This window comes from Pseudomonas sp. DW-iso3 (assembly GCF_058725305.1).
In genome coordinates, this window is sequence record NZ_JBZXDZ010000002.1 from 523,418 (window position 1) to 581,088 (window position 57,671).

At 52.6% G+C, this 57,671-nt stretch carries 43 protein-coding genes and 6 pseudogenes (2 of these 49 running past the window's edge); 23 read left to right on the forward strand and 26 right to left on the reverse strand.

The genetic code is table 11. From position 1 onward, the window contains the following. From AC4PS7_RS08175 to AC4PS7_RS08185, 3 genes and pseudogenes are all read right to left on the reverse strand, one after another. Window positions 1–1,148, reverse strand: a pseudogene (locus AC4PS7_RS08175) (PDC sensor domain-containing protein); its annotated part reaches 136 nt to the left of the window's first position; the annotation flags it as partial. A gap of 251 nt (window positions 1,149–1,399) precedes the next feature. Further along, window positions 1,400–2,584, reverse strand: coding sequence for a 4-hydroxybenzoate 3-monooxygenase (gene pobA / locus AC4PS7_RS08180; RefSeq protein ID WP_159389978.1), 1,185 nt, complete (start codon window positions 2,582–2,584; stop codon window positions 1,400–1,402). Window positions 2,585–2,726: 142 nt separating this feature from the next. Continuing rightward, window positions 2,727–4,025 carry an alginate export family protein gene (locus AC4PS7_RS08185; protein ID WP_159390399.1) on the reverse strand — a complete coding sequence of 433 codons (1,299 nt, stop codon included), beginning with the start codon at window positions 4,023–4,025 and terminating at the stop codon, window positions 2,727–2,729. Window positions 4,026–4,481: 456 nt separating this feature from the next. On the opposite strand from AC4PS7_RS08185, the gene AC4PS7_RS08190 reads away from it, so the two are divergent. Beyond that, window positions 4,482–5,891, forward strand: coding sequence for an APC family permease (locus AC4PS7_RS08190; RefSeq protein ID WP_159389979.1), 1,410 nt, complete (start codon window positions 4,482–4,484; stop codon window positions 5,889–5,891). Window positions 5,892–6,019: 128 nt separating this feature from the next. Further along, the gene (locus AC4PS7_RS08195) at window positions 6,020–7,492 is read left to right on the forward strand and encodes an aldehyde dehydrogenase family protein (protein WP_492179270.1); all 1,473 of its coding nucleotides are present in this window, start codon (window positions 6,020–6,022) and stop codon (window positions 7,490–7,492) included. 65 nt (window positions 7,493–7,557) lie between these two features. Here AC4PS7_RS08195 and AC4PS7_RS08200 read toward each other — a convergent pair whose 3' ends face one another. Then, entirely contained in the window at window positions 7,558–8,481 is a 924-nt protein-coding gene (locus AC4PS7_RS08200) for a LysR family transcriptional regulator (RefSeq protein ID WP_159389980.1), read from the reverse strand. 762 nt (window positions 8,482–9,243) lie between these two features. On the opposite strand from AC4PS7_RS08200, the gene AC4PS7_RS08205 reads away from it, so the two are divergent. Further along, window positions 9,244–10,590: an aspartate aminotransferase family protein gene (locus tag AC4PS7_RS08205; protein WP_159389981.1), complete on the forward strand. Its 1,347-nt coding sequence runs from the start codon at window positions 9,244–9,246 to the stop codon at window positions 10,588–10,590. A 226-nt stretch (window positions 10,591–10,816) separates the two neighbouring features. Here AC4PS7_RS08205 and hisN read toward each other — a convergent pair whose 3' ends face one another. From hisN to AC4PS7_RS08230, 5 genes and pseudogenes are all read right to left on the reverse strand, one after another. Next, the gene (hisN, locus tag AC4PS7_RS08210; RefSeq protein WP_159389982.1) at window positions 10,817–11,608 is read right to left on the reverse strand and encodes a histidinol-phosphatase; all 792 of its coding nucleotides are present in this window, start codon (window positions 11,606–11,608) and stop codon (window positions 10,817–10,819) included. A gap of 120 nt (window positions 11,609–11,728) precedes the next feature. Then, window positions 11,729–11,884, reverse strand: a pseudogene (locus tag AC4PS7_RS08215) (histone-like nucleoid-structuring protein, MvaT/MvaU family); the annotation flags it as partial. Between the two features lie 250 nt (window positions 11,885–12,134). Then, window positions 12,135–12,638 (reverse strand): acyl-CoA thioesterase, encoded by a 504-nt coding sequence (locus AC4PS7_RS08220; protein ID WP_159389983.1) that lies wholly within the window; start codon window positions 12,636–12,638, stop codon window positions 12,135–12,137. Between the two features lie 146 nt (window positions 12,639–12,784). Beyond that, window positions 12,785–13,969 (reverse strand): acetyl-CoA C-acyltransferase, encoded by a 1,185-nt coding sequence (locus AC4PS7_RS08225; protein ID WP_159390401.1) that lies wholly within the window; start codon window positions 13,967–13,969, stop codon window positions 12,785–12,787. 93 nt (window positions 13,970–14,062) lie between these two features. Continuing rightward, window positions 14,063–15,343, reverse strand: a complete 1,281-nt coding sequence (locus tag AC4PS7_RS08230; protein WP_159389984.1) for a 3-hydroxyacyl-CoA dehydrogenase — start codon at window positions 15,341–15,343, stop codon at window positions 14,063–14,065. 81 nt (window positions 15,344–15,424) lie between these two features. On the opposite strand from AC4PS7_RS08230, the gene AC4PS7_RS08235 reads away from it, so the two are divergent. Continuing rightward, window positions 15,425–16,339: a LysR family transcriptional regulator gene (locus AC4PS7_RS08235; RefSeq protein ID WP_159389985.1), complete on the forward strand. Its 915-nt coding sequence runs from the start codon at window positions 15,425–15,427 to the stop codon at window positions 16,337–16,339. Window positions 16,340–16,584: 245 nt separating this feature from the next. Here the strand turns inward: AC4PS7_RS08235 and AC4PS7_RS08240 are convergent. The 15 genes and pseudogenes from AC4PS7_RS08240 to AC4PS7_RS08310 all read right to left on the reverse strand — a co-directional run. Further along, window positions 16,585–16,698: pseudogene (locus AC4PS7_RS08240) on the reverse strand (MFS transporter); the annotation flags it as partial. 503 nt (window positions 16,699–17,201) lie between these two features. After that, window positions 17,202–18,533, reverse strand: coding sequence for a spinster family MFS transporter (locus AC4PS7_RS08245; protein ID WP_159389987.1), 1,332 nt, complete (start codon window positions 18,531–18,533; stop codon window positions 17,202–17,204). A 267-nt stretch (window positions 18,534–18,800) separates the two neighbouring features. Then, entirely contained in the window at window positions 18,801–20,486 is a 1,686-nt protein-coding gene (locus tag AC4PS7_RS08250) for a fatty acid--CoA ligase (RefSeq protein ID WP_159389988.1), read from the reverse strand. 328 nt (window positions 20,487–20,814) lie between these two features. Then, window positions 20,815–21,453: a c-type cytochrome gene (locus tag AC4PS7_RS08255; protein ID WP_159389989.1), complete on the reverse strand. Its 639-nt coding sequence runs from the start codon at window positions 21,451–21,453 to the stop codon at window positions 20,815–20,817. 22 nt (window positions 21,454–21,475) lie between these two features. Beyond that, the gene (locus AC4PS7_RS08260) at window positions 21,476–21,907 is read right to left on the reverse strand and encodes a c-type cytochrome (RefSeq protein WP_159389990.1); all 432 of its coding nucleotides are present in this window, start codon (window positions 21,905–21,907) and stop codon (window positions 21,476–21,478) included. A 4-nt stretch (window positions 21,908–21,911) separates the two neighbouring features. After that, entirely contained in the window at window positions 21,912–22,430 is a 519-nt protein-coding gene (locus AC4PS7_RS08265; protein ID WP_460148308.1) for a methylamine dehydrogenase light chain, read from the reverse strand. Between the two features lie 8 nt (window positions 22,431–22,438). Continuing rightward, a complete protein-coding gene (mauD, locus tag AC4PS7_RS08270; RefSeq protein WP_460146758.1) occupies window positions 22,439–23,068 on the reverse strand; it encodes a methylamine dehydrogenase accessory protein MauD in 630 nt (209 codons plus the stop codon). A gap of 5 nt (window positions 23,069–23,073) precedes the next feature. Next, window positions 23,074–23,634, reverse strand: a complete 561-nt coding sequence (locus tag AC4PS7_RS08275) for a MauE/DoxX family redox-associated membrane protein (protein ID WP_159389993.1) — start codon at window positions 23,632–23,634, stop codon at window positions 23,074–23,076. Further along, complete coding sequence (locus tag AC4PS7_RS08280) at window positions 23,628–24,875, reverse strand: amine dehydrogenase large subunit (RefSeq protein WP_159389994.1); 1,248 nt, start codon at window positions 24,873–24,875, stop codon at window positions 23,628–23,630. The genes AC4PS7_RS08275 and AC4PS7_RS08280 overlap by 7 nt, the downstream gene beginning before the upstream one ends. 785 nt (window positions 24,876–25,660) lie before the next feature. Next, window positions 25,661–26,587, reverse strand: coding sequence for a WD40/YVTN/BNR-like repeat-containing protein (locus AC4PS7_RS08285; RefSeq protein WP_159389995.1), 927 nt, complete (start codon window positions 26,585–26,587; stop codon window positions 25,661–25,663). A gap of 14 nt (window positions 26,588–26,601) precedes the next feature. Then, window positions 26,602–28,962, reverse strand: coding sequence for an efflux RND transporter permease subunit (locus AC4PS7_RS08290; protein ID WP_159389996.1), 2,361 nt, complete (start codon window positions 28,960–28,962; stop codon window positions 26,602–26,604). 53 nt (window positions 28,963–29,015) lie between these two features. Further along, window positions 29,016–30,869 carry a DUF1302 domain-containing protein gene (locus AC4PS7_RS08295; protein WP_159389997.1) on the reverse strand — a complete coding sequence of 618 codons (1,854 nt, stop codon included), beginning with the start codon at window positions 30,867–30,869 and terminating at the stop codon, window positions 29,016–29,018. Window positions 30,870–30,889: 20 nt separating this feature from the next. Further along, on the reverse strand, window positions 30,890–32,332 hold the full coding sequence (locus tag AC4PS7_RS08300; RefSeq protein ID WP_492179271.1) for a DUF1329 domain-containing protein: 1,443 nt from the start codon (window positions 32,330–32,332) through the stop codon (window positions 30,890–30,892). Between the two features lie 512 nt (window positions 32,333–32,844). Then, a complete protein-coding gene (locus AC4PS7_RS08305) occupies window positions 32,845–34,287 on the reverse strand; it encodes an aldehyde dehydrogenase family protein (protein ID WP_492179272.1) in 1,443 nt (480 codons plus the stop codon). 88 nt (window positions 34,288–34,375) lie between these two features. Next, window positions 34,376–35,398, reverse strand: a complete 1,023-nt coding sequence (locus AC4PS7_RS08310; protein ID WP_159389999.1) for an AraC family transcriptional regulator — start codon at window positions 35,396–35,398, stop codon at window positions 34,376–34,378. Window positions 35,399–35,824: 426 nt separating this feature from the next. On the opposite strand from AC4PS7_RS08310, the gene AC4PS7_RS08315 reads away from it, so the two are divergent. The 5 genes and pseudogenes from AC4PS7_RS08315 (at window position 35,825) to AC4PS7_RS08335 (ending at window position 41,523) form a co-directional block, all read left to right on the forward strand. After that, window positions 35,825–36,442, forward strand: coding sequence for a TetR/AcrR family transcriptional regulator (locus AC4PS7_RS08315; RefSeq protein WP_159390000.1), 618 nt, complete (start codon window positions 35,825–35,827; stop codon window positions 36,440–36,442). Window positions 36,443–36,629: 187 nt separating this feature from the next. Beyond that, a complete protein-coding gene (gene soxC, locus AC4PS7_RS08320) occupies window positions 36,630–37,937 on the forward strand; it encodes a sulfite dehydrogenase (protein WP_159390001.1) in 1,308 nt (435 codons plus the stop codon). A gap of 37 nt (window positions 37,938–37,974) precedes the next feature. Continuing rightward, the gene (locus tag AC4PS7_RS08325; RefSeq protein ID WP_492179273.1) at window positions 37,975–38,499 is read left to right on the forward strand and encodes a c-type cytochrome; all 525 of its coding nucleotides are present in this window, start codon (window positions 37,975–37,977) and stop codon (window positions 38,497–38,499) included. Window positions 38,500–38,742: 243 nt separating this feature from the next. Continuing rightward, window positions 38,743–40,136, forward strand: a pseudogene (locus tag AC4PS7_RS08330) (aldehyde dehydrogenase family protein). 109 nt (window positions 40,137–40,245) lie between these two features. After that, entirely contained in the window at window positions 40,246–41,523 is a 1,278-nt protein-coding gene (locus AC4PS7_RS08335) for an O-acetylhomoserine aminocarboxypropyltransferase/cysteine synthase family protein (RefSeq protein WP_159390004.1), read from the forward strand. Between the two features lie 112 nt (window positions 41,524–41,635). Here AC4PS7_RS08335 and AC4PS7_RS08340 read toward each other — a convergent pair whose 3' ends face one another. Next, window positions 41,636–42,475: a DMT family transporter gene (locus AC4PS7_RS08340; RefSeq protein ID WP_159390403.1), complete on the reverse strand. Its 840-nt coding sequence runs from the start codon at window positions 42,473–42,475 to the stop codon at window positions 41,636–41,638. A gap of 223 nt (window positions 42,476–42,698) precedes the next feature. Next, complete coding sequence (locus AC4PS7_RS08345) at window positions 42,699–43,583, reverse strand: LysR family transcriptional regulator (RefSeq protein WP_159390005.1); 885 nt, start codon at window positions 43,581–43,583, stop codon at window positions 42,699–42,701. 764 nt (window positions 43,584–44,347) lie between these two features. Between AC4PS7_RS08345 and AC4PS7_RS08350 the strand changes: the two genes are divergently transcribed. From AC4PS7_RS08350 to AC4PS7_RS08415, 14 genes and pseudogenes are all read left to right on the forward strand, one after another. Beyond that, complete coding sequence (locus tag AC4PS7_RS08350) at window positions 44,348–45,496, forward strand: acyl-CoA dehydrogenase family protein (RefSeq protein ID WP_492179274.1); 1,149 nt, start codon at window positions 44,348–44,350, stop codon at window positions 45,494–45,496. Between the two features lie 145 nt (window positions 45,497–45,641). Further along, entirely contained in the window at window positions 45,642–46,976 is a 1,335-nt protein-coding gene (locus AC4PS7_RS08355; protein WP_159390007.1) for an MFS transporter, read from the forward strand. Between the two features lie 118 nt (window positions 46,977–47,094). Next, a complete protein-coding gene (gene ribB / locus AC4PS7_RS08360; protein WP_159390008.1) occupies window positions 47,095–47,745 on the forward strand; it encodes a 3,4-dihydroxy-2-butanone-4-phosphate synthase in 651 nt (216 codons plus the stop codon). Window positions 47,746–47,915: 170 nt separating this feature from the next. Continuing rightward, entirely contained in the window at window positions 47,916–49,262 is a 1,347-nt protein-coding gene (locus AC4PS7_RS08365) for an OprD family porin (protein ID WP_238786579.1), read from the forward strand. A gap of 161 nt (window positions 49,263–49,423) precedes the next feature. Then, window positions 49,424–49,918, forward strand: coding sequence for a flavin reductase family protein (locus AC4PS7_RS08370; RefSeq protein ID WP_460146773.1), 495 nt, complete (start codon window positions 49,424–49,426; stop codon window positions 49,916–49,918). A gap of 36 nt (window positions 49,919–49,954) precedes the next feature. Beyond that, a complete protein-coding gene (locus AC4PS7_RS08375) occupies window positions 49,955–51,316 on the forward strand; it encodes an LLM class flavin-dependent oxidoreductase (protein ID WP_492179275.1) in 1,362 nt (453 codons plus the stop codon). 541 nt (window positions 51,317–51,857) lie between these two features. Next, a pseudogene (locus AC4PS7_RS08380) lies at window positions 51,858–52,186 on the forward strand (transposase domain-containing protein); the annotation flags it as partial. Window positions 52,187–52,229: 43 nt separating this feature from the next. Beyond that, window positions 52,230–52,383 (forward strand): annotated as a pseudogene (locus AC4PS7_RS08385) (IS5/IS1182 family transposase); the annotation flags it as partial. Window positions 52,384–52,739: 356 nt separating this feature from the next. After that, window positions 52,740–53,489 carry a hypothetical protein gene (locus AC4PS7_RS08390; protein WP_492179276.1) on the forward strand — a complete coding sequence of 250 codons (750 nt, stop codon included), beginning with the start codon at window positions 52,740–52,742 and terminating at the stop codon, window positions 53,487–53,489. 112 nt (window positions 53,490–53,601) lie between these two features. Next, a complete protein-coding gene (locus AC4PS7_RS08395; RefSeq protein ID WP_492179277.1) occupies window positions 53,602–53,832 on the forward strand; it encodes an AlpA family transcriptional regulator in 231 nt (76 codons plus the stop codon). A 4-nt stretch (window positions 53,833–53,836) separates the two neighbouring features. Further along, on the forward strand, window positions 53,837–54,679 hold the full coding sequence (locus AC4PS7_RS08400; RefSeq protein ID WP_492179278.1) for a ParA family protein: 843 nt from the start codon (window positions 53,837–53,839) through the stop codon (window positions 54,677–54,679). 308 nt (window positions 54,680–54,987) lie between these two features. After that, entirely contained in the window at window positions 54,988–56,574 is a 1,587-nt protein-coding gene (locus tag AC4PS7_RS08405; protein WP_492179279.1) for a ParB family protein, read from the forward strand. Beyond that, window positions 56,571–57,119 carry a DUF2857 domain-containing protein gene (locus AC4PS7_RS08410; protein WP_492179280.1) on the forward strand — a complete coding sequence of 183 codons (549 nt, stop codon included), beginning with the start codon at window positions 56,571–56,573 and terminating at the stop codon, window positions 57,117–57,119. The genes AC4PS7_RS08405 and AC4PS7_RS08410 overlap by 4 nt, the downstream gene beginning before the upstream one ends. Continuing rightward, window positions 57,116–57,671 carry the 5' portion of an STY4528 family pathogenicity island replication protein gene (locus AC4PS7_RS08415; protein WP_492179281.1) on the forward strand. 635 nt of this gene lie beyond the right edge of the window, so 556 of the gene's 1,191 nt are visible here — the first part of the coding sequence; it begins with the start codon at window positions 57,116–57,118; its stop codon lies off the right edge, out of view. Before AC4PS7_RS08410 ends, AC4PS7_RS08415 begins: the two co-directional genes overlap by 4 nt.

Sequence of the window (57,671 nt, forward strand, 5' to 3'; positions counted from 1 at the left end):
TTTCGGGCAATTACAAGAATTATAATCAACCCAAAGAATAAAGCTACCAAGCCATATACTGCCGACCATGCAGTATCAACAAAATTACGCTCATCCAATTTTATTTTAAGAGCGTTGGCTGGCTGCATCACCACATTACTAGGAATATCTAGTACAACCCCCCAATAAGATGATCCTGGAATTGGTTGCACGGGAACAGCCACCCTTTGAGTGTTGTTTATAACCCCGAGAAACGTCAATCCACTTTTAACTGAACTCTCCAGGTTAAGCGCATCACCAACACCCGCTTGAACTAATTGCAAACCTAATTTTTTTGCATCTCCGCTATGGCCAGCTAGGAGACCGGTAGGGCTGAAAATACTTACCTGTCCTTCACCACCAAAAAGTTTTTTGCTACTTTCCTGTACTAGCTGTTGCACTGACTCCAAACTGACATCCATTCCCACCACTCCCAGTACCTTTCCATCCTCTATGAGGGGAAAGGATAGGGTCGTAATTAGCGTCTTCCGGCCAGATGACTCGTCAAAATAAGGAGATAGTAAACAAGGTTTACCAGTTAACTTCGGACAGGTGTACCATTTATTAAAAGGGGTACCATCAAGCATAATCGTTGTGTCAGCTATCAGAGCCTCAGGCGTTGGTTGCAATACAAGACGCCCATCCTGCTGCGCAGCGTAGATAGAAAAGCGACCAGTCTCATTACTCCCCAACTCTTTACGACCGATAAAATCATTATCATATCCATCGAGCGAATTAGGCTCAAACACGACATAAAGGCTCAGCAACTCAGAATGTCGAACAAGTCTATCTGCCACCAGCTTTGTAAGCTCTCGCCTGGCAGTAAGTGCCTCTAAATCACCGCCAAGTATCATCCTACGAAATTGAACTGCATTGTCTGCCAGATCAAGTCCACCGTGATAACCAGCTTGAAAATGTTTTTGCACTGAGCTGCGTTGCAGCGCGCTTTCAGCCAGTAGCATTTTATTAGCAGAATCTTTGAGAAGCGTCTGAGCCTCAGCACTTACCAAGTTTGTATTTTTATTCGTTCTGTATATAGATATCACGACTAATAAAAGCACTATCAAGCCGAGACATGCCCCCACCATTACAAGCATGCGGAATTTAATTGTATCCCTGAGCAAGATCATCGCACATCCTCGAAATTAGTACGGAGACCACATCAAGAGATGCAAAGTCGATCCGTGCTGACCGCATCCATTATTTTTCACTTGGTAAAAACGAAAAGGCTCATGGCCAGGAGAAACGGGAGTTTGTCCCGACGAATCATGAAGTCCCCAACGCTTCAAGTTTGCCAAAGTATTATTCATTCACGCAGATCTACGACCGACCCACAATAATGGGCCCTGAGTGACTTGAAAAACCTTAAAGCTTGACTTACCTACTCAATAGCCTCGTACGGAAGCCCCACGTAATTTTCTGCAATCGTCTGACGTCCTGCCTCAGAGCGGACAAAGTAGTCGAGCTCTGCCTGCCGTATGCGCTGTCCAAAATCATCAGTACCAGGAAAGCGATGCAATATTGAGGTCATCCACCAGGAGAAGCGCACGGCCTTCCAGATTCGACGCAGGCAAATTTCAGAATAGCGTTCAAGTAGATCCGTACGTCCCTCCTGGTAAACCTTAACGAGAATGCGGCTAAGTGTGCTGACATCGCTGGCCGCGAGGTTGAGGCCTTTCGCACCAGTTGGAGGCACAATATGTGCCGCATCACCCAGTAGAAACAGGCTCCCGTACTGCATTGGCTCGACAACGAAACTGCGAAGTGGGGCAATACTTTTTTCAATGGACGGCCCCGTTATAAGTTTGTCGGCTGTTTCTTTGGGGAGCCTTTTTTTCAGTTCCTTCCAGAAACGATCGTCAGACCAATCTTCGACTTTTTCCTCGGTAGATACCTGAATGTAATACCGGGTACGCGTAGGTGACCGCATGCTGCATAAAGCGAAACCGCGCTCATGATTGGCATAAATGAGTTCTTCACTCACAGGAGGTGTATCCGCCAACACCCCCAACCAACCGAATGGGTAGACACGCTCGAACTCCTGGAGAACCCCGTCCGGAATTGTCTTGCGCGACACACCATGGAACCCATCACAACCTGCGATGTAGTCACAGTCCAAGCGAACTGCCACTCCATCATGATCAAAGGTAATGTAAGGAGCGGGGGATTTCATATCGTGCGGCTGTACATTCGCAGCGCTATAATAGCTAATGCCTCCGCAGGAGCTTCTGGCCTCCATTAGATCACGAGTGACTTCGGTCTGACCGTAAACCATTACCGTTTTACCGTCGGTCAAACCTTTCAAGTCGATATGTTCACAACGCCCATCGAACGCCAAGTCGAATCCGTCATGAACTAGGCCTTCGCGATCCATTCGCTCAGCAACACCCGCCTGTCGCAGCAAATCTACAGTCCCTTGCTCAAGCACGCCGGCACGGATTCGCCCCAATACATAATCAGGACTCTGTCGCTCAATGATTATGTTGTCAATGCCAGCTTTTAGAAGCAGTTGACCAAGCAGCAGGCCAGAAGGGCCAGCGCCGATAATTGCAACTTTAGTTCTCATTGTTCTTATCCTAAACAAGGTAATGAACAGCAAATTCGCAATTCATCTTTATTTCTTACCTGGATTAATGCTTTATGTCGCCCGCACCTGAAGCACATCATCCGATCAAGTAACTGGACTTTCGCCCATAAAAAATCCTTTTTTAGAAGGAGGTTCCCACGATGAGCTGGAGGTAGGTATTTGTATCATCGCCGTACAACTGAAGTCCGCCCTGATCGGCACTTTTTTCCGGCTTATAGAATCCGACTACTGGACTGATGAAAACATGCTCATTAACCGCCAACTCGGCATATAGATCGAACTCTCGTCCACCGAGATTCCCAAGGCTTCGATCAATCGGATCAAAGTCGAAGTACAATGCACCCAGTGTTAGATTTTCACGCGGAGAGACCTTTAATCCAACATGATGGACGCGGGTGTTGCTATTAAAAGGGCCTGCATAGTTGGATGCCACTTCACCTTGAAACCATGTTCCATAGCCACGACTCAGGCCGTAGAATAGTGGGTCAAACGACTCAGAGAAGCGGCTATAGCGATAGGTAGCAGTTGGAGACCATTGTACATCGGCAAACGTCCAGCTCCCCTCAAGATACCAGGCATTCTCTCGACCACTGTCTCGATCTTGAGTAGCATACTCGAATGCAAGGTTAAGATTCTTGACTCCTAAAGAGCCTGTTCCCCGGAGGCTGACAGTTTTCATGCCGTCTCGCTCTAATTGAAAAGGAGTGGCAAAACGCTCATCAACATCAAGTCCTTTAATGTAGGTCAGTCCCAATGTTCCTTCGTCTGCCACGTGCTCTAAAGTGGCCACAGCTAATTTAGTGTCCGCTTGTGCTCGATTATCCGAGCCTAGCCACATGAGATCCCCTCGCCACCCTTTTTCCCCACCGACGCGAAGCACCGCTGTTTTATCAAATGCTTTGCGGGCAGCTAAATAATAAGCTCCACCCCGGTCATAGTTTTCACCTAGGTCGACATCACCGAAGTTTAGTGCATCACCTTTGATAAGAAATCCGTCTCCAACTACAACCTCTTGGCGTCCGGCGGAAAATTCGATTCCATTTTCTCCTAAAGTCGGAAAAAGGCTTCCCGAGCGCCAACCTAGGTAAGCATCTTCGACCGCTGTGCGTCGCTCGGTGCCCTCCGTGAAGCCCGCAGCATCCCCATCACCCCACGTGCCTGAACTCAAGAGACTAAAGGCACCATATACACTTGATTGACTTTCAAGTTCGCTGCTTCCATTCAGCCCATACTTGATAAACCCCTCTCTCCAATTTGAAGAGCCTGAATCCCGCGTTCCAGTTGTCGAATAACTTTCGTCGCTGTGCATCGCGGCAAATACTGCGTCGACTTTGGAGTTAAGTACATTACCGCCCTGACTGTATAGCTCATAAGCACGGGACTCTAGGGGCAAGGCTAAAGCACCTACCGCCAATGCCATCGAAGTATATCCAAATTTTTTACTTTCAGACTTAAACGGCATAATGCGCCCTTATATTTATTATAGTATCAAAATTAATTTGGCAGAATTTTCGTTACAACTGAAACCTAAAGCTCTATAGCAAGCTCCGATGATTTCCTGTGCGGACGAATCACACTCAGCCAGCCCAAAAAATGTGGCGTCAGGCGGACTGATTTTTTGAGCCTTTAGGTGTATTTGGCAATGGCGTTTTGCTGATTGAATGATCGCGACTTCAGATCAAAGCTTGTGGACGCAAATTGGCAAACGGGCAACCAAGGGCTATGCATACCTACCCATGATTACGGACAAGCGTCAGTTCAATCACCGACTAAGATCGAACGATCAGCGTTTGCGGATTGCCAGTCTGAGTCACTGAGCGAAAAATCAGGATACCAATAACAATTCAAATCCCGTCTTGCCGTAGGGGAGGCCTGTATGCAAATTGAGCCGACACAACCAGGGCTTAAGCCCAAATCCTTAGGTGTCTCCGACATCGTCTTTTTCGTAATTGCAGCTGCGGCACCGCTCGGCGCCACCCTTGGTGCCGGCCCTGTAGTTTTCGCTATGGGAGGTGCAGGTGCCCCAGGCATCTATCTGATCGCCTCGCTCGTCCTGCTGCTTTTTGCAATTGGATTTGCAGCGATGAGTCGTCATGTGATCAGTGCTGGCGGCTTCGCAGAGCTGGTGACCCACGGATTAGGGCGAGCAGCAGGCAACGCAGCTGGTGGAATCGCGCTGCTTGCCTATATCGCGATGTTGACTGGCATCTATGGTCAATTCGCTGCGTTCGGCGCAGACCTCGCTTTGTCTGTCGCAGGATTACATGTGGATTGGCGCATCATCGCTCTTCTCATCATCGGACTGGTCGGCATTTTCGGATACATGGACGTTAAAGTGTCAGCCAAGGTGTTAGGCGTGCTCATGATTTTCGAGATCCTAATCTTGATTATCTTTGACGTCGCAGTTATCGCCCAAACCGATGCTAAGAATTTTTCTTGGAATGGCTTCATGCCCTCCCAGATATTCACATCTGGCCTTGGTGTGGCGTTGATGTTCGCGTTTTGTTGCTTTGTAGGATTCGAGTCCACGACCATATATGGAGAAGAGGCGAAGAACCCTAGCCGCACCGTGCCCCTTGCTACATATGTTGCCATTGCCATTATCGGGATCTTTTACACGCTCACCACATGGTGCCTCGGCCTGGCCTACGCGAATAGCGATGTTCAAAGCCTCGCCGCCAATGACATGATCAATTTCGTATTCAATGCCAACACACAATACGTCGGCCCCCTTTCTACCGAAATCATGAAAATCCTGGTAGTGACGAGCGTCTTCGCCGTGTTGCTCTCCTTCCACAATGCCCTGAGCCGCTACCTTTTCGCACTGGCTCGCAGCCACTTCGTACCTCAGCAGCTCAGCCGAGTACATCCAAAACACGCTAGCCCTCACGTTGCAAGCATTGCGCTATCGATCACAACCGTCGTCGCCGTTGGTGTCTTCATGGTCACCAATGCCGACCCGATAATGCACCTCTACATGTGGATGGTTGGACTTGGCACCCTTGCTGTACTCGCCTTGCAGACGTTGGGGGCAGCCGCTGTCGTGGGATTCACTCTCAAAACTCAGAAATGCAGTAAATGGCAAGGCGTGATCGCTCCCACCCTTGGTGGATGTGGATTGGCAACCGCCGTTGTTCTCGCGGTGGCAAATTTTGGCGAACTCACCGGGGCTAAGGAAGGTATCGCAACGCTGCTTCCATGGTTGGTGGTAATAGCGGCCTTGCTGGGAGTTATTAATGGACTCCGAACCAGGGGGAGATTTCCTGTGACACCGGCGATTTCCTGAGGCGACCACCTCCCCACTAGCAAAATTGAATATATATCGATGGGTGGTTCTTAAATTGTGGGGCCACCCCAGAAAGGCCAGCGACCCAGAATCCAATGCTACGGTCGTCATAAATTTCGGAGAATAAAGTGATCAAAAATCATCCTTACAGCGACCTGAATCTGCAGTTGATCGGGGGAGTTTGGCGCGAAGGTCGGACGGGGCGTTCCATGACTGTTAGCGACCCGTTCACCCAGCAAACGCTGCTTGAGATTGCCTTGGCTAACAAGGACGACCTGAATGAAGCCTACGCTAAAGCCAAAGCAGCACAACCCGGTTGGGCGGCAATGGGCCCGTCTGCGCGAGCGGGAGTGCTCCTACGAGCTGCTCAGATTTTTGATGAGCGCCATGACGAGTTGGTTGAATGGATCATTTCTGAATCAGGTAGCACGCGAATAAAAGCTGAGATCGAATGGGCGTCAGCTAAAGCTATCACTTTGGAGGCTGCATCATTCCCAAGCCGGGTTCATGGCCGCATCGTGGAATCAGATGTGCCCAATAAAGAAAGCCGCGTTTATCGGCGCCCACTCGGCGTTGTGGGTGTAATCAGCCCTTGGAACTTCCCATTCCATCTTACCCAGCGATCTCTGGCACCAGCGTTGGCTCTCGGCAACGCTGTAGTTGTGAAACCTGCCAGTGACACTCCAGTCACCGGAGGCCTACTGCTTGCGCGTATCTTTGAAGAAGCAGGATTGCCTGAAGGAGTTCTCAGCGTGATAGTGGGAGCGGGATCAGAGATTGGCGATGACTTCGTTCTCCATCCTGCACCAAGCTTTATTTCCTTCACTGGATCAACCCCGATTGGCCAAAACATCGCCCGCCAGGCTGGCAGTGGCGATTATTTGAAACATGTGGCGTTGGAACTAGGCGGTAACAACCCTTTTGTAGTGCTAGCTGATGCGGATCTCAAGCAAGCAGTTCATGCGGCTGTTGTAGGCAAATTTCTGCATCAAGGCCAAATCTGTATGGCTATTAATAGAATCATTGTGGAGGAGCCGATTTACGACTCATTTGTTTCCCTGTTCATTCAGCGCGTCAGTAACCTGGTAATCGGTGATCCTAAAAACCCGGCGACCTCGGTTGGGCCGGTAATCAACCGCAAACAGTTTGCCGGATTAGCTCACAAGGTCGAACAGGCCAAAGCGGAAGGCGCAACATTGGCTTACGCTGGCGAATCTGCAGGACTCGTATTTGCGCCGCACGTTTTCACTGAAGTGACATCCGACATGGAATTAGCCTACGAAGAGATTTTCGGGCCTATCGCCGGGATAATGCGTGCACGGGATGCCGATCACGCATTGGAACTGGCTAACGCTACCCGTTTTGGACTTTCCGCTGCAGTCTTTTCGGGTGATATCGAACGCGGGGTGCAATTTGCTCGACGCATCCATTCTGGTATGGCCCATGTGAACGACATGCCGGTTGCAGATGCCCCTAACGTCCCCTTTGGCGGGGAGAAGAACTCAGGCCTGGGCAGATTCAATGGCGACTGGGCAATTGATGAGTTCACAACCACTCAATGGGTGTCTGTTCAGCGGCAACCCCGCCACTATCCCTTTTGAGTAAGCCCTCCAGTTGGTTATTGACTGGAGGGGTAGCCACATACACTCCTGGGGTTCGCAAGCGGTTAAGCCACTTCGTAGCGACGAGCCTCAGGAATGCAGGAAAGAGAGCTTTCAAGAGTTTCTGCCACGCAGCGTCGAAGCGATCTAACTGATGGCGACCTGTTACCTGCAAGTGTGGCCAAAGCCAATGAGCTACGTGGAGCGTCAGCTAGTGGTACGTAGCGCACGCCTGGGTGACTAAATAGGCGAGTGGCTGTCAGTGGGAACGTATCAAACGCGCCACCATAGGCCACAGCAGCCAAGCTTTCTGGAATCGATTGGACATAAGCTCCAATCCGGCAGGCCTCATGCCGCTCAGACCCCAAACTCCAGTAAGCAGCCCATTCGGTGGGCGCTCCCTCACCCGCTACTGCGAATGGTTGCTCGATCAAGTCTGAAATAGTAAGGATCGAGGCATGTGCCATTTCATGATTGGCCGGTACGGCAGCGACTCGCGGCTCATCAAACATCACATCGAGCTCAAGACGCGGATCGCAAATCGGTAGCCTAACGAGGGCAGCATCTACTTTGCCAGAGATGAGCGCTTGCACCTGATTTGTCATAGACAGCTCAGTAAACACCAACCGGATACCAGGATTGCTCTGCTGAAAGAGTGTGAAAATAAGGTGGGTGAGTTCACCCGCAGCATCTCCAAAAAAGCCTAATTTCAGGACACCACGACTGTTTTCAGCTAGGGCTCGGCATTCCAGGATCGTATTGTTCATGCCCCCTAAGAGCGTGCGAGCCTGATCTATGAACGCCTGACCTGCCTCAGTCAATGAAACACGATGACTGGTACGTTCAAATAATCTGAAGCCTAGCTCGCTCTCAAGCTTAGCAATTTGAGCGCTCAAGCCAGATTGGGCAATGTTCTCGATCTCGGCTGCTTTACCAAAATGGAGGGTCTCGGCAAGCCTGGTTGCCAAGTGAAGCTGTCTAGTGTCCATTGAGGGGTACCTGCTACTCACGGAACGTTTGGAAGAGCTATTACGTAGCAAAATTCATGCAAATTACCGCATTCGCGGAGAGGCAGCGATGCCCTACCCGACCTGCGGATTCCGGGTCGCCTTACTAAATGAATAATGCGCCCAAACGGGGCAATTCGTTCATATTTCTCACACACAGGCATCTCGATGAGGCCTGAATCACTCTTCAACGCTCATCACAGCGCTCACAGCGCCGCCTAGCTCATGATCAAGGAACTGCGACTGCTGGGCGAACCAACAAAAAATGCCCTTAATAGTGTGCATATGGGCAGCTAAGAAGCACACAGTAACAAACCGTACTGAGCGGTAACACTTCAGCGAATTGTGCAATGCCTCGTCCCCACCTATTTCCCCTCTGGAACGCCATATTTTTTCAATTCACGGCCATATTCCATTTGAGTCTGAATAATGGAGCTAATGGACGGTTACCTGCAGCGGTGCAAGATGCCCGATTTCGTAAGCTTTTTTGCAAACAAGCAGCGATCACAAAACCTGATCAAGCAATCTATAAATCACCATTGCTCACGTACTAACTGTGAAAATACTATGACCTTAGCTTTCGTCAAGTGCACAGGAGCCGAAGCTGTATTAGTGAGGAGAGCGCAAAACCTCATGACGTTCAATTCTGGTGTCGAAATCCAAAATAGTAATGTGCATAAACTATTGGCAAAGTCTGAGAATCATTCAAAAACAACCATAATTTAAGTAAATTTGGAAATAGCCATGAAGCTTAATTACCAGCAATCGCTAAAAAATTTCTCTGAAGCCTTTTCTCTTTCCAAGGAAGAAACCTCGAAAGGAAAGGAATACATTCCAGGAGGTTTTAGCAGGCGCACATTTGGCTATGGCCCACATGCGATTTTCGTCGATAAAGGCGAAGCTCAATACCTGCATACCATCGAAGGTAAAAAACTTCTCGACCTCAATAATAATTTCGCTACAAATGTGCTAGGTCATAATCACCCAGCAATTATAAAAGCAATTCAGGAAACGCTACCCAATGGTTTCTCATTCGGGAATCCTACCAACCACGAACTTGATCTGGCCAAGCTGATTTGTGAGCGCATCGACTCTGTTGAACAGGTAAAGTTTTTTTGCTCTGCTAGCGAGGCATGTTTGAGTGCCGTACGTATCGCCAGAGGCTATACAGCCCGTAAAAAGATTGCAAAATTTGAGGGCGGGTACCACGGGTTTTCCGATGACTTGGCGATTTCCGCCCACCCTAACCCAAACAATTTCCCTGGCCCGGATTCTAATCCAAAAGCACTTCCAGATTCCGACGGAATTCCTGCCTATAAAAGCGATAACGTCATTGTTCTGACCCAAAATGATTTTGAGTCCTGCGAAAAAATCCTCCGTGGCAACGCGGACGAAATTGCATGTTTGATCATGGAATTGCAGACTTGTGCGGGCGGAATCGTAGAGCTGGATAAAACTTTCGTACAAAAGCTTCGAGCTCTTACTAAAGAGTTGGGCATCCTGCTAATCGCTGATGAGACCATTACACTCCGTGCGAACTTCAAAGGTTTGCAAAGTGAGTATCAAATCAAGCCGGATTTGACAGTCCTTGGCAAAATGATCGGTGGCGGCCTACCAATCGGCGCAGTGGGCGGCAGCAAAGAGGTTTTCCGGGTCATAGAAGAAAATCAAGTCATGATCTCGGGCACCCACCATGGCCACCCATTGGCTTGCGCAGCGGGCATTGCCTGCCTTAAAGCAATGGATGAGAAAGCTTATGCACGACTCAACGAAATGGCGGCGAAGATCAAATCCGAGCTGAATACTTGGGCCAAAGAATCTAAATATCCATTTACCGTTTTTGGATCCTTCTCGGTATTTGCCTATGCGTTTACCAAAGAGCTCGGCCAAACCATTAACACTCACCGTGATTACTGGCATAAGATTGACGAAAACAGTATGAGTATCTACGCGTTAGAAATGGCTACTCGTGGCTACTATCCAGTTCACCGTGGTCAAGTAGGACTTACGCTCCCTATGACTGACGACGATGTCGATGGCTACATCGAAACCACTAAGGACATCATCCGCCTTATTTACGCCAAAGACTGAATTTGCGTGCTTAAAGATATATTCTCATTCCCTGATACGTTTGCTCGTTACTGAGTGCTCGATGCCTATGACTATCGTTGATAGTCATAGGCATTATGGAAGGGAACAATCGCCGAAACTTCAGGGGTATTCGAGGCAACCTTCTGTCGCTCTTGGTAACTCGACCAGGCTGTTTTTTCTCTAACCTCGCTACCCAACAATCCTGAGTCAGTACACTGAGCTCAAATTATGCAGCGTGCTTGAGCAGCTTCACTAACTGGGCATGCAATGCAGGATCACCACAGGCAACGACAGTCCCACCATTCTGAGCTGTGCTCCCATCCCATGCGGTAATCACCCCACCGGCACCTTCGATGATCGGTATCAGGGCCTGAACGTCGTAGGGCTGAAGACTGGCCTCGATAATCACATCAACGAAACCCGAAGCCAGCATGCAGTAAGCGTAGCAATCACCGCCAAAGCGAACTAATTGCGCCTGACTCGCCACGGATTCAAAAGCGTCTCGCCGTACAGATGAGTCGAACATATCGGGTGTTGTGCACATCAGTGTTGCTGAGGACAGACCTTGGCATGAGCGCGTCTGCAGTTTTGTACCATTGCACCTGGCACCATCCGGAGTGCCAATGTAGAGTTCGCCAGTGAACGACTGATTCATCAAGCCAAGCACAGGCCGCTGACCATCGTTGAGAGCTATAAGCGTTCCCCATAGTGGCAAGCCGGTGATGAAAGCTCGAGTACCATCGATGGGATCGAGCACCCAGGTGAGCTCGCAGCTGCCTACGATTGAGCCCTCCTCCTCTCCAAGGATTCCGTGTGCAGGATACCGATCCTGAATCAGCTCACGCATCGTTCGTTCGGCAGCCTTATCCGCCAAGGTTACCGGGTCGAAAACATGACCGCCCTTATTCTCCACATCCAGCTTTGCTCGAAAGTACGGCTGAATAGCTACGGCGGCAGCCTCGGCTAGCTGCTCGGCGAAGACTTGATATTCAGCAAACTGATCTGCGCTGATGGACATCGATAACTACCCGATTTAGCGAAAAGATTTGGATCTTATCTGAGGCAAGTCATAAGTCCACCTCACCTGACACCCTCAACAAAAAAGGCCCTCGCGGGCCCTTTTTTACTCAAACCAAAATCACTTGGTCAGCCAGGACTCAACGGTCGCGGAGCCGTGCTCAGCTTTCCATTCCTTCAGCGTTTGTGATTGCCGCCTTTGGTTTCGACGACTTCGCCGGTGTTCGGGTTTCTTGCAGACCTTCACCTGGCGTGGCTTACGGCTGCCAGCTTTAGCTATTAATTAAGAAATACGTGGATAGGACCATTCCCAAATATTTACTTTATGGGCTCAAATGAATCATTAAGAAGCTATCGAGCACCACCGTGGCGCGCTGTTTAAGCCCATGTTCCGCGTAACGTTACCATCGTACTCAGGCACGCGCATTAAAGGGGAGGGTAACAAGCTGACTCAATATGCGCGAGCGGCGTAATCGGAAGTCCCACTCGCACTGAAGATGGCGGATCTTGATCACTGGGAAGCGTCATCATTGAAGATACACGTGTGATCCGAGCAGCGGTTCACGCGCCACCATTGCTTCCCGTAACGCCTGACTCGGGGCCGCCTTGGTGCCGGCCTGAGCATCGTAAAACACACAAGTTGCGACCCCTTCGCCACACAGCTCGCCGTTCCAAATGGCGTACTCTTGCACGATGCTGGTGTTCCCCATGCGCTTGAGACGAGTGGTTATCAAGGCCTGTTCACCCAATAACATCGGCTTGTGGTAAGTAAACTCGACCGCGCGCACCACCAGTCCAATCCCGCCCTGCCCTGGGAAATGGCCAGTCACTTGTGCGAAATGACGACTACGCGCCTCCTGGCACCAGTCCAGGTAAATCACGTTGTTGACATGGCCATAGGCGTCAATACAGCGCCAGTCACAGTCGCGCTGGATAGCAGATCGCCAGGCCCCCTTCACACCATAGCGCTTGATCTGACGCTCATCGAGTTCGAAGGACCCGACCACCACCTGAGTTGTCTTGTTATTCATTGCTTTCCTCGAGCTACACCTTACACGACGCACCGGTACGGCCTGCACGAGGCAGACTTTCAGTTCCGGCCACTGGGGAATATTTGGACCAGGGAAACATCTCCTGAGCAACGGCATGCGTGCTGGCAGATCAAATTCCCGCTTTGTTATAAAACCTCGAATAATCCCGCCGCCCCCATTCCGCCGCCCACGCACATCGTCACCACCACAAACTTCACTCCGCGCCGCTTTCCCTCTAACAAAGCATGCCCAACCATCCGAGCTCCGCTCATACCGTAGGGATGCCCGATCGAAATGGCACCGCCATTGACGTTCAGCTTCATCGAGTCGATTCCCAATCGCTCGGTGCAGTACAGCACTTGGCATGCGAACGCTTCGTTGAGCTCCCACAAACCGATGTCGTCCACCTTCAAACCATGCGCACGAAGCAGCTTGGGCACCGCCAATACAGGCCCGATCCCCATCTCTTCCGGCGCCAGACCTGCAACGGCAATCCCACGATAAAGTCCCAACGGGGTGCAACCTGACCTGGCAGCCAGCGCCCCCTCCAGCAGTACGCAAGCGCTGGCACCGTCGGACAACTGACTGGCGTTACCTGCGGTAATACAGCCACCCTCTATCACCGGCTTAAGTCCTTGCAGGTCGGCGAGCACGGTACCAGGCCGGTTGCCTTCATCCTCAGTGAGCCTGACATCTTGAAAGCTGACCGCACCGCTCGCCTTGTCGACGACACGTTTACGCACCGCGACCGGAACGATCTCGTCAGCAAACAATCCGGCCGCCTGAGCAGCTGCGGTCCTCTTTTGTGACTGCAACGCGTACGCGTCCTGCGCTTCTCGGCTGATGCCATAGCGACGCGCCACCAGCTCGGCCGTCTGCAGCATTGGCATGTAGGCATGCTCGCAGAGGCGCAGTACTTCAGGATCGTACGACTCGATCGCCCATTGGTTGTGTGTAGCTTGTACCAGGCTGATTTGCTCCTGTCCGGCGCCGATGGTGACCATCATTCCGTCGACCATAATCTGCTTGGCAGCGATGGCGATGGCCATTAATCCTGATGCGCACTGACGATCGACAGTCTGCCCGCTCACCGATAACGGCAGGCCGGCAGCCAAGGCTGCAAGACGCGCCGGATTGTTGGCCGCGGTGCCGCTTGGCATTGCCGTACCCAGCACTAAATCTTCGATTTGCGCCGGCTCGATGCCCGCACGCTCGACCGCAGCGCGGATAGCGATGGCAGTCATGCTCGGCGTCTTGAAGTCGTTAAATGCACCACGCATCGCCTTGGCGATTGGTGTGCGGGCAGTGGATACAATGATGGCGTCTTTCATGCTTGAAATCCCTTGTTCGAACAGAAGCAATTGCATAGTAAATCTCAGGCTTGCTTGAGAAATTTTTCACAGCGCCCAGAGACATCGAATCATTCAAGCAATACAACTCGCATGTCGCGCTGGGGAGCCTGAAAGGTAATGCCCGCCCTCCTGTACTTCGGCAAAGCGCTTTTTGCTGGCCATCAATTGGTGAATAAGGCCAGCAGGGCGCCAATGCTCGCCGAATAACCCGTGCAAGCGCTCCAGCCGAGCAAGAATCTTTGTTAAACCCTGCTCGTCCGCCCAATGCATCGGTCCACCGGTTTCTACTGGAAAACCATATCCGTTCAGCCAGACCTGATCGATATCATGGCTGCTAGCAGCAATACCTTCTTCGAGGATCTTCGTTCCTTCGTTGACCAGCGCCAGAAGACAACGCTCAAGTATTTCCTCGGCGGTAATATCGCGACGGCGATAGCCCAATCCCATGGAAACCCTGAGCACAAGCGCATCGACCAGTGAATCGTGCTCGGCCCGGCGGCTACCAGGGGCATAACTGTAGTAGCCCTGCCCGGTCTTCTGACCGAAGCGACCGAGATCGCACAAGGCATTGTCGATCTGCATCAGCGGTTCTTCCATGCTATGCCCAGCCAGTTGGCGAGCGCGCCACTCCAGATCGATGCCGACCACGTCAAACATGCGGAACGGGCCCATGGCGAAGCCAAATTGTTGCAGCACCTCGTCCACCTGCTGCGGCAACGCACCTTCGAGCAGTAATTTGCGCGCTTCGGCAATGTAGGTGCGCAGCATGCGGTTACCAATAAAGCCAGGGCAGTTACCCGACACCACCGCCACCTTGCCTATACGCTGACCCAGTTCAAGTGCCGCTTGCAGCACCGTGTTATGCGTGTGCTCGCCACGAACGATTTCCAGCAGTTTCATAATGTTCGCGGGACTGAAGAAATGCAGTCCCAGCACCTGCTGTGGACGGTTTGTGACAGCGGCGATAGAGTCGATATTCAAGGCCGAAGTGTTGCTGGCCAAGATAGCTTGAGACTTTAAATGCACATCGAGCGCGCGAAAGATCTGCTGTTTTAACTCCAGACTTTCGTACACGGCTTCGATCACCAGGTCGACCTCAGCTAGCGCTGCGTAATCTTTCGCTGCCCGCACCCGTTGCAGGTTGGCGTCTGCCTCGAACTGAGTGATGCGCCCTTTGCCGACAAGCTGCGACCACGTTTGCTCGATCATCGTCAGTCCTGCGTCTAGCGTCGCAGTATTGCTATCCAGCCATAACACCGGCAATCCGGCACTGGCTAGGCTTATGACAATACCGCGGCCCATGGTGCCTGCGCCGATTACGGCAATTTGCTGGATATCGAAGGGTGAATTCACGTGCAGCGCTCCTGTAGCTGTGTGAGATGAACAGCCGACACCCTAACGAGGCCCAATGTATTTTAAAAATCATTGTTTTCCATGCTATATATTCTCCGCATGAATACACTGAACTTTGATCTCAATCTGCTCCGGGTCTTCGACATGCTCCTACGCGAGCAGAATGTCTCGCGCGCAGCCGAGCGGCTGGCGGTGACCCAGCCCACAGTCAGCAACGCCTTGGCGCGCTTGCGCGATCAGTTTGACGACCCTCTTCTTGTGCGTGTCGGACGACGCATGTGTCCGACACCACGAGCGCTAGCACTTGAAGGACCGATCCGGGCGGCGTTACAACAAATCGCGCAGGCCATGGACACGAGTGATCCTTTCGATCCGTTCCGGAGTCAACGCCAATTGCGTTTAGCTCTTACCGATTACCTGGAACAACTGTGCATGCCACGATTATTGGCATGTCTCCAGACGCAGGCGCCAAACCTGCGTATCGATGTCGAACACTTGACACCGAACCTGCCGGTTGACGCACTCGATCGTAGCCAGCTGGACTTGGTGTTGGGCCGCTTCGACGACTTGCCGGCACGCTTCACCCGCCTCCCCTGGCGTAGCGAAACATTGCGAGTAGCGACTCGCCAAGGCCATCCGCAACTCAATAACGGGCTGGATCTGAATACCTTCCTGAAACTGCGTCACCTTTGGGTACATGGCGGTCAGACTCGCGGTATGGTCGACCAGTGGCTGGCCGAGCAAAACCTGTCGCGGCGAATCGTTTACACCACCCCGAACTACCTGCAAGCAGCGCACCTTGTGTCATCCACTGATCTTTGTGTGGTGTTGCCGACGCAACTGGCCCTGCAGTTCGCCGATCTGTTGCCTCTGGACCTACATGAGCTGCCATTTGCGCTAAGGCCGTTCGAGCTCGAACTTGTTCACCTGACCCACCGCCAGCACGACCCAGCGCTGGCGTGGTTTGTAACCCGGATTATGGAGATTAAAAGCTGATCATTGTCATTTTCGACTTCAGGAGTCGCCCGGCAACTCTGGCATTGTTCGTGGCCCTCGGTGAAGCAATGCCAAAGACCATCTACCAATCCATACAAGGACTGCACAAATAAGGGGCTAAGTTAAAGCCAAATGCGATCTGTAGCTCAGCACGGCATTCAATTGCGCAATCAGCCGGTCGATTTGTTCAAGGCCATCTACGCTCGAATAGGCTGCGGTGGCTCGCTGCAGGACATAAAGCGGTAACATAGAGCTATGGCGGGCTCCAACCCCCAGCGCAGCGCCAGACGCGGTGCCAGTGGCGCAAGTAAACCCATGCACAACACCGGCAGTGCGGTGGCCAGGCTTATAAAACTTCTGCCTGGCGTCGGCCACAACCCAACAAGATTGGGACACTGATATGACCTGCATTCAAAGATTCGAGCAAGGTTGTATTGGGTTTTGATAGCGGTGTGAAATGAACAGCCGTCCCCCTAATCAAACTTAAAGTAGCGAGTCGCCAAGGCCATCCACGACTTAAACGGGCTAGATCTGGATAACTTCCTCAAGCGGTGCACATTGTGTCATCAACAGATCTTTGTGTGGTGTTGCCGACGCAACTGGCCCTGCAGTTCGCCGATCTGTTGCCTGCGGACCTCCATGAGCTGCATTTGCGCTGAAGCCGTTCGAGCTCGAACTGATTAACTGACCCATAGTTCAACACGACCGAACGCTAGCGTGGCTGGCAACCCGGACTATGGAGATCCAAAGCTGACTGCGGCCTGCTGCCTCTCGATGGGTTAAATGACAAAGAACACTAATCAATCAGCTCTCATGGACCAAAGCACGCGAGATTCGTCTTGATCCCAACACACACGAATGATCAGGTCGCTCTAATCGCCCACAACTCAAGACGCGCCACACTGTCACGATATGGTTTCAAGCCCATGCTCAACAGCACAACTGAGCTCATCACCGCAATGCTGGTAACAATCATGAGTGAGTAGCGAAGTGACATATCATCGCCAAAGACATAGTCGGTAATTATAGCTACCGCCGTTGGCCCAATTCCCAGGCCAATCAGCGTGATGACAAAGAGGTAAACAGCTGAGGCCTGACCACGCATCGAGTTGGGCATGATTTCCTGAATCGCCGCAGGTGCGACACCAAATGGCATACTCAGGAAGAACACTGCTGGCGTCAGCAGAATTGCTGCCCAATGCGCGCTCTCCATCAGAGGAAAGGCCAGCACGAAAAGTACTGCGCCAATTGCTGCATATAGACCGACACGCATGTGGGCGTCGCTTCTGCCCCTTCTCAACATCCAGTCAGCCAACTTCCCGCCAAAGACGATGCCCAGGCAACCAAATGTCGCCACTATGCCGCCGTAGACGACGCCGACCTGCCCCGCGTCCCAACCATACGTACGGATAAAGAAAGTCGGAATCCAGGCTGCGCTGCCGTAGCTGGCAAAAGCCAGGCCAGCAAAGCCGAAGTTATGGCAGAGTACTGTGCGTTTGTTAGCAAGGATGTATCGACCAACCTCAGACAACGGTACTGTAATCCCGGCTCCGACGCCCTGTCTGGCAGGCTCCTTAATCGCTAACAGGAGCAGGCTAAAAAGTAACCCTGCGGCGCCAAGTGCGAGAAAGATCAACTGCCAGGGACGGACTTCTCCGAGCAGCGGCAGTAATATGTCGCCCTGGGCAGACGCCAGCTTGATAACCAGTCCGCCAAACAGAAACGCAAAACCCGAGCCTAGATAAACCCCCATCGAATATAAACTAATGGCCGTGGCGCGGCGCTCGGTAGGAAAGCTGTCAGCAATGAGTGAATAGGCAGCGGGTGACAAGGCTGCCTCTCCCACACCGACACCGATGCGGCAGATCAAGAAGTGCCAATAAAGCCTTGCCAAGCCGCAGGCTGCCGTGGCCGCACTCCAGAACAATATCCCGAAAGCGATCAACCCGCGTCGGCTTCTGGTATCGGCCAAGCGCCCGAGGGGAATGCCGCATACGGTGTAGAACAAGGCAAAAGACAACCCCATCAGCAGGCTCATTTGGGTGTCGCTAATCATCAGATCGCGGCGAATCGGACCGACAAGGAGATTGAGGATTTGCCGATCAATGAAGGACAACACGTAGGCCGCCATCAATACAGCGACAGTACCCCAGGCACGGATGTTGGTGGGATAGATATTATTGTTATTGGGCACTGGCGGTTCCCCTGTGTGCGGCAAGCTTTATTGCAAAACTCGCATGCCTTTAGTAGAGCGCAACATTGGCTAAGCATCTGCACACCAATTTTGCATTTTGCTTGTGGAGTTAATTAATAACCCTATCTATTTAACGCACCATCGATGGATATTTATCATCATAACTCAGCAAAGACCTAAAAACGGAAGCTATACCTCCCCTTACATAAACATTACAGCTACACAGATATTCACCATCACCACAATAAAATTTAGCTTTTTTCTAACTCACTGAATATAGAGCTGGACCTCGACGCAGTTTAGCTGCTGGTGCGCGAGCTCGTTTTCTCGAATGAGTTTTTTATTTACTTTGCCAACGCTTGTTTTAGGGATGTCATCAACAAACAGAAATTTTTTTGGGATCGCCCATTTATTAATGATGCCGCTATCAACAAACTGCATTAGGTGAACAACTAGACTTGCCTGATTGATCTGTGATGGAGGTGTGCAAATGACCATCGCCATTGGTCGTTCCCCCCACTGAAGGTCAGGAATTCCAACCACCGCAACGGACTCAACGCCGGGATGCTTACTAATCAGACTCTCCAACTCTAAAGAACTGATCCACTCGCCGCCAGTCTTGATAACATCTTTAATTCGGTCTTTGATTTCCAAGTCACCACGCATATCTATAGAGCCGATATCACCAGTGTGCAGCCAGCCGCCCTCCCAGAGCTCGGCGCCCTTTTCCGGATCATGGAGGTAGCCTTGGGTCAGCCAAGGCGCGCGCACCAAAACCTCCCCCATTGACTCTCCGTCATGTGGTAAGTCCTTGCCGCAGGCATCGACGATTTTTATGTCGACCATGGCCGATGGCACTCCGGACTTGATCCTGATAGGCAATTGCTCTTCAATTGACAGCTCTAGCTCAGAAGCCCGCAGATAGGTGCTACATAGTGTCGGGCAAGTTTCAGACATACCGTAGCCGCTAAACACCTTCATCCCACTCGCCGCCGCCTGACCGGCAGTACCTAGTGCAAGGGCGCTTCCACCCAAAAGCACCTTCCAGCCACTGAAATCAGTCCCGGTTGCCTCGGGACAAGCCAGGATCATCTGCAAGATGGTTGGTACGCAGTGACTGAAAGTTACCTTTTCCTGCTTAAAGAGGCGGATAAGAGCATTGGGCTCATAACGTCCCGGGTAAACTTGTTTAATGCCCATGAGTGTCGCCATATAAGGCACTCCCCAAGCATGTACGTGGAACATTGGAGTGACTGGCATGTATACATCGTCAGAGCGTAGCATCGGCAATCCTTGATACGCCCCCAAGGTACCGACCCCAGCCAGGGTATGCAGGACCAGCTGGCGATGGCTAAAGTAAACGCCCTTCGGATTACCGGTTGTGCCTGTTGTGTAGAACAAGGTGGCAACCGAGTTCTCGTCAAAATCGGGGAAGTCGTAAGTAGCGAGAGACTGGGACAGCAACTGCTCGTACTCGCCAACTACGGGCAAAGTTGTTGGCTTTGCATGGTCGTCGCTCAACTGGATATAGCCTTTGACGGTGACCAGTTCACCATGTATTTGCTCGAGAAGCGGTAGAAAATCGTCATGTGCAAGGACTAAATCATCTTCAGCATGATTGATCGTATAAAGCACTTGCTCAGGAGACAGGCGAACATTAACGGTGTGCAAAACGGCGCCGATCATCGGCACTGCGAAAAAACACTCCAAATACCGATGGCTGTCCCAATCCAGTACCGCCACTGTATCCCCTGCCTTTACGCCCGCAGCAGTCAACACGTTAGCCATTTGCCGAATACGCTTATTGAGAGTGCGATAGCTATAGCGTAGCTTGTCAGCGTAGACTATTTCATTTTCGGCTTCATAGCGCTGCCCTGAGAGCAGCAGACTTTTGATCAACAGCGGATAGCTATACGCCCCTGGTGCGGGAGTAATTATTTTTGTTTGGACCATGATCATATATCCCGGATCGCTTGTATTGACTTCAAAAAATTCTTTGCTGCTGTAATGCCTTGCACAAGAGACGACCAAATGCCTGCATGGTAATAACTGTGAGCATCAAGCAGGAAAAACCGCTCATTTCCGGCCGCCACTGAAACACTTAGCGATTGGATCGCGAACTAACAGGCGAGCACAGCTTGGTCAAAAGCTCATTAGTTTACTATGAACAATTCAGTCAAATCTGTACTTCCAACTTTAATTGCATTTTTTGACTTGCACTCAAACTCGTTTCAAAACTTTGTAAAGCATTGCAAGGTAACAACAAACAACTTTGGCGTAATTATTTGCTGCCACTACCACTCGCAGATAGGCTTACGATGTAATCGATAATGGCCTTGCGATCAGTATTTCCGCTAATTTGCAAAGAAATGCCTCGCATCCAAAGCCCCAACTGATCGGCTTGATCGCCGCTGCCGCGCAAAGCCTCAACATAATGTGTGAGCTGGCGATCGAGATAACTGGCGTCGAGAATACGGAGATTGGGAGCTTTGAGATAAGCAAAGCCCTCGCCTTGCGGCCCATGGCAGCTGGAACACGTTCCCTGATAAAGATCTCGGCCCCGAGTTGCTTGATCCCCGGCAACCACCTGCGATCGTGCCGGCTCCAGCCGCGAATAATGAAGCGCCAAACGTTCGATTTCAGCTTCGTCGAGATTGGTCACTATGGCGCGCATTTGCGCTCCGTAGGTGTCTTTGGGGTCATAACCCCGAGACCCGACTTTGAAATCGCGCATTTGCTGCGCAAGGTAATCGCGATGCTGACCAGCCAAGTTTGGAACACCTAGCGCGGCGTTGCCCTGCCCCTGCTCGCCATGGCATGCGACACAGGTCCTGAGTGCCGCAGCGCTAGGTGCCTCGACAGCCCAGACGTTAAACGTGGCGAAAAGCGCGAATAGGCCAACACTGATGTTCATTTTCATGGGTTCAAGATCCCTTACGTTGTTATTCATCTTGACGGGCGATACGTCGGACTAATTCATTACGAACCCCCTCGATATCAGGCATAGCAACCTGACGCCACTCATGCAGCTCCGCCCCGGTGTAAGGTTTAAATCCGAAGGGAAGTTCAGCCGTACTAAAGGTCTCCAGCATCCAGTTGAGTACGCCGGCCAGCGCTTCGTCCGAAAGCCCCGAGAGTGCTGAGCCAGGCACTTGAACCAAATAGGCGCGGCCGCCCGGCACACCAAGGAATTTACCTAACTGGCCGGAAAATGCCGGTACTTGCCGCTGTGGGTTGCCGCTACCATCCGGTAAATGACAACCCTGGCAATTGAGCATGTAATCGAACTGCCTCTGTTCGGTGGCCCACAGAGAACTAGAACCGATCATCACGAAGCACGTAAAAGCAGCGGCGCAAAGCGTGCGAACCGACATCACCTTACCCCTTCACGCCGATTACCACTGACAGCGAGCAGTGATAAGGCATATCCGCATGACTTCCGGCACACCAATTGATGTCATTGGAACTCTGCGGACGGTACATAGGGGAATCGCCCTGGTCGCGCTGGCAAACACAACGACCACAGTTTTCTTTGCCACAGCAGTCGTTGTAGGAAATCACATAGTCCTTCCCGTCAGCCGGGTTGTGGCATGTACCGATCCACGTAATATCCGACCGTATTGTTCCTGGCGGGCAACTGGTCGCCGATCCGCCGCAGCAACCGCAGAGAAACCCATCGATGGCACAATACCGCCAGTAGTCACAACTGTTAGGGTCGCCCTCCTCCATCAAGGCGGAAGCCGGCTGAGCAAAGGCACTGCCGCGATAGACCGGCAGCAGCGTTGCTGCGCCCGCGCCGATCAATACGGTGCCCAACCCACCCAGGAAACCGCGTCGCGAGGTGTTGCGAGCAGTAGCACGAGCTAGAATTTCGGTTGCCTCGTCAAACCATTTGATCGCCATTGTTAATGTACCTGCTTGTAAAGGGAATGCTTAGTCCCAGCCTGGGCAGCTTGAAATTCCTGCATCGTTGGATAGCCCATTGCCTTAGCCTCGAAGAGACTTTCAAGATGCTCGCGGGTGTTGATCAGCCCGTGGGTGACCACAACACCCGCAGCATCGATCAGCACACCGTACGGCAACTTGCTGATTTGGTAGGCCACCCCTACTTCCCTTGAAAGCAGGTAAGGGAAATCCTTTAAACGGTGGGTCTGAATGAACGCCTGATGAGCGGTGACATCACCGTCACTGGCGAGCACGACTCGAAGACGTAAACGCTCATGTTCCTGAATCGATTTGATTACAGGCAACAAGGTTTTGCACACAGGGCAGGTATCCGACAGGAAAAACAGCAGGGTCAACTGTCCCTGGGCATTGCCCCCCCCAATGCTGACTGAACCGCCGTTCAAGCTAGGCAAGGTAAAGATCGGCGCTATTTCACCGGTCTTGATCGTCTTGCCAAGCGATAAAGCACCCACAGGTTTGATCCGCTCGTGAAGAAGTCCAATCTGGCGTGCCAAAGCCCATACGGACAAGGCCAGACCGAAGATCATGAGCCAGGAAAAAATACTCGAAATAATCAGTGCATTCGTCATGATTTTCACAGCGCTCGTAGGGAAACACGGTTGGAGATCAACAGATTTGTCAGGATGTAGAGCGCTGCAGCGCTTGGCAGCAAGAAGCCCAGCGTGACAGCGTCTAACCACACCAGTGGTCGATCCCGCATCGGCGCCATCAAGTTCAACACGGGCAAAAGCAAGAACAGATTGCGCCAGACCAGCGTTCTACTCAGTGTCTGGTGATCACCGCCAAAATTGCAGCCACAGTCTTCAATCACTGCCCCTCGCGCGACACTTATCGCCAGTACGAGGGCGTAGAACCCGATAAGGATCGCTGCACCCATCGCAGCCCAAGGTATCCAGAAGCTCAGCAAGAGCCCCATGACGGCCGTGATTTCCAGCCATGGAAGCAAACGTCTCAGCAGCGGACGCAACCAAAGAGGCAGCGCCTTGCCCAAAGCGATGCCATAGTCATCCAGCACACGAGAAAAATTTTGCCCATCCTGCAACTTGTGCAGCGCTGCCGCTCCGAGCAACAAGCCCAAACCAAGTGCACTGGCGAGATGTACAAGTGGGTCCTGAAGAACAGTTGGAATCACCACGACATCACCTCGTTCATGGCGCCTGCGGGTATATCATCGACACTACGCAAGTGCTTGCCACTGTCGGCATCGTACAGATTGATACTCTGTCGCATGAGCGGTAGCAGCCCGGCTTCCCCTTTGGACGCATAGATTGAGCTTATGAACTCCGCTGGCATTGGTATCATGTAGTCGAGACTATAGAGGCGCGGTTGTTCGCCCTTACTAACGGCAATGGCGACGCTTAATTCGTTGAGCTTTATGCGAGAGACCCGCTGCTGGGTTTTAGTGTCATAGACCCAGACTTCCGTACCAGGCTTCTGGTAATTTTCCGGCTTGTCCTGGTGCATAAGTACGTACAGCCGACCGCTCTTCTCGTGCATCGCAGTGCCATGGTTACCGGCCACACCCCACCCGTCCGCGCGCTCCTGCTCGTTGACTAATGACCAGCGCTGCGACTGCTCTATTCCACTGGCGCTCATCTGGAGCCCGTACACAAAACTTTTTTGTGAGACGAAGTACCAGGTGTTGCCCTTGCGAGAACCTGTGGTCAGCAAAAGATCCTGCAGTGGATCGAATATTGGGGCACTGCGCTCCTGTCGCATCACCCGACCTCGATCGTCAAGTTCGAGATGCAAGAAGGCACCGTTTCCGCAAATGGAGTAGAAGTCCCTAGGCCCTGCGGAATACATAGCGGCGCAGCCAGGCGTCGCTACCTCTTGCACAAACCGATTGTTTTCAAGATCAATGACGCTGACCGATTGTGCTGGAGTGAAGTTGAACACCATAAGAAAACGATCGTCGTCCGACAACACACTCAGCCCTGTTGAAATCAGGGCACTCATGCGCTTGGCCGGAATTTTGATCTCGCCTTTTGGGCTCAAAGTCTTGGAGTCATATACCGTGACAACATCCGTGCGCTCACCGCGAACCCCTCGGCTGAAGTAGGTCTCAACAGCGTAAAGCTCGTCGCGCTTGCGAGATGGCACCAGGCTGTTGAACCACATTCCGGTGCTCAACTGCCCAAGATTGCGACCCGCATCATCAAATAGCAAGACGCGGCCACTCCCCATGCTTGGAGCGTTACTACCCCATGCCCAGAACCAATTCTGGCCGTGATGATCGCCGAGCACTTCGACTCGAACCTGCTCTGGCACGAACTCCGTCGCTGATGCCATTGGCGCGGGTAACGCTAGTGCTGGCAGAGCCACGTTGACCAATGACAGCCCGCACATCAAATATCGGAGTGAACGATTGAGCATAGAGTGTGATCCAGTGACTTGCGATTATTATTCATGTACCTGCAGCTTAATTTTATTAACGCCGACCGGCTTGACCCAACGTGACAAAACACTTGGCATCAGGTGTCACAAATAAATATCAAAGCTTGAATCGTGTTGCCCAAGCTCCTTCATCTGTTCAGCCACTTTCGCCTGCTCCTGCGGTGCTGAAATATCCAGTCAACTAATCTCTTCTGCCATTTGATCTACAGAGACAATGTTGGAGCTCAATTCATCAGTGACGGCACCCTGCAGTTCAACCGAAAGGGCAACCTGTGAAGCCAGATCGGAAATTTCTCCCGAAGCACCGATAATTCCTTGCTGGGCCTACTCGGCTGAATGGCATGCGCGACACTGCCATGCAAATGTATCAAGCTACGCTCGATAGCTACCACCGCGCGCTGGGTACCAGTACGAACGGCTCTACGCGACGGGTCATTTGATCGTGCGCGCGTAACCCAGAGCGCCCCCCCTAAAGGCACAAGGACAATGGTAAAAGAGTTAGCAAAAAGACATTAAGTAATAATAGTTTGGATCGTAGCGACAATTCACCGGAGCAGTTGTGTATGCACATAATACTTTGTAATGAAACCCGATGCGATGTATCAGGATCCTGCGCAACTCACATTCGAAAATATGCGCCAAGAACGAACACGGCTCCGAGGCGACTCGGTTGCCCGCGGAAAAATGAAAAAAGCGAAAGTCGCTTATAGGCACCGCACCCAGACGTATCAGGTGCAAGCATCAAACGACTTTCACCAAAGTTATTACTGCACCACACCTACAGAACCGAACAACAGCAGACGTCCGTCATCCATGGGTGCCAAGGCAGCCAGGTTGATACGATCTTCCCTGAGCGAGGTGGTGAAACGCTCCAGATTGGCATCTGATTCGGCGACCAGACCACCGTTACCAACCAGTGCCACACGACCATCAGCACGCTGGGCGACAGCCGTGATCGCCTCATGACTGCCGCTGTTCAATTCGCGCCAGGTGTCACCTATGTTGTCGCTGATCAACACTCGGCCACTCATTCCAACAAGAAGCACTCTGCCAGATCTTAGGCCGATCCCTCCCCACAACGACCCTCTTACACCGGTATCGAGCTTTTCCCACGTAGTGCCGTGATCCAAAGAGCGGAAGGCATGCCCCATCTCTGCAGCAATGAAAAGGCTCTTATCGGGTCCCGAAAAAATATGATTGAGATGATAGTCATCCCCTTCCTCGCCGACAATCAGGCGTGTCCAACTTTGGCCTCCGTCCTCGGTCTGTGCGGCATAACCGTAAGCGCCAACAACGATGCCGTGACGGCTATTTTCGAACCATACAGAAAGCAGCACTGGCTGCCCTTCCATGCGTTGCTGCAGGGTCCAAGTTTCGCCGCCATCCTCGGTTTTCAGTAACACGCCACCGTGGCCAACTGCCCAGCCCTGCTGAGCATCAGCGAAGCTCAGAGCGGTGAGCAGTCCATCCACCGGGACGCGCCTGGACTGTCGCCAGGTTTGACCGTCGTCGGACAGTATCACCACCCCGTGATCGCCAATAGCAACCAAGCGTTGGCCGGTATGGGTGACAGCGAGCAGCGGAGCGTTTTGTGCATGGGCTAGCGGCAGGGCTACTCCCCCGCCTTCAGCGCCGGCTCCCAGCAGAATCAGCGACAACAACATCGGACGCAGAGAACGAGTCGCGGACATCAGATGTACTCCTATCAATGTGCAACCAAGGGAGCACGAACGGGTCCCCGGCGGGGAATGAGAACATCCAGCATTACGGCGATTGCTGGCAAAAGGGTAATGGCCATGATCATGTTGACCATGAACATAAAGGTAAGCAGCAGCCCCATATCGGCTTGAAACTTCAGTGCAGAGAACGACCACGTGGCAACGCCCACGGATAAGGTGATTGCAGTAAACACAGTGGCCACTCCAACCTCACGCAGAGCCAATTGAAAGGCTTCAACGATGTTCAGGCCCTCGACAAGATGCATCTGGAGGCGGTTATAGATATAGAACGCATAGTCCACACCGATACCAACGGCGAGTACCATCACCGGCAAAGTCGCAACAGTGAGCCCTATATCCAGTTCCTTCATGAACCAGTAGCCAAGAAAGGTTGCAAGAGTGAGAGGAAGGCAACAGGCGATCATTGCTCGCCAGTCCCGATAGACCAGTAACACCAGCACCATAATTGTCAAATAGACATAGAGCATCATTGGCAACTCAGAGGTTTCCACCACCTCATTGGTGGCTGCCTGCACACCAGCATTACCGCTGGCCAAACGTACCGTCACGCCCTTGAGGGCATGCTCCAGTCGATAGCGCTCGACGGCCTGTACAACGCGCTTCAAGGTAGTGGCCTTGTGATCAGTTAGGTAAAGATTGATCGGCAACAAGGTACAGTCAGCGTTGTACAAACGCAGAGACTCAGGTACCTGACGCACGGCTTCAGCCAGCGACAGCTCGTCCAGCGGAAGAGCCGTCCACTTCGGATTGCCTTCGTTCACACCAGAAGCTGACAGTTTAGTCAACGCCGGTAAGGATTGAGCTGACAGTACACCTGGCACATTTCCCAAATGCCAAGTCAAACGATCAACATAACTCATTACATCGTGCCGGTAGCATCCACCTTCAGGGGCTTCCACTGCGACGGTGAACAAGTCCAGACCCAGTGAGAAGTGACGCACGACGCTCTCTACATCAAGGTTATAGTGTGAATCCGAATGGAGCTCGGGCGCCCCTGGCAGAACATGACCCACATGACGTCCTTGACTCTGCCACACCGCGAGCACCATTAATGCAAGACAAATGACACCCCCAATCGCAGCATTACGTGGTTCGGCGATTAGCCCAAGCCCAACCATGGCATTGTCACGCCATTGGCGAAGACGCTCTACCTTAGCTACGAAGGCAGTGTCGAAGCGAAAATAACTAGCCAGCACTGGCAGCATGATCAAATTGGTAATGATCTTATAGGCCACTCCTACCGATGCAGTGATGGCCAATTCTCGGATCATTGGAATCGGGACCAATACCAAGGTGGCGAAACCAACAAAAGCGGTAATCAATGCCAAGGTCCCGGGAATTAGAAGCCCCCCAAAACTCCGGCGCGCAGCAGTCATACCATCAGCACCGTTACATACCTCCCTTGAGATAAAGTTAATCTGCTGCACTCCGTGAGATACGCCAATAGCGAAAACCAGGAACGGCACTAGAATCGCAAGCGGATCAAGGCCGAAGCCAAGTAAGGTAATCGTGCCAAATTGCCAGACCACCGAAACCAAAGAGCAAAATAGCGGCAAGAACGTCAGTGCCCAGGAACGCGTATACCAATACACAGCCAGCGCGGTGAGTACGAAAGCCAATGCAAAAAAAACTATGACGCTTTTGGCGCCTGCCCCGATATCGCCCATTTGCTTGGCGAAACCAATGATTTGAACATCGTAGTCGGCGTCGGCATATTTACTGCGCAGATCATTTTCAAGACGCTGACTGAATTCCAAGTAGTTCAAACGCTTACCTGTCTGTGGGTCTGGATCTGCAAGCTCGGCCACGATCATCGCTCCGGAATGGTCGTTCGCTACCAGGCTGCCAACAAATCCACCGATAAGAGTACGTTCGCGAATACCAGCAATAGCCTTATCGTCGAGAGTACCAACGGTGACTTCACCGCCCACAACGTCTTCGGCTTTCATACCTTCCTCGGTAATCTGCACCGCACGCGTATTAGGTGTCCAAAGTGAGGTAACACTCCGCCTATCAACACCGGGCATGAAGAACACTGCCTGAGTCAGGTCATACAATCGGGTCAGCGCTTGCTGGTTCCAGATATCGCCGTGCTTGGCATGCAGCACCACGATTATGCGGTTGGCGCCGAAGAGTACGTCCCGATATTGGTTGAACGTCTTGATGAACGCATGCTGCTGAGGAAGCTGCTTGTCGAAACCTGCCGACATTTCCAAACGCGACGCGAACAGCCCCATCACCAGCGTAATAACCGCCAGTACTGCTAGCGTCGCCAATCGATGGCGAAAGAAGAAACGCTCGAGACCGAGCACCATAGAAGCCAACATGGTGAAAATACCTGAAGGAGTGAACAGCCTCCTCCAACGGAGGAGGCATAGGTTCAGAACGAATAGGAGATGTTACCGCTGAGAAAATCGCGATCAGCCATCAGATTGTTACCGCCACCGCCCCAGAACTGCACCCACTGCAGGCCACCTTTCCAACGATCTCGGTAGTTGAACAGCAAAGAACTGGTCAGCGACTTACGACCTTCTACAAAGGGCAATGAGTTCGGCGTCGTCCCATTAACGTCATGACTGAAATCAAGCTGCGGCGTCACAGTTATGCCGGTCCCAAAGAGATTCGGATAATTGATACCGATCTCCGTGATATAGCCCCAAGACGTTTTATCTGGCAGTGAGTAGTCCGGCAGAAAGTATGGAGTTTTGCCAGAGGTATCGAGATCCGGGTAGTGGGTAACCGCTGCCTCGACCAAGATAAAACCGTCAGATGCACCTAGGCTACGGGGAATGAAGCCGAGAGGATCATTGGCAGCGAAGGTGTAGATGGCGTTAACATCCATCTGCCATTTCTTTTCTTCGACGTAACCATTGTGTACGCCCGTGTCATATACGCTGTACTTGTTAAAGGATCCGGTGAACGCCCGGCCAAATGGTACCGTCGGATCAATTGCGACGCTATCGTTAGGTCGAAATGACACTTCTCCAGCTACGGCTACCGGACCCAACATGGTGGACATTGACAGTCCAAACAAGTCTTTATCTTCTCCATAATTTACGAAGAAGTTGTCTGTATGTAACGCATCCGGATCAGATAGAGCGGTGTAGCCAATGAACGGGAGTTTGTCATGATACCGCTCGTAAAAAACACCAAACTCAGCGCCGATATCCTCCGCTGTCCAGCGCAGCGCCACACCATATTGCCCCCCATTATCCGGCTTACGTTCACCGCCGTAAGGAACAGCAAGGCCGCTCGCGACCAACTGAGCATTATTCAGACCGCTGATCAGGGGTTCGCCACATCGACCGGTTGGCGTAATCGCATTACACGTCCCCGCGCCTGCGAAGTTATCAAGATAACTAGTTGAATAGTAAATAGGCTGACGACCTTCGCCTACTACGTCAGCACTCGAATAATAGGTTCCTACCGGATCAAGGTCATAAGCGTTCCACTTGAACTGGTAGTAGCCCTCAAGATTCAGGGTTTCTGTAAGGCCCACATTAAACGACGCCATCGGTGCCGGAATGAATACCTCTTTCAATTGGGTTCCGGGCGTGTGGTATTTGGGTAAACTGAGGGCATTAATTTGATTGATGCCACCGGTTATAAAGATTTCCTCTCCCCAACTGATCACCTGGTTACCAACTTTAACTTTTGTCGGCATATCACCCAGGTCAAAACTTTTGGCAACCCATAGATCGAGGAGATCGAGACGCTCAGTGGCATCGCGGTCGGCTTCGTCGTCCAGAGGGGTGCGTCGAGTGTTGTCCATCTTGAGGTCTTTGGCCCACGCAACTCGGCCCAGAGCACTCCAGCCATCGCCGAATTGTAGACTCAACTCATGAGTCCCCTTAAGCACTTCAGAAAAAACATCATGCTTATTGTAGTTGAGATTGCCGTCATCCGAATTGGTGTAGTTGATGTCGGCATTGGCGTAACCGTTGCCTTTAGTCAAGTTATAGTAATTACCAAGTCCAGTGCTGGTACCGTTATTACAACCACCACTATCTCCACCCAGGAGTTTACAGTCCGGGGAATCCATGCGAGTAGCAAATCCGTAGCTCAAGGAAGAGTCGAAGCTACCTGATATACCATCTTCAGAACCGAAACGGAACGCGTGGCTCGGTTGCGCCCACATTAGCGTCGAGACCGCCATCATCCCAATAGTCAGCGAACTGCAGGCATGCGGGAAACGCTGCGGCGCGATAGCACCGCTTTTTTTAATTTTGAACATTTGGGTGAACTCCGAGGAAATTAACGCTCACCGCGACGACGCAGTTCATTCGAGTTGAACATTTTGTCGCTTACGCGCCCTTCCATTCCGGCAGTCAAATCCATTACCTCGCCTTCCTGAGTGAAACCGTCCGCTATATAGCGCCGAGCAACAAGGTCGTAACTTAAATATTCGAAACTAGTGCAGGCCTGAATTCCTGGGTCTGCCCAAATACTGCCTTCCTGCACACGCCAGAGGTTGCCTTTTGTGTCATACATATCAACGTGCAGCAGTGTCCAGCTGTCCTCGTCGATAAAAAATACCCGCTTGGCGAAAGAGTGTCGCTTGTCCGCTTTAACCGTTGCTTCGACGACCCATACACGATGCGTCTCGTAGCGCTGCGCATCGCGCTTAAGGTAGTTCTGCCCAATCAGATCCTGATACTTGTTGGACTTATCCACCAACTTGTAGGAGTTATAAGGTACGATGATTTCTTTTTTTCCGAGCAACTTGAAGTCGTAACGGTCTAGCGCTCCGGTGAACATGTTAATCTGATCGACAAAGTACAGACCGTCACTACCTGCGATAGGGTTGTCATAAGCAAAGGATGGAGCACGCCGCACGCGACGCTGACCGGGAAAATAAATCCAAGCGTCCTGTGGCTTATCAAAATAGCTGTGGACGAGATACATCTCGCCCGCTCGGGATGACGGCGTCAGAATGTCGTAAAGCAGCTTAGCTTCGATGCCACCGGTATCAACTGGACCTTTGACCAAAGGGTCATTGTAGGGGTAATACTCATAGGCCCATTGTTTGGCTTCAGTTAATGTACCTGAATTGTCCCGCGCCAAAAAAGATATTTGAGCGCGACGCCCTTTTGCCATATAGCGAAGCTTGTAATTCCACATTACCTCAATACCATTCTGCGGTACGGGAAACGGCACAGCAGCGCCAACTGCCTGCTCCAACCGCCAACCGTCAGCACCGATCTTGCCTTGCCCGGCAAACTCCTTGGTACGCTGAGCCAATTCAGTTGGGATAGCACAAGTGCGTCGTGTCGGATACACATCCACACGATAACCCGGGTACATTTTGATCAGTTGCACCTGACCCGCTGGCAGTTTCGATTGATACTGGGCCACATTAGCCGCATCAATTGAATAGAGTGGTTTATCGCCAGCATATGGATCGCCATGACCTGGTGACCAGCCAGCGGGCGCCTTGGTAAGTCCCCCGTCCCACGCGGGAATCGTCCCATCAGCATTGCCTTCCCTCTGCGCACCAATAGGGGTAAGGTCGCTTCCAAGCTTGCTTGCGTCAATTGTGGAAGAGGCCTGCACGCAGCCTACGCCAAGCGCAGCGCACAGCGCGCCACCTAACAATGAGAATGTTAGCATTTTCATGAAGCTCTCCTGGTTCTTTTCTTTTAATTGGACAGAAGCAAGGCTCAGAAATACAGAAAACCACTCAAGCGCTTGCGACACGAAAATAAAGAGACCTTAGCTCTGCCGGGAAAAAGACAGAAAACGGAGGATCAATATAATCGGTACACGCACTTTTGATTTTTGTTATTGGTTAGCTAGTACGCCCTTAAAACCATCCGAGCTAAAAACTGCGGTTAAGGTTACTGCTCACCTAGCAAGCAAAGTATTCATTATTCGAGGCAGTCGCTTGCCATCCGACGACAGAATGCTTGACATCGAATGACAATCGACTCCTTGCGCAATGATGGTTCTGCGGCAATGACGCAGAAAGCAGTAATCGCGGGTAAAATGCGAACGCTTCCGGAGCGCCTACCCGACTTTCTGTGAAACTTATAAAAACAAGTGCAAATTTCGAAAGATGAACTCGCAGCCTGCCAGGTCGTGAGTAAACAATCGCAAGCAGGGGATTGGAAGCAAGTGAGCGCCCTCGCGTATGGCAATCGAAACGTCCGATCTCACCTCCGAAAGAGAAGGGAGGACTCCTCAACAAACTGAGCAATCCCCCCCTATTCTTACAACATACCCATTATTGACTTGGTCTCCAAAAATTCATCAAAACCAGCAATTCCCCACTCCCGCCCATTTCCAGATTTCTTATAGCCGCCGAAAGGCGCATTGATGTCGGTTGGGGCGCCGCAAAGATGAACCATACCCGTGCGCATAAGCTTCGCAACTTCTTTGGCGCGCAACAGATTAGATGAATAAACGTACCCGGAAAGACCGTATATCGAATCATTAGCTATAGCGACAGCCTCTTCTTCGCTGTCGTATCCGATGACGACTAGCACAGGGCCGAAAATTTCTTCTTGCGCAATCAACATTTTATTATCAACACGAGTGAATACAGTTGGAGCAATGTAGAATCCTTCGTTATTTTTCATTGGATTCCCAGTACCTCCTACTAATATCTTCGCCCCTTCGTTGATACCGACCTGTATTAAGTCCCTGACAAGATTGTATTGTCGCTCATTCGCCATTGGACCCATCATGGTCTCAGGGTCCATAGGATCACCGACTTTTATATCAGAACACACCTTTATGATAATCCGTTCAACTTCTTCAAATTTTTTTCGCGGAACAAGCATTCTAGAGGGCGCGGTGCAGGACTGACCTGAGTTTGACATCATATGTAGAACGCCATGCCGGACCGCCTGTTCTAAATCTGCATCAGACAGGATAATATTCGCAGATTTCCCACCCAACTCTAATGACATTCTCTTTATTGTTTCAGCACCCGCAACAGTCAAGCTACTCCCCGCCTGTGTGGAACCCGTCAATGACACCATGTCCACAAGCGGATGGGAGGCCAATTGCTGCCCCAGTTTACGGCCCTCTCCATTCACCATATTGAACACGCCAGCAGGAACACCTGCCTCCTCTAATATCTCAGCTAAGATCAATGCTGAGTAAGGTGCATTCTGACTTGGCTTAAGTATCATGGTGCACCCCACGGCCAACGCTGGGGCGACTTTGCATACAACCTGATTCATGGGCCAGTTCCAAGGCGTAATCAAAGAGCATACTCCAATAGGCTCTTTAGTAATGAGTGTTGTTCCTTGCTGGGTTTCAAACCTGAAACTTTTAAGCGTTTCCAGTGCAGCTTGAAAATGCCAAAGTCCAATCGAAGCTTGTAAAGGTCGAGATAAGTGATGTAAAGGCGCGCCCATTTCAAGCGTAATTGCTTTAGCTAAATCATCTAGACGTCTTTCGTAAATTGCACATATTCGTTCCAATAGCGCAACACGAAAGTCGACAGGGGTGATGGAGTATCGAGGAAAGGCATCGAAAGCGGCTTGTATAGCCAACTCAACGTCAGCCGATGAGCCAAACAAAACCGACCCTGATACGCTACCATTCGCTGGATTTATGACCTCATGACATGAGTAATCGCCTTGGGGACCCATCCAAGTGCCGCCGATAAAAAACTTATCAGAATTTTCAATCTGCATTAACATCTTCGCTCTCCGGCATGTGCCTACAAAACTGCGAAGCTACTGCAAGTACGACAGATGGGCTTGTCCGAGCGCGACTAAAACACAGGCATCAGGTGCCAACTGGATTCGACTTTGCCCTTGCCTGCTGCCTGTACTGCTGCGGAGTCAACTGCATCCAGCGCCGGAACGCACGGCTGAAGGAGCTTGCCTCGGTATACCCAAGCAATAGCGCAATGTCGGTTATGCTGTGGTTGGAACACGATACATAATTTTCTGCCAAAGACCGACGAACCGATTCAACAAGATGACTGAAATCCAAATCCTGATCGGCCAAACGACGTTGTAGCGTCCGAACCCCCAATTTCATTGAGGCGGCTATTTGATCTATGTTTGGGCATCCACTGCTCAAGTTATCAGCGACGTGGCGCAAAAGTCCATTCAGCAAATCATTAGGGCCCACTCTAACTGCATGCCTCTGTTCCAGCACCCCCTCCAACGCCTGAAACAAACGAATATCGGCAGTGCGCACAGGCATATCTAAAAGGGCGGCAGAATAGCATAAGCGATTTGTAGGTCGATTGAAAAAAACAGGACAATTAAATATTTCTTTATATACATCCAAGTCACCTGAGGCGCCATGCTCGAACTCTACGAATACTGGTGAAAGTTCATCACAACCTGTAACCTCCCGCATCAAGCTAAGTCCAGAGGCAATTGAGAATTCAGCATCCTGCTTGCGCTGAATGATGAGTGGATCAATAATCTGGTAACTAACACTAATCAACCGATCCGTTTTATCAACTTCAATTCTAACGCCTTGAATAAGGACATCAATGTAATGCCCCAAGCAATGAAGTACCAAATCCACAGTCGGCGCGCTCCGGACTGCATGCCCCCAGATACCCCAGCCATGACAGCTTGTTCGTATTCCGACCTTTAGCCCGATGGTTTGTGATACTTCCCTGCCCAGCACCTCCCATAAAGCAACGTATTCAGATAAGGGGATTTCATAACTGGGAGAACGCAAAATAATTTCACTGAGCCCAACCTCTGCCAAATAGGGGGAAAACAACTCAGCATGTTGCGCGAAGAACCTTTCCGCATATATGGTATGGAAATTGTCTAAAATCATACATACCTCACTTAAGTGTTCAAAAAATCGATTTACCCTGACATACTTAAGAAAACTAGATTTCGTTAAAGCCTCAAACTTCAGCCGACCCTGTTTGATAGCGGGGCGCGCTCACTGTACCGTCGCACAATGCTACGTTGAATATTTCGTACTGCGAGCAAGACGCGACATACCTGACATCAAAGTCAAAACGCGGGATCCTTAGGCATACTGCATGCCAATATGGTCGCAACGGATATCACTCATCCCAAATTTTTCAGAAATACTCCTAGAGCTGCACGCCTTAACGGATCTGTCCATTTGGGAGGCAATTTATAATCCTGCTGTACCGATCGGTCAATAGGGCTATTCTCCAATGCTCGCATCGATATCCTTCAACACGACTGCATGCGTATGATTGGTGCCTAACAAGCTGGAAATGGACTCATGGGAAAGAAAAACATTGCCGTCACTGTAGAACCGACTGAAATCGGCACCAAGGAACGGATACTGAGAATCGCTGCGGAGTTGTTTTCCACTCGGGGCTTTCACGCGACCGGTATGGCCGAGCTTGAAAAGGCCACGGGGCTTGGTCGAGGTGCGCTGTATTACCATATCGGCAGCAAGGAAGAGTTGCTGTTTGAGATCACCAGCCGCTACCTGCGGGTCTTGATCGCTGAAGGCATCCCACTGTGCGAAAGCGATCTGCCTGCCGAAGACAAATTTCGCCAGTTCTCCACCATCGTCATGCGTACGATCGTCATTCATCTAGCCGAGATGACGGTCTGTTTTCGTGAAGTGTATTCCGTCATTGGTGCACGCCAGACCGAACTACTCGACCTGCACCGTCAGTATGAAAAGCTCTGGTCGCAGATCCTCAAGGCAGGCGTCAGCGAGGGTACGTTCCATACTTCCGACTCATTGGCCGTCAAGGCGATCCTTGGCATTCACCACTACAGTTACCTGTGGATCAAACCAGGAGGCCCGCGCTCTCCCGAATCCATCGCAATGTTCTTTTGCGACACCATTCTGCCCGGACTCAAAACTGCGCAACGCCAAGCTTGACGGCTATCAGCGGTGCATCACATGCGCCGCTTCCCCGCTGCCCCCCCCTCACCCAAATCTGCTTTAACACTTTGTCGTCGCTAGCAAAGACTAGACCAGCCGTATTTTCCGATCTAAGCTCCCACCAGACTGACCGATCGGTCCATTGATCGGTATATCTGTGTCGGCAAAGCTCCAGAGGAAAAAAATGACAAAAAAATCCACTGCCTCCGCTGAGCAAGAAGCGTCTAAAACGCCACTGGCTCGTCGAGATTTTCTGATTAAAAGCGGCGCACTTGTTGGCACCGCCGCCTTTGGCCTGGTTGACAGCAAACTCGTCATGGCAGACACCACCAGCGCGACCGGCCTTGACCCGAACCTACCCCTTGAAGTCCCACAATGGACTCGCAGCCTGGGCACACCCACAGCAAGCCCTTATGGCAAACCTTCAACGTTCGAAACGAAGGCTATCAGGAGTCTGTACCCCGGCCTGAAAGACACGATGTCGGCCTACAGCACCTCGCCGCTTCAAGAGCTGGACGGCATCATTACGCCCAATGGTCTGTTTTATGAGCGCCACCACGCAGGCGTCCCGCAGATCAATCCTGCGGAACATCGCTTGATGATCCATGGCCTCACCGAAACAGCGCTTATATTCACCGTGGATGAGATTCGCCAGCTTCCCGCGGTATCGCGGGTGTATTTCATGGAGTGCTCGGGCAATCCGTCATTCCTCCCTCCGTGGGGTAAAACTGCGGCCGAAGTGAGCGGCCTTGTGAGTTGCGCTGAATGGACTGGAGTGACTCTGAGGACACTGCTGGATGAGGCCGGCCTGAAGCCCGAAGCCAAGTGGATAATCGCCGAAGGTGCCGACGGCGCAGCGATGACGCGAAGTATTCCGATCGAGAAGTGTCTGGACGATGTGATGGTCGTGTACAGCCAGAACGGCGAGCGACTGAGGCCAGAACAGGGATACCCCTTACGTCTTTTTGTTCCAGGCTACGAAGGCAATACTCACATCAAATGGTTGCGTCGATTACACGTCACCGACGCACCTGCCTACAGTCGAGAGGAAACCGCCAAGTACACCGATTTAATGGCCAACGGCAAAGCCCGGAAGTTTTCCTTTGTCATGGAATGCAAATCACTGATTACCTACCCCTCCGGCACCCAGAAGCTGACACGCAAGGGCGTCCATGAAATGCGTGGGATTGCGTGGAGCGGCCACGGCAAAATCACACGTGTCGACGTCTCCGTAGACGGCGGTAACAACTGGACTCAAGCAAGGTTACAGGAGCCCATTCTGACTAAGGCGCTAACCGCCTTTAGAGCAGCCTTCGAATGGAACGGCCAGGAACTGATGATTATGAGCCGTGCCATTGACGAGACCGGATACGTACAGCCGATGATGGAGCAGTTGATCGACGAGCGTGGCAAGGTCTCGTTCTATCACAACAACTCAGTGCAACCGTGGCGCGTATCCAGCAATGGGGAGGTGACCAATGGGCGGGCTTAAATGTGGATCGCTAGTCTTTGGCGTGCTGGGTGCATGCGTGTTCACTTATGCCGCGGCGGAACCCAAATACGGCTTGGGCACAAAAGCTACGGAGGCGCAGATCGCCGGTTGGAACATCGATGTAGCACCCGATGGCAAGGTATTGCCACCGGGGAGCGCCACAGTCGCGGACGGCGAAAAGGTTTACATGAGCAGCTGCGTCGGCTGCCATGGTATGAAACTCGAAGGCGGCGTAGGTCCAGCGTTAACTGGAGGTGAAGGGTCGCTGACTACTGAAAAGCCGCTGAAGACAGTCGGCAGCTACTGGCCCTATGCGACGACGCTCTTCGACTACATACGCAGGGCAATGCCGTTCCAGGCTCCTCAGTCGCTAACCAACGAGCAGGTCTATGCGGTGACCGGCTACGTCTTGCACATTAACAAACTGCTCGACGCCAATGCGACGGTCGACGCGTCGACATTAGCAAACCTGAAAATGCCGAATCGAGAGGGGTTTTTTGTCGATGATCGACCCGATAGCAAAGCAGTTGCCTGCATGTCCAACTGTTTGAAAGCCCCCTAAGAAAGGGTTCAGACAACGCCAAAGAATCATGTTGGTTCATTCAGAATTTTCACATTGGCACCCGATCGATTGTGCTGAGCGGCCACTGTGACGCAGCCATGAACGGAGCTAGCTTTGAAAATTTCGAGCTGAACCAGATCCAAGTCATTCTCCAATCGTGAACGATATAATCAGAATTAATCAATTTCCAGTGATCTGTAGCCACCGTAGCTTGAACGCATCCCCACCACTCAGGGCGGTACAATGACCAACGTTTCCAAGCTCACCACGCCATTTCGATCAACCCCGCCAACGGCGAGCAGGTCGGCCACTACCCTTTTGAATCGGACGCGGCGCTGCACACAGCACTGTCACGTGCCGCGGCCGGGTTTCGTGTCTGGCGCGGCACACCCGTAGCGCAGCGCGCGCAACGGCTGATCACCCTGGCCAACGTCTTGCGCAACAACGCAGAAGCGATGGCAACCATGATTACCCTGGAGATGGGGAAGCCGATCAGCCAGGCTCGTGGCGAAATCGAAAAGTGTGCGCAGCTCTGCGAGTGGTACGCCGAACACGGCCCTGCAATGTTGACAGCCGAGCCAACCATGGTTGAAGGCGGCAAGGCACGCATCGAATACCGCCCGATCGGCCCGATTCTCGCGGTGATGCCGTGGAACTTTCCGATCTGGCAAGTCCTGCGCGGCGCCGTTCCGGTCTTGCTCGCCGGCAACACTTACGTGCTCAAACACGCGCCGAACGTAATGGGCAGCGCTTATCTTTTGCAGGACGCCTTGAAGCAGGCGGAATTCCCCGAGGGGGTTTTCGAAGTCATCAACGTTACGCCGGACGGTGTTTCCATGGCGATCAAGGACTCACGCGTTGCAGCGGTGACCCTCACCGGCAGTGTGCGGGCCGGCACGGCCATCGGCGCTCAGGCCGGTGCAGCATTGAAAAAGTGCGTATTGGAGTTAGGCGGCTCCGACCCGTTTATCGTACTCAATGATGCCGACCTCGACGATGCGGTGAAAGCCGCCGTGACCGGTCGTTATCAAAACACTGGGCAAGTCTGCGCAGCGGCCAAGCGCCTGATTGTCGAGCAAGGCATTGCCGAGGAATTCACCCGCAAGTTTGTCGAAGCCACACGCAAGCTGGTGGTCGGTGATCCACTCGCCGCCACCACCTACATCGGCCCGATGGCTCGTTTTGATCTGCGTGATGAACTGGATCAACAAGTGCGCGATACGCTGGAAGAAGGGGCGACGTTATTGCTGGGCGGCAAGAAAGCTGAAGGCCCCGGAAATTTCTACGAGCCAACGGTTTTAACCCATGTCACCAAACAGATGACCTCGTTCAAGCAGGAGCTGTTTGGCCCAGTCGCGTCGATAATCACCGCACGCGACGCTGCGCACGCGCTGGAACTGGCAAATGACAGTGAGTTCGGACTCACTGCAACAATCTATACAGGCGATGTGGAACGGGCCCAACAAATGGCGGGGGAGCTTGAAACAGGTGGTGTATTCATCAATGGTTACTGCGCTTCCGACCCCCGTGTCACCTTTGGTGGCGTGAAGAAGAGCGGTTTTGGTCGCGAGCTTTCGCACTTTGGGGTACGAGAATTTTGTAACGCACAGACGGTATGGCTCGATCGTCATTATTAACTCGGACAAACTTCGGGGGCCTCGCGGTCCAGGCGAGGCGCTCTCCCCTGTTACTACCTCACTCAATTAAAAAAATTCCGGGACACCTTAGAGAAGGTCAATAACCATCATGAAAGACGCCACAATCGCACTGCACCACGGCTTCAAGTCGGATCCGACCACCAAGGCCGTCGCCGTACCGATCTATCAAAACGTCGCTTTCGAATTCGATAACGCCCAGCACGGCGCCGACCTTTTCAATCTGGAAGTGCCCGGCAATATCTACACGCGAATCATGAACCCCACCAACGACGTGCTGGAGCAGCGCATAGCCGCCCTCGAAGGCGGTATCGCGGCGCTGGCCGTCTCGGCCGGCAGTGCCGCGATCCACTATGCGATCCAGACCCTGACCCGCGCCGGTGACAATATCGTCACCACCCCGCAACTTTACGGCGGCACCTACACTCTGTTTGCCCACCTGTTGCCGAGTTTTGGCGTCGATGTACGCTTCGCTCGCAACGACTCTGCCGAGGCCATCGCCGAACTGATCGATGACAACACCAAGCTGGTGTACTGCGAAAGCATCGGCAATCCAGCGGGAAATATCATCGACCTCGAAGCCCTGGCCGCAGTCGCTCACGCCCGTGGGGTGCCGTTGATGGTCGACAACACCGTGGCCACGCCGATTTTGTGCAAGCCGATCCAGTTCGGTGCCGACATTGTCGTGCACTCGGTGACCAAGTATGTCGGCGGACACGGCAATTCCCTGGGCGGTGTGATCGTCGACAGTGGCACATTCCCCTGGACCCAATACCCGGAAAAATTTCCCGGCCTCAACCAGCCCGAGCCGGCCTATCACGGCGTGGTCTACACAGAGAAATTCGGCCCGGCTGCCTTTATCGCCCGCGCTCGCACTGTGCCACTGCGCAACACCGGCGCGGCGCTGGCACCTATGAACGCGTTCCTGTTGCTTCAAGGGCTGGAAACCCTGGCTTTGCGCATGGAGCGCCACACTGAAAATGCCCTGAAGGTAGCGCAGTTCCTGCAAGGGCATGCTGAGGTGGAATGGGTCAGCTACGCGGGCCTGCCCGATCATCCACATCACGCACTGGCGCAGAAATACATGCAGGGCAAGCCATCGGCGATCCTGTCGTTTGGTTTGAAGGGCGGCTACGAAGCAGGCGTGCGTTTCTACGATGCGCTGCAAATCTTCAAGCGTCTCGTGAACATCGGTGACGCCAAGTCTCTGGCCTGCCACCCAGCCTCTACCACCCATCGCCAGATGAACGAGCAGGAACAAGCCAAGGCCGGCGTGAAGCCAGAGATGATTCGTTTGTCGGTCGGCATAGAGGCGATTGAAGACCTGATAGACGACTTGCAGCAAGCGCTCGGTTCAACTCAACGCTGAAGCCAGGTCGTTAGCGCGATGTTGCTCAAGTAACGGGGCAGGCATTCGCTAACCTGGGCTGTCATTAGCCACGTTAGGAATGCCTGTCACAACTGTCACGACGTTGCAGCACTTAGCGTTGTTGCTTGCTGCCCAGGACCAACGCGACGCCGCCGAGGACAGCCAAGGAGGCTACGACCAGCCGTAGGGTGAGGCTTTCACTGAGGAAAATGATGCCCGCAAGCGAGGCCAGGATGGGCACACTCAATTGCACGGTAGCCGCTTGAAACGATGCCAGATCGCGCACTGCGCTGTACCAAATCGCGTACCCGACGCCCGAAGCCAGCGCTCCGGAAAACACCGCATAGAGCAGGCCCAGCGGATCCCAACGCAGCCCTGGTAAAAACGCCAGGCTGGCAAGAAGAACCAGAGGAATCGACCGAATGAAGTTGCCTGCCGTGGTCGCCAAAGGGTCAGATACGCCTTTGCCAAGCAACGAGTAGCTCCCCCATGCAAGCCCCGATACCAGCATTATGATCGCGCTCAAAGGGTCGGGAGCCGTCGCCCCAGGGAGCAGTAAACTGATCAAGCCACCCAGCGCCGACAATAGACCGACAATCGCCGGTAGCCGCATCCGCTCGCCCTTGAAAACGCCATAGAGAACCATGGTCAGTTGCACAGCACCGAACAGCAGCAATGCGCCCGTTCCCGTTTCGAGGTGAAGGTAAGCAAAGGAAAAAGCGAACACATAAATAAACAGCGCTGCGGCGCCCAACCAACTTCCCTTGACCGGCGTTGAAGGCCGTTTGAGGGCGCAAATCAGCCACAACACCAAAGCACCACTCACCAGTCGAACGACGCTGAAGCTCGCTGCATCAATGCCAGTGTGTTTCAGCGCTAGGCGACACAGCAACGAGTTGGCGGCGAACGCGACCATGGCAAAACAGGTCAGCCCTATCAGCCTCGCGGACACGGATGAGGTAGCGGTCTGCGTGAGGTGATTGCTCATTATTCTTGTTGGCTCCAATGCCCGTGTGGGCTTTTAGATGTTCCCTACGACGATGCATGACCGCGCGCGGTTTGAATTCCTCGCAAATTTATAACGGCTCTGTACCGACCAGTCAATAGGAAATGATTCTAGGCAGAGTGGTGTGCCGATAAATGCTTTGAATGACGTGCGCCAGGACATTCTTTCACTAGCGATGAAAACTGCTGGCTTCGTAGCTGATGTCTGCGATAGCGGCCAACAAATTAGCGTTGGGGTGTCGGTCATACACCGCAGTAAAGGGCATCTCATAACATTCGGGGTCTGTTTTCAAAATCTTCAGTTCGCCGCTCTTGATGTAACTGGCACAGGATGAGATTGGCAGCAAGCTGATGCCCAGTCCGCCACGGGCGAGTGAAATGATTGCGCCTAGAGAATTACAAGTCGCCGCTCGCTGCTTACGGCCGATGGACACGCTCAAAAGATCATCGATCAAGTTGTTAGTGTAGGACTCCGTGCCCTGATACAAAATTGGCCACCTGCGCAGTTCCTCCACAGGCATCATTTCGTTGCAGGGAATAAGAGAGTCACTGGCCATCCAGGCAAATGAAACCGTTCCAAGTTCACGTGCAATCAGGCCAGGTTCCGGAGAGAGACCTGCCACAACGGCCAAGTCCAGGTTACCACTCCGGATGCCCTCTGAAAGAAAGGGGTTCAGTCCAACCTCATATTCCACTTGAAGGCCAGAATAACGGGCTCTGATAAGGGCCGCAAACTTCGGCAACCAGGTCATGGCGACCAGCTCTGCAACGCCAATTCGAATGATTCCGGTGAGTGAACTCTTCGAACCCACTGTGTGTTTTATTTGCTCGGACAACGTCTCCATCTGTTGAGCATAGACAACAAGCTCTCTCCCTTTGAACGTCAGTTGCACGTGACGTTGCGATCGATCAAATAGTTCGACGCCAAGGTCCTGTTCAAGCTCAATGATGCGAGCCGAAATCGTAGACTGTGTGACACACAGGCGATCTGCCGCCGCAGAAAAACTTCCAAGTTCGGCGATTACCAAAAATGTCTCGAGTTGTCGGAAATTCATATTTTTTTATTCTCTTCAATGATTAAGCTGCACTTGGAAGTGATTAACCCTAAGCGCCGGCGACCACTTCTTGGCCACCTTGTAATCGATCTCGAATGTGGCAATTCGTCGGGTCATCACACGCCATCAGGCCGGTCCAGTCAAGCAGGACACACCTCGCGTGCAACCCTCACCAGAGCGCTGCCAAGGAAACGCGTATCGGGCAGGACAGTATCATCCAGTCGGGAACGTGGCGCCCCGAACTCTGACTGCCAGCGAGCGTGAGATGTGCTCCACAGCCCAGCGCTGTCTCACGGTCACACCTCCCCATCGAAATTATCGATTAACCCCGACAAAGTTTTTTCGTTTGAATTTCAATCGCACTTGGCAAATTATCGGCCTCGAAATGTCTAGGAGGTGACAGACGTCACAAACGACTGAAAGAGGTTTTGCACATCTCATTCATGGACATCAACCAGCCCGAAATGATGGCCTGATATACCTGAAGTCTGCCCCCGCAGTCTCAAGTCATGACGAAGCGCAGCAGCGCATGTTGTATCGAAGCACATGAATAACCCGACACGTCAGAGCTGCATAACAACTGGATCTCCAACTTTCAGGACAGGACGTGTCGCTTCACTGCCGAGCAATGCTCCAATAATACATAGGTGATAGATGTGTTGAGCACTACGAGCGAACTATCGACAGACAAACTGGATACCCGTACTTGGGGCTGCCCGCCTTCACCTCGGTACGCTTCACTTGTTGAGAAGATCAGACCTGTTTTGGCCGACATCAAGAAGGGGGCGGCCGAGCGAGATGCCAATCGAATTTTACCTGGCCCACAAATTAATGAACTTAAAGCGCTAGGTTTTGGCGCGACCCGAGTACCTGTCGACTACGGCGGCTCGGCGGTCACCCTCCCTGAATTCTTCGCGATGATTATCGAGCTGGGTGAAGCTGACTCGAATATCGCACAAGCATTGCGAGGCCACTTTGCCTTCGTGGAGGACTTGATGAGTTTCGGCGCAACGCCCTTCGCGGATCGCTGGTTGACCATTGCTGGACGTAATGAAACAGCGTCTAACGCCATGGCGGAAATCGGCCCGGGGGCGATGCAGAAATCGTTGCTGACGAAGTTGATTGAACAAGACGGGAATTTTTTCGTCACGGGATCAAAATATTATTCAACGGGGGCGATGTACGCCGACTGGATTGAAGTCAACGCGGCCGACGCTACCGACGATGCAGTGTTGGCAATGATCAACAGGCACGCAGAGGGCGTGGAGATCATCGACGACTGGGATGGCTTTGGACAAAAGCTCACTGCCAGTGGCACCGCGCATTTCCGCAATGTGATAGTGGCGGAGAATGATCTGCGCAAGCACTCAACACGGTTTGGGCATTCGCTACCGTACTTTCAACTGTACCACCTCGCTACATTGGCGGGCATTGCGCGTGGCATTGCCAATGATACTGCCGAATTTGTGGCGAAAAGAACGCGCGTTTACTCACACGGCGCCGCCAGCAAATCCTCACACGACCCACAACTTTTGCAAGTAGTCGGTGCCGTACGAGGCATGGCTTACTCAGCAGGTGCGCTGGTGATGCGACTTGCTGAAAGCATGGAGAACGTCGTCAATTTATTGAGAGACGGCGACAAGGACGCTTATGACCGAGCATGTCCGCTCCTCGAAATCGAGACGTCTCAGATCCAGTCCGTTGTTATCGATCTGGTCTTAAACGCAGCCACTCAGGCATTTGATGCAATGAGTGCTTCCAGCACCAAACAGGGGCTGGGACTTGACCGCTATTGGAGAAATGCGCGCACCATCGCCTCGCACAATCCGCATATCTATAAACAGCGAATAGTTGGGGAGTTTGCCGTCAATGGTACGCTGCCGCCCGCTCGCTGGACGGTTGGAGCTGTATAGGAGCTGTATAAGAGACTGACCTCATCCTACAGCGCTCGTAAAGAGCGCTGTCTATCATGTTGCGCGCTTATAACAATAAGAACGCTCCTTCAATATAACAACTATAAAAATTCGATATCTTTACGAAAGTAAAGGGAGGATGACAATGAGCGATACAGTAGCGAATGCCCGGCTGATTGATGCTGAGGAATCTCCCCTGTCTGACGGCTGTTCCCTGACGATGGCCCAGCGCCGACAATCACTGAAAGCAGCGGCGGCAGGGAACGTCCTAGAGTGGTATGACTGGACAATCTACAGCACGCTATCTATTTACCTGGCGGCAAACTTTTTCGAAAAAGCTGACCCTACTTCCGCCTTGCTGTCCACCTTGGCCATCTTTGCCGGCGGCTTCGTCGCAAGACCTTTGGGCGGTTGGTTTTTCGGACGTATTGCTGATCGTCGAGGAAGAAAATTTACCCTGGTCGTTACGATGACGTTGCTTGCATTAGCAAGCTTAGGCATCGCCCTCCTCCCCACCTATGAGACCGCTGGAGCATTTGCTTCCTTTGCCCTGCTCGTGATGCGGATCCTTCAGGGATTTGCTCATGGCGGTGAGTCAGGGGTTTCCTACGTGTATGTGGCGGAAATTGCGCCCAGGGATAGACGAGGTCTCTGGACTAGCTCGGTCTACGTGAGTGTCATTCTGGGCATTATGATTGCCACGGCCGTTGCTGCGGGCTTGACGTCGATTTTTACAGCCGACGTGATGAATGAATGGGGCTGGAGAATCGGCTTCGGTGCAGGTTCGGTGCTCGGTCTATATGTAATGTATCTGCGTAAAAGTGCCCATGAAACGGAGGTCTTCAATGCGGCTGATGCGGGGAAGCTTCCGCCAGCGAGCGACGCCCCCGGCAAACCCGTAAGCATCGGTCGCATCATCATGACAGTGATGGTGATCAACGCGGCGATGAACGTCTGGTATTACACGTGGGTCGCCTTTGCTCCAGCAATGGCCATTACACAGCATGGCATGAATCCAAACAGCGCCTTTCTGTCGAGCCTTGGTGCGCAAGCTTGCATGATTGCATTTTTGCCAGTTTTCGGATGGGTTTCGGACAAGCTGGGGCGGCGGATCAATTCAATGACATTCGCTGCGCTGGTCGTTCTGTGCGGCCTTCCAATCCAGGCGCTTCTGTCAAGCGAGCCGTCATCGCTATTCATTGCACAAAGCCTGGGTCTTTTTATCTATGCCATCGGCGTAGGGCATTACCCGGCTTTGATGGCCGAACTGGTGCCTGCTCGAATGAGGGGCATGGGCGTCAGCGTAATGACATCGTTGGCCGCTGGTCTTTTCGGCGGAACAGCACCCTACCTTAATTCCTGGTTTCATTCGATTGGCGAAGCCTGGGTGTTTTCCGCTTACGTAATGGCCCTCAACGTCATCATGTTCGTGGTCGTATTTTTCATGCGAGAGACCAAGGGCATTGACCTCAGGCGCTAATGGTCAATGGGCGTACCTCCACAGTGCGCCCTCTGCCCTATCCACATTCTGTAATGGCAGTGACCCGTTCACTGGAGTCAAACAAAACCAAACTTGATTAAAAAGAGGCTTGATAGCTATGAAATTGGATAGCGTCGCCAGTGCGATTCACGCAATCAGCCAAGGTGAGATGGTCATTGTGGTCGATGACGAAGACCGAGAGAACGAAGGCGACCTTGTCGTCGCCGCCGATCTGGTCACTCCCGAGACTATCGCTTTCATGATGCGTCTCGGGCGAGGGCTGATATGTGTGTCCATTCAGCCTGAACTGGCTATTCAATTGAATCTGCCGCTGATGGTGTCCGAGAACTCGGAAAGCTTTGCCACAGCATTCACCATTTCAATTGACGGCGTAAATGATGTGACGACGGGGATCTCGGCAAGCGACCGCTCAAACACGATCAGACAAATGCTGGTCCCCTCTGCGAGGCCGCAAGACTTTCGCAGACCCGGCCACGTCTTCCCGTTGATTGCCCATCCGCAAGGTGTCCTTGGTCGTAATGGACATACTGAAGCCTCAGTTGAACTGGCAAGACTTGCAGGTTTGACGCCCAGCGGCGTTATTTGTGAAATCGCCAACGATGATGGAAGTATGTCCAGATTACCGGAACTTATGAACTTCGCGAAAAAGCATGCTCTACGAATAGTGAGCATACGCGATCTTATCGAATACGTGAGTTACGAAGAAATGCCTTATGCGGGCATTTCTAAAATGCGCATAGCAGTTTAGAGCACTCTAACAAGCGCTCATTCGTTACTCGCAAGTAGCAAACATACAGACTGCAACTGATCCCCCCGTAGCAAACGATAGAAATACCGCGATGCGCTTTAGACAAACGTGCTTGATAACAATAAAAATTTCAGGCTGACAGCTCAGTGTTGGCAACGAGGAAGCGCACTATGTGGTTTAAACTTATAACCTTGGGCATGGCCGGCGCCAGTGCCTGCCTGAGCAGTGCCGGTGTGGCCGCGGCAGACTCGGCCAAGGGATTCATCGAAGAGAGCACGACCTCAGTAGGCCTGCGCAACTTTTACTGGAATGCTGATAACCGCAACGGCAGTTACCGCAATCCCGAAGGCGAACGGCAAAGTTATAGGCAAGAGTGGGCGCAAGGCGTCTTGGCAAAGTTTAACTCCGGCTATACGCAAGGGCTGGTTGGGTTCGGACTGGACCTGCATTACATGGGCGCACTAAAGCTCGATGGTGGTAATGGACGGGTCGGCGATGGCATCGGCAATGGCGGCATCGTTTCGCGAGACAATCAGGGCGATCCGAAGAGCGGCTACTCTAAGGCCGGTGGTGCACTGAAGATGCGGGTGGGCCAAACGGAACTGGCCTACGGCGACCTGTTCCCCGATTCTCCGGTGCTCAAGTACGGTGACATTCGTCTCTTGCCACAAACCCTCAGGGGCTGGAATGCCACGGACCGCTCGTTCGATGGCCTGACCCTCAACGCCGGTCGTTTCGTCTCCAGCAGTGACCGGGCGCAACCCAATCATGGCGGGCATCTCGGTACGGCCTACAGCGGGCGCCAAGCTAACACCGAGTTTGTCAGTTACTACGGCGGTATCTATACGGGCATCAACAACGTCAAGATCAAACTATTCGGTTCCGAACTGGATGATATATGGAACCAGCAGTTCGCCTCTATTGACTACCGCCTGCCCTTGGCCGTCGGTGGCGTGATCAACACCGGGGTCAACTACTACCGCACGCGTAATACCGGCGCCGCCTTATTGGGTGATATTCGCAACGATGCCTGGAGCACCCGTGTCGGTTATGCCCTGGCAGGACACAAGGTCGAACTTGCCTACACGCAGATCGATGGCGACCAGCCGTTCGACTATGTCTGGAACAGTTTCGATATCGAGCTGGACTCAGCCGCCCAAGGGAGTGACTTCAACAGTCCCAACGAGAAAATCTGGAGTGCACGCTACGACCTGGATGCTGCAGTGCTTGGTGTACCGGGTCTGAGCTTTACCGCGCGCTATCTACGCGGTACCGATATCGACGGCAGGGATGCAGGCGGCGCGTACTCCCGTTATCAGGCCGTGCGCAATGGCTCCCAATGGGAGCGTGATCTGTGGGTCAAGTACGTCGTGCAGTCGGGCCCCGCCAAGAATCTATCGTTACGCTTGATGTTCGCCTCAATGCGAACAGGCGGTGATTACGGAGCCATTGCCAACGACCTCGACCAGACCCGAATCATCCTCGATTACCCTCTGGATCTGGGCTTTCTGAAATAGGTCAACTAGGTCGCGAGCATCAATCCAGCGCTGCGAAGTGGTGCAAAAAAATCAGCAAAGCCTCTCGCATCGAAAAAATCGAAGTCAAACCTCCAGAATTATTCGTTTGAATTGATGAGAGGCGCTAAGCACTATCTATTCAGGCAAACAGGAGAAATCTCATGCAACTTGATAATAAAAAAACACCAGAAGTCGATCTGCGCAAATTCGCTGGCCAATTTGCAGCAGGCGTATCCGTCATCTCAACCGCTGACGACGAGGGTCTGTGTGCGGGCATTACAATGACCGCTGTCATGTCACTCTCCCTGACACCGCCATTGTTTTTGGTGAGCCTTGATAATAACTCCAAGACTTTGACTGCGATCTTGGACAACGGCCATTTTTGCATCAACTTTCTTAGCAAAGACCAGAGCACCGTCTCACAACTATTTTCATCAAAATCCGATGACAAGTTTGATAACGTAAGTTTCTACAAAGGTATCACCGGCAGCCCATGCCTCGAAGGCGCTTTGGCGCACGGTGAATGCGAAGTTCACGAATCTTACAGCGGTGGCGATCACACAATCATCATTGGACGAGTGATCAACACAGCGATCAATGGTGGTGAGCCGCTTGTTTACCACAGTGGCAAGTACGCCACTCTCGAGCATCAATAATCTCCAGTCCTTCGCTCGACCATCGGAATATATACAATGTCTAAAAAAATTCTATTCAATGCATTTGATATGAACACCCCTGTCCACCAGTCCCAGGGATTATGGCGTCACCCAAGTGATCGTTCGTCCGAGTACAAAACAATCGCTTACTGGCAGGATCTGGCGAAGACGCTGGAAACCGGTTTTTTTGACGGGCTTTTCCTGGCAGATGTGACCGGAGTCTACGACGTGTACGGGGGTAACTCCGACGCGGCGCTACGTAATGCTGTCCAAATACCGAGCCATGATCCGTTCGTTATTGTTCCAGCAATGGCCGCCGTCACCCAACACCTCGGGTTTGGCGTCACCGGTTCGTTGACCTATGAACCACCGTATACGTTCGCTCGAAAAATGAGCACATTGGACCATTTAACCAATGGTCGAATCGGTTGGAATATCGTCACCGGCTATCTTAACAGTGCTGCAAAAGCCAGCGGCGCGAAGGCTCAGACTGGCCACGATACGCGTTATGAAATTGCTGAGGAGTACATGGAGCTCATGTACAAACTCTGGGAAGGCTGCTGGGAGGAAGATGCTGTAGAACGGAACGTGGAAACCGGCGTTTATATTAATCCCGCGAAAGTTCATCCTGTCGATCACGATGGTCAATATTTCCAACTCAAGGGCATCCATCTTAGCGAGCCTTCCCTGCAACGCACGCCCGTTCTGTACCAAGCCGGTGCATCGCCCAAAGGACAAGCATTCGCAGGGCGCCATGCAGAATGTGTATTCGCCAGCAGCCCAACAAAAACCGTACTCGCCGCCACTGTCAAAAAACTCAGGGCGGCCACGGTCGCTGAAGGACGGCCTCACGACAGTGTTGCCGTGTTTGGCATGATGACATTGATTGTCGGCAGAACCGATGCGGAAGCAGAGGAAAAGCTCGCTGAATATAAGCGCTACGCCAGTTATGAAGGTGCGCTGACGCTGATGTCCGGCTGGACAGGCATTGACTTCGCCTCGTGCGATCCAGGCGATACAATCAAGCATATCCGTAACGACAGCATGCATACCGCGATTGATCGCTTCACCATTTCCGATCCGAACAGGGTCTGGACGGTAGGAGAGGTTGCCGAGCACATCGCCGTAGGCGGTTCTGGCCCATTGATCGTAGGCTCCGCTCAACGGGTCGCTGATGAACTGCAACAGTGGATGGAGGAAACCGATATTGATGGTTTCAACTTGGCGTATGCAGTGGCACCTGACACGATCAAGGACATCGTCGAGCTGCTTATTCCCGTCCTTCAGGAGCGGGGAATCTATAAGACTGAATACACACCTGGGACGTTGAGGGAAAAACTCTTCAACCAAAACCGCTTGTTGCAGCATCCACACCCCGGAGCGGACTATCGAATCTAAACACATCCTCAACGACAAAATACCTGGCGTGCAATGCGAACCTTCGTTACTGGTAGGTGCACGCCAGATCAAACAGTGGTTTTGCGATGGCGTCGAACTTCAAGGAGTTACTACGTGCGTTATCCCGTCGCTTCGAAAGCAAGTCGCGTCTTGAGTAGCATTGCGAAAGCCGTAAATCCCAGCAAGCCTCCGAAATTTGTTGGCGCTGATTGAAAACTGCCCCAAAGTGGCTTGGGGTGCTCGGCCCCATTTTCGGATGGTGTTTCTCGACACCTGGTACGCTTGGCTATCAGAAGCAGCGAGGGCTTGTCGCGAAAGTAAATCCGCCGAATTTTCCCAATTTCGTCCAAATGACTCTTGAGTACTTGCAAGTCACCGACCGCCTTGCGCACGAGATTTTGCCGACGATGCCGCTATCCTGACCATCCAGAAACTCTACTGGCTACTTGACGGCTTCGACCTCTGGCGAAACCGTCCTCATCAGGTTTGAGCCTGCCGAACCTGCCCCAAGTGAAAGCTGGCTGGATAAACCCAGTCGTAGGTCACAGCGCAAAGCGCTCTGCCTAAGGCGGTACATTATCTGTATACAATTGGAGTCGGCTGGAATGCTGTTGGAAGCCGTTTTTACCGATCGGCAACAATACGTCGGAACGATCAGCAAGATCATTTTTCATTTGCCTCACGGCGTAGCTGTTTAGACATTCGCTCAAAGGTGCCAGGGCCAGTGTGCAGATCTATAGCATGGTCGACACCGCCAAGATCAACGGCCAAGAGCCGTGTATGTAGCTGCACGACGTACTAGAGCGGCTGCCGCACGCCTCGTCGGTTGAAGACTACGAAATCTTGATACCGTGGAACTACTCACCATAGATGACGTGTTGAGACCAAGATCGAGGTTCAGGCCAAGATTTAGCATCCGTCCCGAGTAATCAAGCACTAGTTTGGCCAAAAGACAGTGCGCTTTCGAGACTTATCCAACACCGCACAGATAGTGACGTTCTTCGCTTTGTCGAATCTGTGGATGGCGTCGACACTTGTTGGTGGAGGCAGGCGCGATGCGTGCGTAATGCAGATAATCGCGGCGGCGAGACTTCTTGCTGCTAGCAATAGGTCTGAAAGAACGAAGAGGATTGATCAATTTTGACATGCGTAATGTTTGAAAAGGCTGATCGCTCAATAGCAAAAAAAATGCCAGCTATTTCAGAGTATCCAGAAGGCCTATCAGCAAAAGATTGGCGGAAATTAGCAATTTTTTGTCATTTTTGTTCAGCTAATCTGATTTAAACTCGCATAGCGGTTTAAATCGTGACATCAATTCAAGCTCGTTTGGATAACAGCTAAGTTTAGTAAGTCTAGACTGCTCATGAAAATATCCATAAATAAAGTTTCTAGGAGCAACAGATTTCAAGGAGGAGGGACTGGAATGTATGCAACTCGAAGCTGCCATCCTTACGCAAAGATCTTCTATCAGCCCATTGATGCGGCCTTGCGTTGGTGTAACTTAATGGCCTTTGAGAGGGAAATTCTTGAGACAGCACAGCGTTGCTCTGCCATGCTTAAAACCACCTTTCCACAGTGGCCATGCTTGCATGCAAATACCGAAAAAATTTTTGATGCCATTCAACATGGTGAACTCGCCTACGGTTGCTTCGGTGTGCCAGTCGCCAATGGCACTCCCATTGATTCCAACCAGATAACCGTTCGCCATACTGATCTTAGATTCTGGATGTCGCGATATTATCCTGACCAGCGACCGGCATTTCTTTTTGAAGGATCACTCCCCAAGCAAAAAGCTATCAGTATTGGTACATACCTAGCATTGCAAGGTGATCGGGACGCCCTGCAGGTACAGATGAAAAGTCTTGAAGTTGCCTATCGACAACTGCTGGATGACCTTGAATCTATCGGGCTGGAAAGAGAGAACATTCACAATTTGCTCAAGACCAACAGCAAAGTCAGTGATCGCAGCGAATCCGTCTACCTTAATATCATTGGAGCGATGGTCAAATTGTTTCTAGATCAGTCCCCTTCGGGGAAACCTTTTTCGGTTTTCCGATCCCAAGCGGCCATTGTTGACGCGCTGACCGCTCATCATAAAAATCTCCCTGGCATAACCAAGCGTACATTGGACGAAAAATTTGCGGCCGGAAAACGCAGCCTGACGACGCAGTGACGCGTATTGCAGTGCAATCCTCCCTATCGCAGTGCAATGACCCCACGCCTTTTATACTATTCAATTCAGGTCACTTCCCACTAAGCGCCAATCGACGCCAGGAGTGACCATCATGCCCAACCAACCCTCCCCCATCGCTCTAGCGCCGCTATCACAGGTCGAACGTCACATCATGCGGCGTGACGAGGTGGAGCGTAAAACCGGCTTCAAGCGTGCGCACATCTACAACTTGATGAAGGAAGGTAAATTCCCTCAAGCCAAACGTATTGGACTGCGCGCGGTCGGCTGGGACTCGCTGGAGATCGAACGGTGGGTCGTTGAACGCTTAGGTCAGCAGGCCTGATGCCATGCGTGTGGTATCGGTGGTTTCTACCAAAGGAGGTGTAGGCAAAACCACAGTAGCCGCCAATCTCGGCGGTCTGTTGGCGGATGCTGGCCTACGCGTCCTGCTGCTCGATCTGGATAGCCAACCCACCCTCTCCAGCTATTACGCCTTGAGCCAGAAAGCTGTTGCTGGTGCGTACGAGCTCATTGCACTCAACCTAACAGCAACTGCGCAGATTATTTCCTGCACGGTGATCGACGGTCTTGACCTGATCCTCTCCAACGACGATCAAGGCCGACTGAGTACATTGCTGCTGCACGCCCCTGACGGGCGATTACGGCTGCGCAATTTGCTCGACAATTTCCATCCCCATTATGACCTGCTTTTGGTCGACACCCAGGGCGCACGTAGCGTGCTGCTGGAGATGGCCGTCCTGGCTTCCGATCTCGCCCTCTCGCCCATCACGCCGGAAATGCTCGCCGCCCGCGAACTGCGCCGCGGCACCTTGAAGCTGCTCAGTGAACTCGAACCGTTCCGCCACCTGGGCATTCCACCCCCACCCTTGCGATTGCTACTGAACCAGGTGAACGCCATTCGGATGGACACACGGATGATCATCCAGGGCCTGCGTGAAACTTTCGCCGAGGCTACCAATACCTCGGTTCTGGACACCATCGTTCCAGACCGAGTGGCTTATCTCAATGCCGCCTCCCTTGGCCTACCGGTCCACCGAATCGACACGCGCCGGTCACGTCAACAACGCTCGCCATCCGCGCTGGAAACCATGCAGGCGTTGGCCATCGAGTTGTTTCCGGAATGGCGCGAAGCGATCTCTAGGGTGAGCAGGTGCTCGGAGGTTCAATGAGGCGAATCGAAAGCCCGCATTTCTCACCCAGTCATTTTGCTTGACCAACCTTGAGGCCAACTGCGTTTGGCAAGGAGTCCTTTGATGCTGGATCAACTTCCCATCATCATTCAGCCATACGTTCGACCACACCATCCACCTAGCGAAGAGTACTGCACCGTGGTCTTTCGTCTGCAAGGTGGGCGCCCGGCCATGAGGTGGCTCCTCGCAGAACTGTCCCGGCATGTCGAAGGTTCAGGGACTGCCGAGATCGTCAAGTTCGAGGTCGGTGATCATTTGTGCAACCGGCGTTAACTGAGGCTGTTCAAATGAAGAAGCTCAGTCAGGAGGAGATCACCGACAAGCTGCATCAGGACCACTTTCCTCGAGGTCCAGAGCTGGAGCGGCTGTCCGATCCACTTATCGACACGTCTATGCTGGTCACGCTGGAGCAGTTACGGCCTTACGAACACAACCCACGCTTCATCCGTAATCCGCTGTATGACGATATCAAGGCCTCGATCCGTGAACGCGGTCTGGATCAACCACCGCCGATTACTCGCCGCCCAGGAGAAACCTATTTCATCATCCGCAACGGCGGAAATACGCGCTTGGCGATTCTCGGCGAGCTGTGGCAGGAAACCCGCGATGAACGCTTCTTCCGCATTCATTGCCTATTCCGACCTTGGGATAATGAAATAACCGCCCTGCTCGGCCACCTGGCCGAAAGCGATCTGCACGGCCAACTCACTTTCATCGAACGAGCACTGGCGGTGGCCAAACTCAAATCCATGCTCGAACCCGATAGCGCTGCGCTCTCGCAACGTGAGCTGGCACGACGTCTTGCCGCTGGCGGCTATCCCATTTCGCAGTCGCACATCAGTCGGATGCTGGACACCCTCGAACACCTACTGCCCGCCATTCCACAAACATTGTATGCCGGGCTGGGTAAGCCCCAGGTCGAACGCCTGATCGCTCTGCGTAGCCAGGCCGAACGGACCTGGAACCGTTATCCAACCGCCACCGTTGCGTTCGCCGAATTCTGGCTCGGGACCCTGGGCGACTTCGATGCTGACCCCGAGTCCTTCGATCTTGAGCAAATCCAGGATGAACTGCTCGAACGCATGAGCCGGTTACTCGGACAGTCCTACCGCATGTTGGCCCTGGAGCTGAGCAACACCCAACGGGTCATCTCAACGCCTGGCGATGTCGTCACCACGCCCTCGGAGAACAGCCATCTGCCGAGCGTTGAGAAAGCTGCGGCCGGACCTCCCTCCTCCGAGTCCCGTCACCAATCAACCGAGACCAGAACCCAGACCGAAACAGCGCGAGAGACGCTGCTCACACCACCCGAAACGAATGTCGCCTCAGCGGTCAGCCCTCCGTCACGCGTTCAACAGATTCGCGAACAAATCGATCGCGAGAATTCAATCGAAGCAGCACCGACAGTCGAGACCTGCGCGATCGACGACATCTGGACCATCGCACCCACAATGGATAGCCCCGAACAACTGCGTTTAGCCATCGCCGGACTGGCGCGGGAAATGGCGGCCTATGCCGGACATCCTGAGAGCATCCACGATCAGAAGCTTGGCTTAGGCTTCACCCTCGACATCGAGCGACTTGATCTTACCGCGCCGCGCGCGGCCGGGGTTCACCTGCTGCTCCTGGCCCTGTTGCGCGCTCAAGACGACGTGAGCTGGGAGGATCGCCAGCAACTGCCCTCAGCCCTGTTCGGGCAGCTGTTGCTGGGGGTTTACCAACTACCGCTGCCAGATCGTCCCGTCATGGACGTAGGCCTGGAGCGACTGCCCGACAATCTATTAATCAAACTGTATCGCTTGATCCGCCTGGCCCGTCGCCTGATCGACTTAACACTTCTCCCTGAAGACAACTCACCGAAGGAGCTGCCATGAGCCTGTCCTTCAATGTGCTCAACCAGGCCATGCTGACCCAGGTGTTGCATGAGTTGCGCCTGGGTAACTTGCAACGCTGCAAAGCACTCGGACTGAGTGAAGACGACATCTACCTGCTGCAATCTTTACCGCCCACCACGCTGTCGCGCCTGGCCCATGCCACCGTCCCCTGGGTTGAGGTCAAGATTGACTCACCAGTGCTGCATCGGTTGATCGAGCAAGCCGAACGCGACGAGCAGAACGAGCGACTGATCAACCGAGCACTTAAACTGGGTGCCAGCAGCACCATCATGTACAAATGCTTCGGCTTGGCGCATTCGGAAACTGCCCTGCGCCGGCGTCTGCTCAAGATCGAAACCCGTAAGGGCCGCCCTCAGCATTTGAGCGAAGCGCAGGAACATGCACTCTGGCAGCGTTGGTGCCAATTACGCGCGCAGGACGGTACCGAAGATCAGCTCGACGCCATGATGATGCTGGCGGAAGAACAACAGATCAGTTTGACCATCGTCTGGCAGCAGATCGACCAGTACAGCAACGGAACATGAACACTGCCCCTTCCAGTCGCTGGCAGCGTGTCCTGCAGCAATGCACTCAGCAGCTGAGTGAACGTTGGCCCGCACGCCCTACCACCGAACAACCCTCCAACCAGGCCCTACAGGCGGGCTTTTTGTTCAGTGGCCAATCGCACGACGTCGTGCCACGTCGCCTGCTGTTGGACAGCCGGCTGACGCCGTTGGAGCGTAACGCCTGGCAAGTGTTTCGACTCATGCTACAGGGTCAGGGCGTGGTCACGCCGCGCTATGAGGATTTGCAGCCTTACCTATCAAGCGTGCCCTATGGCACGTCTGCCTCCCGTGAAACCATCGCTCGCGTCTTGACCATGCTCAGGCTGACGCGCTGGCTCAGCTTGGTGAGTCGCGGACGCGACCGGCTCAGCGGGCGGCTGCAAGGTTCTCTGTACGTCCTGCACGATGAACCGTTAACCCCCGCTGAAGCCATGGAGCTGGATGAGGATTACCTGGAGCTGGTGGGACATTGCCTCAGCCATAACGCCAAGGCGGTGCGGATTGTCGCCCAGCACATCCTGGAAGAAATCC

Coding starts and splice junctions, on each gene's coding strand:
- pobA (WP_159389978.1), bottom strand. CDS start 2,584: ATGAGAACTAAAGTTGCAATTATCGGCGCTGGCCCTTCTGGCCTGCTG.
- AC4PS7_RS08185 (WP_159390399.1), bottom strand. CDS start 4,025: ATGGCATTGGCGGTAGGTGCTTTAGCCTTGCCCCTAGAGTCCCGTGCT.
- AC4PS7_RS08190 (WP_159389979.1), top strand. CDS start 4,482: ATGCAAATTGAGCCGACACAACCAGGGCTTAAGCCCAAATCCTTAGGT.
- AC4PS7_RS08200 (WP_159389980.1), bottom strand. CDS start 8,481: ATGGACACTAGACAGCTTCACTTGGCAACCAGGCTTGCCGAGACCCTC.
- AC4PS7_RS08205 (WP_159389981.1), top strand. CDS start 9,244: ATGAAGCTTAATTACCAGCAATCGCTAAAAAATTTCTCTGAAGCCTTT.
- hisN (WP_159389982.1), bottom strand. CDS start 11,608: ATGTCCATCAGCGCAGATCAGTTTGCTGAATATCAAGTCTTCGCCGAG.
- AC4PS7_RS08220 (WP_159389983.1), bottom strand. CDS start 12,638: ATGAATAACAAGACAACTCAGGTGGTGGTCGGGTCCTTCGAACTCGAT.
- AC4PS7_RS08225 (WP_159390401.1), bottom strand. CDS start 13,969: ATGAAAGACGCCATCATTGTATCCACTGCCCGCACACCAATCGCCAAG.
- AC4PS7_RS08235 (WP_159389985.1), top strand. CDS start 15,425: ATGCTATATATTCTCCGCATGAATACACTGAACTTTGATCTCAATCTG.
- AC4PS7_RS08250 (WP_159389988.1), bottom strand. CDS start 20,486: ATGGTCCAAACAAAAATAATTACTCCCGCACCAGGGGCGTATAGCTAT.
- AC4PS7_RS08255 (WP_159389989.1), bottom strand. CDS start 21,453: ATGAAAATGAACATCAGTGTTGGCCTATTCGCGCTTTTCGCCACGTTT.
- AC4PS7_RS08260 (WP_159389990.1), bottom strand. CDS start 21,907: ATGTCGGTTCGCACGCTTTGCGCCGCTGCTTTTACGTGCTTCGTGATG.
- mauD (WP_460146758.1), bottom strand. CDS start 23,068: ATGACGAATGCACTGATTATTTCGAGTATTTTTTCCTGGCTCATGATC.
- AC4PS7_RS08280 (WP_159389994.1), bottom strand. CDS start 24,875: ATGCTCAATCGTTCACTCCGATATTTGATGTGCGGGCTGTCATTGGTC.
- AC4PS7_RS08285 (WP_159389995.1), bottom strand. CDS start 26,587: ATGTCCGCGACTCGTTCTCTGCGTCCGATGTTGTTGTCGCTGATTCTG.
- AC4PS7_RS08290 (WP_159389996.1), bottom strand. CDS start 28,962: ATGTTGGCTTCTATGGTGCTCGGTCTCGAGCGTTTCTTCTTTCGCCAT.
- AC4PS7_RS08295 (WP_159389997.1), bottom strand. CDS start 30,869: ATGTTCAAAATTAAAAAAAGCGGTGCTATCGCGCCGCAGCGTTTCCCG.
- AC4PS7_RS08305 (WP_492179272.1), bottom strand. CDS start 34,287: ATGTTAATGCAGATTGAAAATTCTGATAAGTTTTTTATCGGCGGCACT.
- AC4PS7_RS08310 (WP_159389999.1), bottom strand. CDS start 35,398: ATGATTTTAGACAATTTCCATACCATATATGCGGAAAGGTTCTTCGCG.
- AC4PS7_RS08315 (WP_159390000.1), top strand. CDS start 35,825: ATGGGAAAGAAAAACATTGCCGTCACTGTAGAACCGACTGAAATCGGC.
- soxC (WP_159390001.1), top strand. CDS start 36,630: ATGACAAAAAAATCCACTGCCTCCGCTGAGCAAGAAGCGTCTAAAACG.
- AC4PS7_RS08335 (WP_159390004.1), top strand. CDS start 40,246: ATGAAAGACGCCACAATCGCACTGCACCACGGCTTCAAGTCGGATCCG.
- AC4PS7_RS08345 (WP_159390005.1), bottom strand. CDS start 43,583: ATGAATTTCCGACAACTCGAGACATTTTTGGTAATCGCCGAACTTGGA.
- AC4PS7_RS08355 (WP_159390007.1), top strand. CDS start 45,642: ATGAGCGATACAGTAGCGAATGCCCGGCTGATTGATGCTGAGGAATCT.
- ribB (WP_159390008.1), top strand. CDS start 47,095: ATGAAATTGGATAGCGTCGCCAGTGCGATTCACGCAATCAGCCAAGGT.
- AC4PS7_RS08365 (WP_238786579.1), top strand. CDS start 47,916: ATGTGGTTTAAACTTATAACCTTGGGCATGGCCGGCGCCAGTGCCTGC.
- AC4PS7_RS08370 (WP_460146773.1), top strand. CDS start 49,424: ATGCAACTTGATAATAAAAAAACACCAGAAGTCGATCTGCGCAAATTC.
- AC4PS7_RS08375 (WP_492179275.1), top strand. CDS start 49,955: ATGTCTAAAAAAATTCTATTCAATGCATTTGATATGAACACCCCTGTC.
- AC4PS7_RS08390 (WP_492179276.1), top strand. CDS start 52,740: ATGTATGCAACTCGAAGCTGCCATCCTTACGCAAAGATCTTCTATCAG.
- AC4PS7_RS08395 (WP_492179277.1), top strand. CDS start 53,602: ATGCCCAACCAACCCTCCCCCATCGCTCTAGCGCCGCTATCACAGGTC.
- AC4PS7_RS08400 (WP_492179278.1), top strand. CDS start 53,837: ATGCGTGTGGTATCGGTGGTTTCTACCAAAGGAGGTGTAGGCAAAACC.
- AC4PS7_RS08405 (WP_492179279.1), top strand. CDS start 54,988: ATGAAGAAGCTCAGTCAGGAGGAGATCACCGACAAGCTGCATCAGGAC.
- AC4PS7_RS08410 (WP_492179280.1), top strand. CDS start 56,571: ATGAGCCTGTCCTTCAATGTGCTCAACCAGGCCATGCTGACCCAGGTG.